At 41.2% G+C, this 57671-nt stretch carries 45 protein-coding genes (1 of these 45 running past the window's edge); 23 read left to right on the top strand and 22 right to left on the bottom strand.

Translation table 11 applies throughout. From position 1 onward, the window contains the following. Positions 1 to 1329: the 5' portion of an HAL/PAL/TAL family ammonia-lyase gene (locus tag ACSQ7D_RS09725; RefSeq protein WP_437136114.1), read on the bottom strand. Its footprint begins 180 nt before the window's first position; only the first 1329 of its 1509 coding nucleotides appear in the window; its start codon is at positions 1327 to 1329; the stop codon falls past the left edge of the window. A 1203-nt stretch (positions 1330 to 2532) separates the two neighbouring features. Here ACSQ7D_RS09725 and ACSQ7D_RS09720 point away from each other — a divergent pair. The 8 genes from ACSQ7D_RS09720 to ACSQ7D_RS09685 all read left to right on the top strand — a co-directional run bounded on the left by ACSQ7D_RS09720 (position 2533) and on the right by ACSQ7D_RS09685 (position 13365). Beyond that, entirely contained in the window at positions 2533 to 5376 is a 2844-nt protein-coding gene (locus tag ACSQ7D_RS09720) for a triple tyrosine motif-containing protein (protein WP_437136113.1), read from the top strand. Between the two features lie 130 nt (positions 5377 to 5506). Further along, positions 5507 to 5983 carry a hypothetical protein gene (locus ACSQ7D_RS09715; protein ID WP_002674818.1) on the top strand — a complete coding sequence of 159 codons (477 nt, stop codon included), beginning with the start codon at positions 5507 to 5509 and terminating at the stop codon, positions 5981 to 5983. Between the two features lie 36 nt (positions 5984 to 6019). Continuing rightward, positions 6020 to 7891, top strand: a complete 1872-nt coding sequence (gene mnmG, locus ACSQ7D_RS09710; protein WP_437136112.1) for a tRNA uridine-5-carboxymethylaminomethyl(34) synthesis enzyme MnmG — start codon at positions 6020 to 6022, stop codon at positions 7889 to 7891. Between the two features lie 246 nt (positions 7892 to 8137). Further along, complete coding sequence (locus tag ACSQ7D_RS09705; protein WP_437136111.1) at positions 8138 to 8605, top strand: IPExxxVDY family protein; 468 nt, start codon at positions 8138 to 8140, stop codon at positions 8603 to 8605. Further along, the gene (gene pyk, locus ACSQ7D_RS09700) at positions 8599 to 10065 is read left to right on the top strand and encodes a pyruvate kinase (RefSeq protein WP_437136110.1); all 1467 of its coding nucleotides are present in this window, start codon (positions 8599 to 8601) and stop codon (positions 10063 to 10065) included. Before ACSQ7D_RS09705 ends, pyk begins: the two co-directional genes overlap by 7 nt. Before the next feature lie 263 nt (positions 10066 to 10328). Then, the gene (locus tag ACSQ7D_RS09695; RefSeq protein WP_278589971.1) at positions 10329 to 11321 is read left to right on the top strand and encodes a gliding motility lipoprotein GldB; all 993 of its coding nucleotides are present in this window, start codon (positions 10329 to 10331) and stop codon (positions 11319 to 11321) included. Positions 11322 to 11413: 92 nt separating this feature from the next. After that, a complete protein-coding gene (locus ACSQ7D_RS09690; protein ID WP_437136109.1) occupies positions 11414 to 12877 on the top strand; it encodes an NAD(P)H-hydrate dehydratase in 1464 nt (487 codons plus the stop codon). 56 nt (positions 12878 to 12933) lie between these two features. After that, positions 12934 to 13365 (top strand): hypothetical protein, encoded by a 432-nt coding sequence (locus ACSQ7D_RS09685; protein ID WP_437136107.1) that lies wholly within the window; start codon positions 12934 to 12936, stop codon positions 13363 to 13365. Between the two features lie 549 nt (positions 13366 to 13914). On the opposite strand, the gene ACSQ7D_RS09680 is transcribed toward ACSQ7D_RS09685, so the two are convergent. From ACSQ7D_RS09680 to ACSQ7D_RS09650, 7 genes are all read right to left on the bottom strand, one after another. Beyond that, complete coding sequence (locus tag ACSQ7D_RS09680) at positions 13915 to 14529, bottom strand: outer membrane beta-barrel protein (RefSeq protein WP_009419070.1); 615 nt, start codon at positions 14527 to 14529, stop codon at positions 13915 to 13917. Positions 14530 to 14610: 81 nt separating this feature from the next. After that, on the bottom strand, positions 14611 to 15936 hold the full coding sequence (locus ACSQ7D_RS09675; RefSeq protein WP_437136105.1) for a DUF4302 domain-containing protein: 1326 nt from the start codon (positions 15934 to 15936) through the stop codon (positions 14611 to 14613). 12 nt (positions 15937 to 15948) lie between these two features. Beyond that, positions 15949 to 16080 (bottom strand): hypothetical protein, encoded by a 132-nt coding sequence (locus ACSQ7D_RS09670; RefSeq protein ID WP_264855384.1) that lies wholly within the window; start codon positions 16078 to 16080, stop codon positions 15949 to 15951. An 81-nt stretch (positions 16081 to 16161) separates the two neighbouring features. Then, positions 16162 to 17490, bottom strand: coding sequence for a DUF4302 domain-containing protein (locus tag ACSQ7D_RS09665; protein WP_437136103.1), 1329 nt, complete (start codon positions 17488 to 17490; stop codon positions 16162 to 16164). An 11-nt stretch (positions 17491 to 17501) separates the two neighbouring features. Then, on the bottom strand, positions 17502 to 18344 hold the full coding sequence (locus ACSQ7D_RS09660; protein WP_437136102.1) for a zinc-binding metallopeptidase: 843 nt from the start codon (positions 18342 to 18344) through the stop codon (positions 17502 to 17504). Positions 18345 to 18368: 24 nt separating this feature from the next. Further along, on the bottom strand, positions 18369 to 19862 hold the full coding sequence (locus tag ACSQ7D_RS09655) for a RagB/SusD family nutrient uptake outer membrane protein (protein WP_437136101.1): 1494 nt from the start codon (positions 19860 to 19862) through the stop codon (positions 18369 to 18371). 12 nt (positions 19863 to 19874) lie between these two features. Beyond that, the gene (locus ACSQ7D_RS09650; RefSeq protein WP_437136100.1) at positions 19875 to 23219 is read right to left on the bottom strand and encodes a SusC/RagA family TonB-linked outer membrane protein; all 3345 of its coding nucleotides are present in this window, start codon (positions 23217 to 23219) and stop codon (positions 19875 to 19877) included. A gap of 913 nt (positions 23220 to 24132) precedes the next feature. Between ACSQ7D_RS09650 and ACSQ7D_RS09645 the strand changes: the two genes are divergently transcribed. Continuing rightward, positions 24133 to 24786: a hypothetical protein gene (locus tag ACSQ7D_RS09645; protein WP_437136099.1), complete on the top strand. Its 654-nt coding sequence runs from the start codon at positions 24133 to 24135 to the stop codon at positions 24784 to 24786. 136 nt (positions 24787 to 24922) lie between these two features. Here ACSQ7D_RS09645 and ACSQ7D_RS09640 read toward each other — a convergent pair whose 3' ends face one another. After that, positions 24923 to 25921 (bottom strand): restriction endonuclease subunit M, encoded by a 999-nt coding sequence (locus tag ACSQ7D_RS09640; RefSeq protein WP_437136097.1) that lies wholly within the window; start codon positions 25919 to 25921, stop codon positions 24923 to 24925. Positions 25922 to 25953: 32 nt separating this feature from the next. Here ACSQ7D_RS09640 and ACSQ7D_RS09635 point away from each other — a divergent pair, with 32 nt between their 5' ends. Next, the gene (locus ACSQ7D_RS09635) at positions 25954 to 29934 is read left to right on the top strand and encodes an Eco57I restriction-modification methylase domain-containing protein (RefSeq protein WP_437136095.1); all 3981 of its coding nucleotides are present in this window, start codon (positions 25954 to 25956) and stop codon (positions 29932 to 29934) included. A 36-nt stretch (positions 29935 to 29970) separates the two neighbouring features. Here ACSQ7D_RS09635 and ACSQ7D_RS09630 read toward each other — a convergent pair whose 3' ends face one another. Continuing rightward, complete coding sequence (locus ACSQ7D_RS09630) at positions 29971 to 30912, bottom strand: Eco57I restriction-modification methylase domain-containing protein (protein ID WP_437136116.1); 942 nt, start codon at positions 30910 to 30912, stop codon at positions 29971 to 29973. A gap of 61 nt (positions 30913 to 30973) precedes the next feature. On the opposite strand from ACSQ7D_RS09630, the gene ACSQ7D_RS09625 reads away from it, so the two are divergent. The 8 genes from ACSQ7D_RS09625 (at position 30974) to ACSQ7D_RS09590 (ending at position 37928) form a co-directional block, all read left to right on the top strand. Further along, on the top strand, positions 30974 to 31777 hold the full coding sequence (locus ACSQ7D_RS09625; RefSeq protein WP_437136094.1) for a tyrosine-type recombinase/integrase: 804 nt from the start codon (positions 30974 to 30976) through the stop codon (positions 31775 to 31777). A gap of 97 nt (positions 31778 to 31874) precedes the next feature. After that, on the top strand, positions 31875 to 32117 hold the full coding sequence (locus tag ACSQ7D_RS09620) for a FeoA family protein (protein ID WP_016478477.1): 243 nt from the start codon (positions 31875 to 31877) through the stop codon (positions 32115 to 32117). 40 nt (positions 32118 to 32157) lie between these two features. After that, the gene (gene feoB, locus ACSQ7D_RS09615) at positions 32158 to 34155 is read left to right on the top strand and encodes a ferrous iron transport protein B (RefSeq protein ID WP_437136092.1); all 1998 of its coding nucleotides are present in this window, start codon (positions 32158 to 32160) and stop codon (positions 34153 to 34155) included. Positions 34156 to 34233: 78 nt separating this feature from the next. Beyond that, complete coding sequence (locus ACSQ7D_RS09610; protein ID WP_437136091.1) at positions 34234 to 34989, top strand: patatin-like phospholipase family protein; 756 nt, start codon at positions 34234 to 34236, stop codon at positions 34987 to 34989. Between the two features lie 47 nt (positions 34990 to 35036). Further along, positions 35037 to 35636, top strand: coding sequence for a MotA/TolQ/ExbB proton channel family protein (locus ACSQ7D_RS09605; RefSeq protein WP_009419083.1), 600 nt, complete (start codon positions 35037 to 35039; stop codon positions 35634 to 35636). Continuing rightward, a complete protein-coding gene (locus tag ACSQ7D_RS09600; protein WP_002674860.1) occupies positions 35633 to 35980 on the top strand; it encodes a DUF2149 domain-containing protein in 348 nt (115 codons plus the stop codon). The genes ACSQ7D_RS09605 and ACSQ7D_RS09600 overlap by 4 nt, the downstream gene beginning before the upstream one ends. 30 nt (positions 35981 to 36010) lie before the next feature. Then, on the top strand, positions 36011 to 37165 hold the full coding sequence (locus ACSQ7D_RS09595) for a serine hydrolase domain-containing protein (RefSeq protein ID WP_437136090.1): 1155 nt from the start codon (positions 36011 to 36013) through the stop codon (positions 37163 to 37165). Between the two features lie 43 nt (positions 37166 to 37208). Beyond that, positions 37209 to 37928 (top strand): 3'-5' exonuclease, encoded by a 720-nt coding sequence (locus ACSQ7D_RS09590; protein WP_009421820.1) that lies wholly within the window; start codon positions 37209 to 37211, stop codon positions 37926 to 37928. 9 nt (positions 37929 to 37937) lie between these two features. Here ACSQ7D_RS09590 and tsaB read toward each other — a convergent pair whose 3' ends face one another. The 4 genes from tsaB to ACSQ7D_RS09570 all read right to left on the bottom strand — a co-directional run bounded on the left by tsaB (position 37938) and on the right by ACSQ7D_RS09570 (position 41183). Further along, entirely contained in the window at positions 37938 to 38573 is a 636-nt protein-coding gene (tsaB, locus tag ACSQ7D_RS09585) for a tRNA (adenosine(37)-N6)-threonylcarbamoyltransferase complex dimerization subunit type 1 TsaB (RefSeq protein ID WP_437136088.1), read from the bottom strand. A gap of 51 nt (positions 38574 to 38624) precedes the next feature. Next, positions 38625 to 39302, bottom strand: coding sequence for a 16S rRNA (cytidine(1402)-2'-O)-methyltransferase (gene rsmI / locus ACSQ7D_RS09580; protein WP_437136087.1), 678 nt, complete (start codon positions 39300 to 39302; stop codon positions 38625 to 38627). Then, positions 39302 to 40174, bottom strand: a complete 873-nt coding sequence (locus ACSQ7D_RS09575) for a hypothetical protein (protein ID WP_437136086.1) — start codon at positions 40172 to 40174, stop codon at positions 39302 to 39304. The genes rsmI and ACSQ7D_RS09575 overlap by 1 nt, the downstream gene beginning before the upstream one ends. A 118-nt stretch (positions 40175 to 40292) precedes the next feature. Beyond that, a complete protein-coding gene (locus tag ACSQ7D_RS09570; RefSeq protein ID WP_437136085.1) occupies positions 40293 to 41183 on the bottom strand; it encodes a fructose bisphosphate aldolase in 891 nt (296 codons plus the stop codon). Between the two features lie 354 nt (positions 41184 to 41537). Here ACSQ7D_RS09570 and ACSQ7D_RS09565 point away from each other — a divergent pair, with 354 nt between their 5' ends. Then, a complete protein-coding gene (locus ACSQ7D_RS09565; RefSeq protein ID WP_437136115.1) occupies positions 41538 to 41624 on the top strand; it encodes a glycosyltransferase in 87 nt (28 codons plus the stop codon). Positions 41625 to 42219: 595 nt separating this feature from the next. On the opposite strand, the gene ACSQ7D_RS09560 is transcribed toward ACSQ7D_RS09565, so the two are convergent. From ACSQ7D_RS09560 to ACSQ7D_RS09550, 3 genes are read right to left on the bottom strand one after another with little or no spacing between them, the layout of a single operon-like run. Continuing rightward, positions 42220 to 42768: an AAA family ATPase gene (locus ACSQ7D_RS09560; RefSeq protein WP_009419091.1), complete on the bottom strand. Its 549-nt coding sequence runs from the start codon at positions 42766 to 42768 to the stop codon at positions 42220 to 42222. After that, positions 42732 to 43403 carry a nicotinamide riboside transporter PnuC gene (gene pnuC, locus ACSQ7D_RS09555; RefSeq protein ID WP_264855334.1) on the bottom strand — a complete coding sequence of 224 codons (672 nt, stop codon included), beginning with the start codon at positions 43401 to 43403 and terminating at the stop codon, positions 42732 to 42734. Before pnuC ends, ACSQ7D_RS09560 begins: the two co-directional genes overlap by 37 nt. Positions 43404 to 43439: 36 nt before the next feature. Further along, complete coding sequence (locus tag ACSQ7D_RS09550) at positions 43440 to 43700, bottom strand: thiamine-binding protein (RefSeq protein WP_002674885.1); 261 nt, start codon at positions 43698 to 43700, stop codon at positions 43440 to 43442. A 253-nt stretch (positions 43701 to 43953) separates the two neighbouring features. On the opposite strand from ACSQ7D_RS09550, the gene polA reads away from it, so the two are divergent. From polA to ACSQ7D_RS09530, 4 genes are all read left to right on the top strand, one after another. After that, positions 43954 to 46752, top strand: coding sequence for a DNA polymerase I (gene polA, locus ACSQ7D_RS09545; protein ID WP_437136082.1), 2799 nt, complete (start codon positions 43954 to 43956; stop codon positions 46750 to 46752). A 93-nt stretch (positions 46753 to 46845) separates the two neighbouring features. Continuing rightward, positions 46846 to 47364 carry a class I SAM-dependent methyltransferase gene (locus ACSQ7D_RS09540; protein ID WP_437136081.1) on the top strand — a complete coding sequence of 173 codons (519 nt, stop codon included), beginning with the start codon at positions 46846 to 46848 and terminating at the stop codon, positions 47362 to 47364. Positions 47365 to 48382: 1018 nt separating this feature from the next. Beyond that, positions 48383 to 51106 carry a penicillin-binding protein 1A gene (locus ACSQ7D_RS09535; RefSeq protein WP_437136080.1) on the top strand — a complete coding sequence of 908 codons (2724 nt, stop codon included), beginning with the start codon at positions 48383 to 48385 and terminating at the stop codon, positions 51104 to 51106. A gap of 131 nt (positions 51107 to 51237) precedes the next feature. Beyond that, positions 51238 to 52284, top strand: coding sequence for an endonuclease/exonuclease/phosphatase family protein (locus tag ACSQ7D_RS09530; protein ID WP_009422254.1), 1047 nt, complete (start codon positions 51238 to 51240; stop codon positions 52282 to 52284). Between the two features lie 80 nt (positions 52285 to 52364). Here the strand turns inward: ACSQ7D_RS09530 and ACSQ7D_RS09525 are convergent, their stop codons facing one another. The 5 genes from ACSQ7D_RS09525 to ACSQ7D_RS09505 all read right to left on the bottom strand — a co-directional run. Further along, positions 52365 to 53129 carry a porin family protein gene (locus ACSQ7D_RS09525; RefSeq protein WP_437136079.1) on the bottom strand — a complete coding sequence of 255 codons (765 nt, stop codon included), beginning with the start codon at positions 53127 to 53129 and terminating at the stop codon, positions 52365 to 52367. Positions 53130 to 53147: 18 nt separating this feature from the next. After that, on the bottom strand, positions 53148 to 53921 hold the full coding sequence (locus ACSQ7D_RS09520) for a porin family protein (RefSeq protein WP_437136078.1): 774 nt from the start codon (positions 53919 to 53921) through the stop codon (positions 53148 to 53150). 24 nt (positions 53922 to 53945) lie between these two features. After that, positions 53946 to 54593, bottom strand: coding sequence for a CBS domain-containing protein (locus tag ACSQ7D_RS09515; protein ID WP_308766170.1), 648 nt, complete (start codon positions 54591 to 54593; stop codon positions 53946 to 53948). Positions 54594 to 54606: 13 nt separating this feature from the next. Next, complete coding sequence (locus tag ACSQ7D_RS09510) at positions 54607 to 56763, bottom strand: PepSY domain-containing protein (RefSeq protein ID WP_437136077.1); 2157 nt, start codon at positions 56761 to 56763, stop codon at positions 54607 to 54609. 158 nt (positions 56764 to 56921) lie between these two features. After that, positions 56922 to 57671, bottom strand: a 750-nt coding sequence (locus ACSQ7D_RS09505) for a transposase (RefSeq protein ID WP_437135808.1), incomplete at its 5' end; no start/stop codon positions are given.

Genomic DNA, 57671 nt, shown 5'->3' with positions numbered 1-57671 from the left:
CTGAAAAGCGTTGTCTATCACTTTATGGGTAAGGGTCGCCGCATTGGTACCCATACTCACTATATCCTGATTGTCGTTATTGTTCGGGATACTATGCACATACATCGAGGTAGAGAGGGTTTGGTTTTCGGCAGTGGTAGAAGTAGCGGTAAACTGTACTCCTTGCATACCGAAGTTAAAGCCCAATTTCCCTGCGTTCACAAATGGTGGCAATAGCTCGTTGATTTTAGGGTTCAAAAGGTAGTTGAGCTGTCGCTCAGCAAGCATTGTCATACGGGTAACTACCAGTTTAAGCTTGTCCATTTCAAGGGATATATAATCGCCGTGGAAGTTACCCCCGTGATATACCTGTTGGGTAGGCACATCTACTATTGGGTTGTCGTTAGCCGAGTTCAGTTCCTCTTCTACGATGCGCTCAGTATGCGCAATGGTGTCGTATACAGCCCCGAGTATCTGTGGCACACAGCGTAAGGAGTAGTATTCTTGTACCTTTTCTTTAAATACAGTTTCGTTGTGTTGCCCTTTGTAAAGATGTTCTGCACGTTTGCGGGTGCGCTTGCTGTCGTGCAAGAAGTCGCGCATCATTCGGGCGATTTCTTTTTGCCCAGTATGTTGTTTGGCGTTGTTTAATTCAGATGAAAAATGGTCGTCATAAGTCTGTACTAGCTCGTTGATAGCCGTTGTGAACTTCACTGTCCAATCCAATAGCTTTTGTGCGTAATATACATTCACCCCTGCCAAGCCCGTCATTACCGACGTGCCGTTCATCAGCGAAAGTCCTTCGCGCAAATGTATTTGTAGCGGTTTGAGTCCCACTTCGGCAAATACTTCAGCCGTAGGTCTGCGCGCGCCTTTGTAGAACACTTCTCCTTCGCCTATGAGCACTAAGGCGAGATGGGCTAACTGCACAAGGTCGCCACTAGCACCCACGCCTCCGTGTTGGAAAATAAGCGGGGTAATGCGGTAGTTCAATAGGTCGCGCATCAGTTCAATAGCCTCTATATGCACCCCCGATTTGCCTAACGACAAGCTCGTAAGCCTACACAATATAGCCGCACGCACGGTTTCTTCATCAAACACCTCCCCTGAGCCCGAACTATGACTGCGGATAAGGTTGTATTGCAACTGCAATTGGTCTTCTTTTTCAATGCGGTATTGCGCCATCGGTCCAAAGCCCGTATTCACGCCATAGATGATTTTGTTCTCTGCAAAGTCTTTTAAGAAAGCGTAACTCTCTTCAATGAGGGCTTTAGCTTCTTTGCTAATAGCCACTTCTTTCTTATCAAAAACGATTTCTTTAAAATCGCTGTAAGTACGCAATGTTTTCATTAGTATTTAGTTCTTAATATAAATCAAGTTTTGTGTTATGTCTTAGGAGCAAAGTCAGCGAGCTGGCGCAGCTGAGTATGTGAGGCAATTCACCCTATTAAGGCAATCACTCTGCTAAGGCAATTCTCTCCATTAGTAATCTGGCGACAAAGATAATAACTAATTTGTAAATTAGCAAAATTTAGTACTTAGTTTTTAGTCATCAGTGATGTCCTGAGCCTCTCCGAGATTTTCTGAGAACTCCGATTAACTACACACCCTCATTTTTTAATTCTCTAATTTTCCACCTGCTCGTGTAGCTCTCACCTCGTCGTGCTACGACCCTTAGTAAAATTGATAGACTGATAATCAGTCGCTTTTTCAGTATATTTTGTAGGGGCGATTTGCAAATCGCCCTCTAAAAACAAGTCTATTGAGTCGTAATCTATTTTTATTTGACTATAATATCTGTTCAATATATACAATACTGATTTACAATTGTATTTGTATTATAATCCGTGAAATCCAGCAACGAAGTTGCCAATCCGTGCGCATCACATTTGTCAATTGTCAATTGAAAAACTATCCGTGCAATCCGTGTAATCTGTGTGTAGTTTGCGAGCTGGCATAGCAGAATATGTGTCTAAAAGCAACTTGTTGCCTATTTGTTTGATTTGTAAAGAATTGTAAGATTTCTGTAGCGTAAGCTACACTTTTCTTATATCGGATTCACCTTAGTTATTTTATGTCCGACAAATCTAACCAATAGCCAATGATATTAGCAGATAGTAGCGCTATAAACTCAACTAATCTTCGATTATAATTTGATTAATCATCATTGTAGACCCACTGTAGACCCACTGTAGACCCACTGTAGACCCACTGTAGACCCACTGTAGACCCACTGTAGAGCCACTCATCGTTCACCCTACCTTTATCTTACCCCCGCTCTACCTCCTGACAAACCTTGTCTTTCAACCTAATAGCCATCACTACTTTTTACTCACACCTAAATTATTTATTTTTTTAATTGATTTTTCTTTTATTCTCTCATTTCCTCTTTTCCTCATTTTCTAATTTTCTAATTTTCTAATTTCCCTCATATCTTTTACCTTTTACCTTTTATCTTTTATCTTTTACCTTTTATCTTTTATCTTTTACCTATCCAATACACATTATTTAATTTTTTTTCGTACCTTTGTCGCTCACTATTGTGCGATAGATATGAAGCACTTCATCATCTTACTTATCATTCTTTTGGGGCATTTCCCCACCACAACAGCCCAAAATCAGGACTTGCCCTTTGTCCCACCTATCTATAACTACTCTCAAACTCAATACAAGGCAGGCTTGCAAAATTGGCAAATAAGCCAATGCAAAACGGGCGTCCTCTACGTGGCTAATAACCAAGGGCTACTTACTTTCGACGGACAGGTATGGCAACTCCACTATCTGCCCCAGAAAAAAATAGCCCGTTCTGTTCTTGCCGATAATAACGATTCCAAACTGCGCGTCTATGTAGGCTCTTTCGAAGAGTTTGGCTACTTCCAGCGCAATGCTCAAAACCAATTGGTCTACACTTCTCTAAAAGACCAACTCAAAGATTACCGCTTTCACAACGATGAAGTCTGGCGCATATTCAAGCATCAAGATAAAATTTACTTCCAAACTTTTTCCTCCTATTTTGTGTTCGACGGCAAGCAAGTACGCGCTTTCAGCCCTAAACCCGCCCCTTTTGCAATGTTCTCCGACGGCAATACCCTCTATATGCAAGGCGTAAATGCCGACTTTTATACCATCGACCCTCAGCATCGCCTCCACCCAAAACTCTCTACTAATAGCTTAGGAGGCTTGGTAATCGCTACTATCCCCTATCAAAAAGAACTCCTTCTGGTAACCGATAAGAACGGATTGTTCTTCTTCAACCCTCAAACCGACCAGTTGCGCAAGTTCACTACCGATATCGACGCTCTATTACCCTCTATTAGTCTCAACCGCGCGCTCATTACCGATAAAGGAAACCTCATCTTGGGAAGCCTTTCCGAAGGTTTGTATGCCATCAATGTCAGTACAGGTAAACTCCTGTGGCATATCCACAAGAAAAACGGACTGAACAATAACACCGTACTCGGGCTTTATGAAGATGTCCAGCACAACCTCTGGGTAGCCTTAGACAACGGTATCGCTATGATTGAAACCCCTAGCAAACTCCGCTTCTTAAATTTGAATGGCGATGTCGAGCTCATCAGCGATATGGCTGAGCAAGGCAACTCTTATTACTTAGCCTCTAATAAAGGGGTCTTTTCCCTTACTAACGGAAAACTCAACAAACTGCCCAACTTCTCAAGCCAAGTGTGGTTCGTAAAGCAGTACGACCACCAGTTATTTGTAGGACATAACAAAGGCGTCTCCGAACTCGTAGGTGACCAATTACGCCCCCTCAGCAATGTAGGCGTCGGAGGTATGGATTTAAAGAAGGGAATGATTCACGGTCAGGAGGTGCTCGTCGGCTCTTCGTATTCTGTACTTACTATTTACAAGAGAGACAAAGCTGGCAAGTGGGAGCCCTCACATATCGTCGATGGCTTCTTCGACCTTACTTATCGCATCGAAATAGACCCTATGGGCAACATCTGGACGAATCACATCTATAAAGGCGTTTGCAAACTCTCACTTACCGAAGACCTAAGAAAGGTGAAACACAAAACAGTGTTCAATAAACCTAAAACCAAAGAAGCCCTCCGCCTCCTCAAAATACGCGGAAAAATAGTCTTTGCCGACGGCTCTCAATTCTACTACTACGACGACGATAAACAAGAAATTGTACCTTATGCGATGCTCAATGAGCAACTCCCTCAGCTCACCAAAACCCGCAATATAGTACCCGTAAACGATAATCGGTTCTGGTTTATCACTGCCACCGATTACTTTTTAGTTTCCTTTGTCGATGGTCAATACAAAATAACCGAAAAGATTGCTTTCGATGACCTCCAACACCCCACCACCGAAGACCGTGCCTCAGTATTCGTTTCCTCCGATGGTGCTTCTTTCTTTTGTTTGGACGGTAGTATCGCCCGTTATACCGATAACACCCCTCAAACCACCTACCCCTATAATCTCAGCCTAAAAAGCCTCCGCTCCTACGACCGCGATACCGACCAATATCTTTTGGAAGAAATTACCGCCAATCCTTCTTTCCCTTACGCCAAAAACAATTTGGTGTTCCAATTTCAGTATCCCAATTTTAGTAAAGAACATTACCAACTGTGGTACGTCTTAGAAGGGTATGACAAGCGGTGGACGCAAGCCGACCCCGATTTTAGCATCAGCTATCAAAATCTCCCCCCTGGTAAATACAGGCTCAAGGTAAAAGTACTCAACGAACTAAACAAAGAGCTCTCCCTCTATTCTCTCCCGTTTCAAATCACCACCCCTTGGTATAAAAGCCTTTGGGCTTATATATTGTATTTCGTCAGCTTCATCGGGGTAAGTATTGTAGCAACAGCTATCTACTTTCGTTATAAAATGAAGAAAAAAGAGCGTTCCTTCTTGCGTGAAAGAATACGTCGCCAACGCCTGCTCGAGTCACGCGAACAAGAAGTAACTAAACTCCAAAACCAAATGCTCGCCAACCAGTTAGAGTACAAGAGTAAAGCTCTTGCCGAAGCCACTATGCTAAACATCAGGCGCGACGAGTTCCTTACCAATCTCGTAGTAGAGCTCGAACAACTAATGGACAACCAGAAAGTAAGTAAAGCCAAAAGTCATCTCATTTTGCAACATATCCGCGAGAATATCTCAGAAGAAGACCAATGGGCAGTATTCCAAGAAAACTTCGATATGATTCACAAGAACTTCTTCAAGAATCTCAAAGAGCGTTTCCCTTCACTCACCACCACCGATTTGCGTATTTGCGTACTGATAAGGCTTAATTACACCACCAAAGAAATCGCCACTATGCAAGGTGTATCCATTCGTGGGGTTGAAACTGCCCGTTACCGTATCCGCAAAAAACTCAACCTTTCCGAAACCGATAACCTGTACGACTTTTTTGTAAAATTCCAGTAAAAAACTAAGGGAAATGTGAAACGGTTGTAAAATGATATTTAGAAAGAGAAAAAATGTTATTTTTTGCGTATCATTTTTTAGTTATGATTTTATTTTGTACCTTTGCACACTTAAAAGAGTTTGAATTGTTATGCCAAGAATCTATTACAGAGAGAGGAAACTACACGGTCACCCATTAAGAAACGAGGTGATTACCGTTGATTTATTCAATAAAATCATACAACTCAGTGCTTTCATTCCCGAAGATGCCTTGCAGATTTTTGAGCTTCCTCAGAAAACATCGTCGTGGGCTTTCTGGAACAACACCAAAGGTTTTAAGTATGCTGTAGTGTGGAATACTGAAAAACCTCACACTACCTATGAATATGGAGATTTTTATCTACCGAAATCTATTGTGTTCTTTGATGAAAAAGACGCTTATTTTCCTTCTGATTATTATTTCATTGTAAATATAGACAACCAATTGGAACTGAGTCATAGTAGGGCAGGAGCTGATACCGCTTGGTATGAACAACCTCAGTTACGCAGTAAAGTAACTAATCCTAAACTCATCAAACGCTTCGAAAAGAGTATCAAAGAACTGTATAAACTTCTAAAGAAAAATTAGCAAATTAGCAGATTAGCACATTTGCAAATTAGACAAATGTTTACAACTGAATATGATGTGATAGTAGTAGGCGGAGGACACGCAGGTGCTGAAGCTGCCGCTGCGGCTGCCAATATGGGAGCCAGCGCACTACTGATTACTATGAACTTACAACATATCGCCCAAATGAGCTGTAACCCTGCTGTAGGAGGTATTGCCAAAGGGCAGATAGTACGTGAAATAGATGCCTTGGGGGGCTATATGGGGATTATCACTGATAAAACCGCCATTCAATTTAAGATGCTCAACCAATCGAAGGGTCCTGCTATGTGGAGTCCGCGTGCACAATCTGACCGTATGCGTTTTTCGGAAGCGTGGCGATTGCAGTTGGAAAGTCTGCCTACACTTGATTTCTTTCAAGGAATGGTAAACGACCTTCTGATAGAGAAAGACAAAGTAGTAGGAGTACGCACTTCGTTGGGGATTACTATCAAAGCGAAGAGTGTAGTGCTCACCAATGGTACTTTCTTGAACGGAGTGATGCACATAGGGCTGAAACAGTTTGGCGGAGGGCGTGCAGGTGAACCTGCAGCATACGGCATCACCGAGTGCCTCGTACAACACGGTTTTGAGGCGGGACGTATGAAAACAGGTACGCCTCCACGTGTAGATGGGCGTTCGCTTGATTTCAGTAAGATGATTCCTCAACCGGGCGATAAGCATCCACAAAAGTTTTCTTTCTCTGCTGAAACACAGCTGCTCGCAGTGCAAAAAGACTGCTATATGACGTACACCAGCGAGCGTGTACATAATATATTGCGCACAGGCTTCGACCGTTCGCCTATGTTTCAGGGCATTATCCACGGGGTAGGACCGCGCTATTGTCCTTCGATAGAAGATAAAATCAATCGTTTTGCCGACAAAGACCATCATCAGCTTTTTGTAGAGCCCGAAGGCTGGCATACCGTAGAGATGTACGTGAATGGCTTTTCGACTTCTTTGCCCGAAGAAGTGCAATATGCTGCCCTGAGTCAGGTAGCAGGTTTTGAGAAGGTGAAGTTTTTCCGTCCAGGGTATGCGATAGAGTACGACTATTTTCCGCCTACCCAGCTGAAACATACGCTTGAAACGAAACTCATAGAAAACTTGTTCTTTGCAGGGCAAATCAACGGAACTACGGGCTATGAAGAAGCCGCTGCACAAGGACTGATGGCAGGGGTGAATGCGGTGCTGAAAATACGCGAGCGAGCTCCTTTTGTACTGAAACGCGACGAGGCTTATATAGGAGTTTTGATTGATGACCTCATCACCAAAGGCACCGAAGAGCCCTATCGTATGTTTACCTCACGTGCTGAATACCGCACCCTCTTGCGACAGGATAATGCTGACAGACGATTGACTCCGTTAGGGTATGAAATAGGTACTGTAAGTGAAGCGCGCTATCGTGCGTGGGAAGCCAAAGAACGCAAGGTGAGTGGATTTATCACTTATATAAAGGAATTGAGTGTTACCCCCGAAGAGGTAAACCCTATACTCGAAAAATACGAGTCCTCACCAATGAGACAAGGCGACAAGCTCCAAAAGGTACTTTCTCGCCCAGATGTAACTCTTGCTGACTTTGAGACTATAGACCGTATTGCCGAATATATAAAGAAGAACGAACTTACCGAAGAAGAGAAAACCTGTGCGGAAGTGGAGGTGAAATACGCCGGCTATATAGAAAAAGAGCGCAATAATGCTGATAAACTCAACCGCTTGGAGAGTATGCGTATTCCCGACAACTTCGATTACGACAAGATAGTATCGCTCTCGTTTGAAGGGCGCGAAAAGCTGAAAAAGATACGCCCTGTTACCCTTTCGCAAGCCTCGCGCATCAGTGGGGTATCTCCAGCGGATATCAGTATATTGCTGATATATATGGGAAGGTAATTGGTGTGAGGTCGTAGAACGACAGGCAGTTGTAGCACGACAGGCGGGAATGAGCCATACAGGCGATTGCAAAATAAAGGAATTGAGAAGGGAAGATTAACTTAGAACCTAAACATTTAGCATAATGCGGTGTTTAGGTTTTTGTTTTATAGATATTATTGTAAGTTCCGTTAGTAAGTTAAAATTATCAATGGTTAATTGCTAATTGTGAATTGTTTTGTATCTTTGCACCCGAAATGACTGGTTATGGCAAAACTGAAGCTATCGACAGAGTTTTTTTGCGATTATAAACTTATCGCTCTTCACACCCATTTGGAAGACTATCAGCTGGCGTATTTCTTAAATAAAACGCTACATTTGCAGTTGGCTAAGACAAAAGGAAAGGCTTGTTTGACGATGCCTTCGGGAGGACAGTTTTCTTATTATACTTGGGAGGACACCTCTGCGGATATTATTTGGCATTGTATAGCTAACAAACTGCAAGATACACAAGCTCCTACCGCTGTGGTTACCCTTTTTGAAGAATTGCCACAGGTGCAATATTTGGTTGAGAACGAAAAGAAGGTAGATTACTTTTTGAAGATAGATACTGAAGGGCGGCTGGATATACCGAAAATTTTAAATCAGCTTCGTGAAGTGCCTGCCACTACCGCACGAGAAATAGCAATTGATACCTTAGATAAAAAATATAAATTGATTTTTCAAGAATGTTAAATACAAAGAAAACAAAGATTGTAGCGACCTTAGGTCCAGCGACCGAGAGTCCTGAGGTGATAAGAGATATGATGGTTGCGGGGGTAAATGTATTCCGCATCAACTTCTCGCACGCCGATTACGACGATGTACGCAACCGCGTGCAAATGATTCGCCAAATCAACGAAGAAAACGGCTTTCATACAGCTATCCTCGCTGACCTACAAGGTCCTAAATTGCGTGTAGGGGTAATGGAAGACGACGCTACGGTATACCCTGGTGACCGAGTTACTTTCGTTACCGGAGAGCCTTTCGTAGGCAACAAAGAGCGTGTGTATATGAACTACAAAGAGTTCCCTACCGATGTGAACCCCGGAGAACGTATCTTGTTAGACGATGGGAAACTCATCTTTGAAGTAGAATCGACCAACCGCGAAGACGAGGTAGTAGCGGTAGTAGTGCAAGGCGGTCCGCTGAAATCTAAAAAGGGCGTGAACTTGCCTAACACCAAAGTTTCGCTTCCGGCGCTTACCGAAAAAGACGTGCGTGATGCCCTTTTTGCTATCACACAAGACGTAGACTGGTTTGCGCTCTCGTTTGTGCGTCACCCCGAAGACATTCAGGATTTAAAAGACCTCATCAAAGAGAATGCAGGTCACGAAATTCCTATCATTGCCAAGATAGAAAAGCCAGAAGCCTTGGTGAATATTGATAAGATTATGGCAGCTTGTAATGGGATTATGGTTGCCCGTGGTGATCTTGGAGTAGAAATCCCTGCTGAAGAAGTACCTCTTATCCAAAAAGAATTGGTGCGCAAAGCTAAATCACACCACATTCCGGTAATCATTGCTACCCAAATGATGGAAAGTATGATTTCCAGCTTGACACCTACTCGTGCTGAGGTAAACGACGTAGGAAACTCAGTAATGGACGGTGCTGATGCGGTAATGCTTTCAGGCGAAACTTCGGTAGGAAAATACCCTGTACAGGTAATCCAACAAATGACTCGCATCATCAAGAGTGTAGAGGATTCGAATTTGATACAAGTACCACTTGTTACACCTTTTATCCGTTCGTTGCGCTATGTAACTAACACTATCTGTTTTCACGCAGCCAAGATGGCGAACGACACCAATGCCAAAGTGATTACTTCGCTTACAAACAGTGGATATGCTGCTTTCCGCATTTCGTCGTACCGACCTAATTCGCACATTCTCATCTTTACTGCCAACAAGCGTATCCTCACCCAGTTGAACCTCTTGTGGGGGGTAACTACTTTCTACTACGACCGCTTTGTCTCTACTGATGAGCTTATTGAAGACATTAACCACATTGCCAACGAAAAAGGCTACGTGGATATGGGTGATATAATGATAAGTCTCGTGTCGATGCCAATGCAAGGCAAGGGAATGGTAAACACTTTGCGCGTATCGGAAATCGACTCGTGTGCGGTGAATTTTGAGAAGAAAAAGAAGAAATAATTTTAGAGGGTTAATATTTGAGAAAGGTCGTTTGGCAAGGTGCTGAACGACTTTTCTTATTATTGGTTGCAGTACGATAGGTGGTTACCTGTGCGAGCCAGACTAGTTATACGAGGCTGAAGGCTGACAACTAATTGTTAAATTGATAAATTTGCTTTATCTTTGCACCCAAAGAGGAACAGATATGCCGTTTTTTGGTGTGGGATAATAGCCGATTTGGATAATAATCTAAGAGCTAAAACTAACGACTAATAACAAATACTATGATAAAGAAAATATTTATTTTTACAAGTCTGCTATTAGCAATGGCTTGTAGTGACAAAAAAGAGAAAGAAATAGCAGCGATTCCGATGGACTTTGATTGGATACGTCTTGATTCGCTCTTTATGAAAACTTCCGATGCAAAAATGGGTGAGTTAAGTGCACAGTATCCTTATTTTTTTACTCAGAGCGTTACTCCCGAAGAGTGGTGTGAGATACGCAAGGGTTCTATCTTCCCTGACATTCCTGCTTTTGCGAATCTGCATTATGCCGATTTGTACGGAGAAATTGAAAAGAGTGTAGGTACACTTTCTGCTGAAAAGAAAGAGATTAAGAACTTGTTTCAGCATATTAAGTACTATTTCCCCAAGTTTGAGCCACCTAAGGTTGTGATGCTCATCAGTAGGGTAGCTTATGAAACCCGAGTGATTTATGCCGATAGTCTCTTACTTATCGGCACAGATAATTACTTAGGAACTCAACACAAATACTACCAAGATATGGATAAGTACATCAGGGCTGATTTAGACAAGAAAAACCTTGTGATAGATGTAGCTGATGCTTTTGCCGATAAACTCGTACCTCGTGGCATACACCTCACTTTCTTGGACAATATGATTTACGAGGGCAAAAAGCTCTATCTAGAAAGTGAGCTATTACCCAAAAAAACACCCGCTGACCTTTTGCGGTATGACGCAAAGAAGTACGCTTGGGCTGAGGCAAACGAAGCTGAGATATGGCGTTATTTTATAGAAAAAGAATTGCTATATCAAACAGATAAGAAACTGCTCACCCGCTTTTTGTATCCAGCTCCCTTCTCCAAGTTTTACTTAGAATTAGACAACGAATCACCAGGACAAATAGGTAGATTTATAGGGTTGCGCATAGTACAAGCCTATGCCAAAAATCACAAAGAGGAATCTATGTTGAAAATTTTGGCAATGAAACCCGATGAGCTCTTTAAGCAATCACTCTATAAACCTGATAAGAATTAAAAGCGAGTTACGCACGCAATTTAATTTAGAAATTAGCAGATTAGTAGATTAGCAAATGTTTTGATTAGCTAACATCTTTTTACTTTGGAAAAATGAAAATTCTAAACACACAACAAATGCGTGAAGCTGATGCGCATACTATCTCTGCTGAAGGTATCACCTCGTGGCAACTGATGGAGCGCGCCGCAACCAAACTCTTTGAGTGGATAAAAGAACACCTCCCCAAAGAGCGAACTGTTACTGTATTGGCAGGTACGGGGAACAACGGAGGAGATGGTCTTGCTTTGGCGCGTATGCTCATAGCAGACGGTTGGCAAGTGAATATTTATCTGCTTTGTTTCAGCGAACACCTATCGCCCGATTGCCAGCAGAATAAAGAACTCTTAGAAGCACAAGTAATTGCAATTGCCGAAATACGAGCCGAACAAATAAATAATATTACGTTTGGTAAGATAGTGATAGATGCTGTTTTTGGCATTGGACTCAACCGTCCAGCTCCTAAATGGATACAACAAATATTTGGGAATTTAAACGACTCTAACAGCTATATATTAAGTGTAGATATGCCCTCGGGTCTGCCTACCGAACGCATTCCGTCTCCCGAGGAGATTTGGGTACACCCTCACCAAGTGCTTACTTTTCAAACCCCAAAATTGCCTTTCTTCCTTCCCTCCACAGGTTGCTATATCCGTAAGTGGGAAGTGCTCAACATAGGTTTGGACGTGCATTTTTTAAAGACTCTTCACCCCGATTTCTACTATCTCGAATCCGATATACAGCAATTACAACGACGACGTGCTAAATTTTCGCACAAGGGTACTTATGGACACGCGTTGCTTGTAGGGGGAAGTTATGGTAAAATAGGGGCAGTAGTGCTTAGCGGGACAGCCGTATTGCGCGCAGGGGCAGGTCTGCTTACCGTTGCTATTCCCCAATGTGGTTATAACATATTGCAAACTGCCCTACCCGAGGCGATGGTACTCACCTGCGAGGAAGAAAAACACTATAAGACAGCAGAGATTCCTTTTACGCCCTCTGCCGTAGGTGTAGGTATCGGTTGGGGTACGCATCCCGAAACCGCCTCAGCACTCTTTGGTCTTTTTGAGCAGTACCCTGATACTCCTTTTGTAATAGACGCCGATGCACTGAATATTCTCGCTCAACATCCTAAACAATTAAAAAACCTTCCAAAAAATGCAATTCTCACACCACACCCCAAGGAATTAGAGCGTCTTATAGGTAAGTGGGACGACGACCTACACAAGCTCACCAAAGCCAAAGCCTTTGCCAAAGAGCACAAAGTAATACTTCTTATTAAAGGAGCCTATACGATGATAACCGATGGAGAAAAGTATTGGATAAATTCCACTGGAAATGCAGGAATGGCAACCGCAGGTAGTGGCGATGTGCTTACCGGAATGCTTACGGGCTTACGGGTTCAGGGTTATAGTGCGGTAGAAGTTGCTTGCTTAGGTGTTTTTTTGCACGGTTTACAAGGTGACCGTGCAGCAAAAAAAATGGGTATGGAACGCCTTATTGCACGTGACCTTTTATAGTCTTGGCACGGTTTTTGCCCATATGTTAGCAGTTTATCATTAAAAACTCACAAATAATGAAAAGACTTATCCTAAGTATGGCAGTAATAGCAACGTTCCTCGCCAGTTGTGGCAACAGCAAAAACGCTGTGAGTTACACTCCCGCTGAGAACTATTTTGTCAATAATACTTTTCAAAATACAAAAGTAGAAACTTTAAAAATCGACTCACAAGCTGATTTTGACCGTATCTTTGGAGGTGCTACTACTATGACGGCGCGCCCCACCGCTATTGATTTCAGCAAACAGAGCGTTTTAGCTATCGTGGCTCCTGCCAGCAATAAGGAAGTAAAAATAGTAGTAAAAGCCTTAGAAACCACACTTACAGGTGGTATTTTGGTGAAATATACCATAGATGAAGGTAAAGATTTAGGCTATACTGCCCAATCTTCTGAAATACTCATCGTAAACAAAACCGATAAAGAAGTAGAGTTTAGAGAAGTATTTTAAACCATAGAAAAATCCCATCGCTATTATTTTATATAACAATAGGGGAGACAGTTTATGTAAACTGTCTCCCCTCTCTTTTTGATTAACATCAGTCGGGTATAACCAAATACTATTTCCTCATTTATATCGCTATACTCCCCTCTTTACGACCCTATAGCTCGCTTTTCCGAGTTTCTAAGAGTCTTTCCGAGACCTTCAACAAGCCGTCTATCCTTTCTCTTACTTTCGCCTCGAAAGCCCGTTTTTAACATTTTTCGCCTTGTTGTATTGTGCTATTATTCAATCACTTATATACCCTTTCTATATCAATCGTCCAAGATTCGTATAAGCTTCCTATAAGCTCTCTATAAGCTAAGCACACCCATCTTACTCCTTATTTTGCACCTTTTACCTCAACACACCCTTCCGAACCTTTCCGTTTACTTCCGAAAGTCCTGACCAGTCCTATTTGTCCGACAAGTCAGACCTGTCAAAAAACCTTTTTTATCACTACCCATTTGCTAATTTTCTCCTGCCCGTGTGGCTCGCACCTGTGAGAACTGACGTTTTTCAGAATATATAAGTGTAACCAACATTAATAGTAGCTTGATGGCGAGTTACATAGTTTCCTTTTTGCCAAAAAGAGCCTCCGTATTCTCCATAAATAGAGAGTATAGTTTTATCGGTAGCGTAGATTTCTATCCCAGCGAGGAGGTGAAGAGAGAGGTTGAGAGTACCTCCTGTGGAGCTTTGGTAGTTTACGTCTTGGGTTTTAAACTGATGCCATATAGGAGCGTTGAACTGTAATCCCCCACCTGTAAGGAGATAAACATTGTTATTTACAGGAGTAAGCACTTCTAATCTCACAGGTACTTCAAGGGTGGCTACCCTTAGCAGGGAGTATTCTTTTTCACTCTCTTTAAAGTTTCCTTGTGAAAAATGAGATACTCCTAATCCTGTTTCCAAACGGAAGTTTCTTTCGGGATAATAGTGTATTTGTAAATGACCGTGTTCAAAAATCCCGAAAGTTTGAAAATCGTTGCTTATCATTTCGGCAAAACCTATACCGGCAGAGGGTATGAATGACCATTTAGAATAGGGAATACTATCTTTAGCGGTTCCTTTTTCTTGGCTAAAAGCGCTAACAGTAGCGCATAATAACAGGGATAATAATAACTTTTTCATTTAATATTTAGTTTTTTAAGCTTTCAAGGATTGAAAGTCAGAATTGTCAGACCAATCAGACTCCGTCCAATAACTGACCCCTTATTTAGGTACTCCCCAAATAGGGAAAGCGTACAAAGGAAATTCATAGCTTTGCAATAAATATACGGGGTTATCTTCTTGAGGTTGGATTTTTATATTTAATTTTTTGATATAGAAGCCCTGTGTACCAAGGTCGTAGATGGCACCTAACGCACGTTTAGCTTGCTCTAAGATAGCCTTGTTTTTCTCATCGCTCCAAGCTTTAGCATCGCTAGTACTCAAATTTTTATCACTGTCTTTTAAGTATAAACGTTTGTTTTTAAGTTCGTATTTACAACTGATTTGTAGTATAGAGAATCCACTATCAGGGAATCGATGTCCTATTTGTATATTACAATCATCAGTGCCATCAAACATTATTCTAAGCATAAAGAGGTCGGTAGAAGCATTGACTTTTAAGACATCTTCATAGAAAGCTTCACTCATATATTCATTATTTTTGAAAGCTTGGCTTATAAGAGCAAACCCTTCAATGGTAGTATTGACATCTTTATAATCGTCGTTGTCAAAGAAATTAGGAGGTACTGAGGAATAGAAAAGTTCGGCAGTAACCCCATTTACCGTTGCCTTATACACTGGAGGCATACTACCTGCAACGCGTTCCAACTCGGTGAAAGGTTGCCCTCCTAAAGTGAAAGTGCGATTGAAAGCAACGCCTTTTTCAGTTGCTAAAACAGCTACTTTACTTTGGGTATCTTTCAGCGCCAACACTCTATTGGTAAACTGAATAGGGTAAGTAGTAGGAGTGCCCGTAGCGGTGCTTACTTTTAGAAAATAATGAGCTACATTTTCAGCAATTGGAGAGATATTTTTGTACAAAGCAGGGGTACGTGTCCAATCGGCAGAGGTAGCAGGCTCAAAGTAAATAAAAGAATTGCCTTTTAGAAGTAGATTCTGAAATTTGAGTTTGTTACCATCTTTACCTGTGTACAAAAACTGATAGACCTTCCCCGTATGGGCATAGCCTATTTCGCCTTGTAAGGCATCGGCTAACAGATGGATTTGATTCTGCCCTATAAAACTAAGCACCAAACCACGTGCCTCTTCTTGGGTGCTATAGCTACTGATAGTAGGTGTAACAGTGCCACTAAGATCGGAGAGCATAGATACTTTTCCTTGAGTGTCGAACTTCATCAAGAACTGATAGCCCCCGAAAGAATCATCGGAGGAGATGTAGGTAAGTTTCCAGCCATCGGGAGATGCAGTAAGCTCTTTCATTAGAGTGGTGTTTTCCACTGGGTCAATAGGGTTATCTACAGCATCGTTGTCGTTCTTAGAGCAGAACGAGAGGCTCATAGCAAACAAGAGTAGGATAAACTTTTTCATAAGATATTTATTTTATGGATGTTTTATTTTCCAAATAGATAGCACAATAAGCAGTAATAGGGCAGTAATACCTATTACTGAGGGCTCATAGAAAATATGGGTAATGAGCAGGAGTACAGCTACTATAAGGATAAATTTGTACATTTAGGTCAGAGTTTTAGAGATTAAATAACTTTGCCAAAGGTGCGAGCCGCACGGGCAAGAAACTTTGGCAAAGTTGTTAAATTATCTTTTATAGACGAGATAAGGAGCGATATAAGTAGGATTATTACGACTTTGTAAGGAGTATATTGGGTATCCTGAATAAGTACGTCCTGTATTTGCTACATAAAATCCTTCTGCAGCTATTTGTATTGTTTTTGTTATGGCATTTGTAGCTTTTGCAAAAATAGTTGCATTTTCAGTTTTCTCCCAAACAGTAGCGTTTGTTTTTTTTAGGGCTCCTGGATTTTTTAAATACAAGCGTTTGTTTCTTAATTCATAATTACAGGTAAGGTAAAGCCATGAATTATTATTTCCATCAAATTTATACGCTATTTGGATTGTGCAAGTTCCATCATTACCAAAGTCCATCCTAAAGATTTCAAAATCTTTAACGCCATCGATTTTTAAGATATTATCATAAAAATCTCGTGACATAAGAGATTTTAAGGTAGAAGGAAGTATTACAAAAGCATTTAATCTTGAAGGAATAACTAGGTAATCATCTGTAACAAATGCATCAGGAGGTGTTAATGAAAAATATACTTCTGCCGTTACACCATCTACGGTTGCTTTGTAAGTAGGAGGAGTAGTGCTGTTATCACGTGTAAGCTCGGTAAACTTCTTGCCTTGTATAGTAAGGGCAGGTTTAAAAGCTACTCCTGTTTTAGTAGCCACTGTCGAAGCTAATGAGGGTGTATTGGAGTTGAGAGGTGCTACCCCTATAAGCCCGTTTTGCATATCAATTTCATAGGGAATAGTAGTACCATTAGTAGTTACTTCCATATAATAATTAGAAATGTTCTCAGCCAAGGTGTTGAGGTTGCTTGAAAGAGTGCTAATGTCTGTCCAATCTTGGGCAGTAGCGGGCTCAAAGTACACAAATTGTTCGGTAGATTTACGTTGGGTTTTGAATTTGAGTTTATCGCCTTCTTTACCGTAATACAGGAACTGATATTCACCTGCATAACCTGCTCCTCGTTTTCCTTGCATCGCATCAGATAGCTCGTGGATATAGGTTTTGGTAGTGAAGGTGAGTTTCACTCCTTGTCCTTGTTGCAATTCGTACTTGCTGGTGGTAGGAGAGATTGTACTACTATTGAAATCAGATACCATAGTTACAAGACCTTCAGGAGTAAACTTCATCAAGAAATGGTAGCCTCCAAAGGTGCCTTCTTTGGTAAAGTAGGTAAGTTTCCAGCCTTGAGAGGCGGAAGTAAGGGCGTTGCGGAGTTCGCTTTGATTTTCTTCGAAGCGCTTAGAGGGGCTTTTGCCAAAAAGGTCATCGGGTTCGTTCTTTTGGCAGGCAAAAATTGTAAGAGCCCCTACAAATAGGTATATTAATTTTTTCATTGTTCTACTTTTTATTGTAATACTGATAGCATTTGTTCTTCTACTTTAGCTTGTAGTTGATAGATGTCGATACCCCATTCGCTTTTGAAGTAGGCTACTACAAAAGCTTCCTTCTTGCGAATAGCTTCTTTTCCAGTCGCACTACTGATAGCGTTTATTTTGGCATCCCAAGCGGTTTTACTCATACTGAGCATCCCAGAAGTCATCTCGGCAAAGTCTTCAATGTCATTCAACATAGAATATGGGGTGATAAAACCAGCGGCGTTAGCATCAGCTTCTCGCACGTTATACCAGTTGGCGGTATAGCCAGAAGGGGTAATCTTGCCATATTCAGAAGAATAAGGTTTCTTCTGGTTGATGATGTGGCAATACTCGTGCTGGATGGTATGAAAATACTGGCGTGTACCACTGTGATTGTGGGTGTCGAGCTGGTCGACATTGAAAAGGGTAATTTTCATACCACTATCGGCAAAACCAAGAGTAATGGTACCGCTGGGGTTCACGTTGTATCCTCCAATAAGGGAGATTTGGCGCGGTGCTACTTCTTTTATGAAGTTAGGTCCTGCTACCTCAGAATAGGCATCAATCCATACTTTTTTTACGATTTCAAGCATCGGTTGCACTTTGGTTTCAGTAGGGGGGTAGAAGTATTTACCCATTTCGAAATCAGCATCGATATAGTTATAGGTTACTATAATATTGTAAGGCTTTTGGAAGTTGTTGTATATATAGGTATCCAAAGGAGTCTTAGCTGTAACTCTGGGTTTTAACACGCTCTCAGAGTTTAGTGATTCTTTGTTGTTGCAGGCAGCTAACGATAAAGCCAACACTGCGATTATACTTATTTTTTTCATATGATTAACTATTAAAATTAGCAATTATCTTGGGTTTACAGTGATACCATTAGAAACAGCATCTTCAGGAATTTGCAACTCACGACGAGGGTCGTTTTTAAGAAGTTCCATTGTTTGCCCCCTTTTCACGTGCACGACTTTCATTCCGAGACGTTTGTTGTCTATCCAGCGCAAACCTTCAAACACAAAGGTAGCTCTTCTCACATCGGCTACTGCTTGTAACCATTCTCGTTGTTGGGTAGAAAGTGTATAGGCGGGGTCGAACTCAGTACCTTTGTTTTGATAAATGGTATTCATATCCTCTTCACTTAACACAAAGGAATCGGGGATGTCTTGCATAGTTTTCTTTTTTAGGAAGACTACCAAATCAGTGAGGAACTTCGCTTTTTCGCCTTTCATTAGGTAGGCTTCCAAACGGTTTAAGAATACCTCGTCGTAAGAGATGAGCACTGCCATATCATAGACGTAACCATTACCTGCTGATACATTGGTGTATTTGAAATACTCTTGATATTTAGGGATATTGCGATAGTCATCACGTCCAAAGATAGCAAAAGCCCAAGTAGCACGGAAGGCATTTAGAGGGTGTTTGTTGTCACCTAATACTTCTTCAGATTTCTGCAAGGTCAAACCGTACTTGTTGAAAGCAAAATTTCTTTCATATTTTGAAGAAGCACCTACAATCAGAGCATTAGCGGGTTCATCGGAGCTAGCGTACAAGAGTTGTTGTTGTGCATAAGTGCGTGTGCGTTGTCCTTTCACATCACGTAGCTTATTAGCAGGGGCACTACCAAGAGCTTCATTGGCGTGTGCTATTACCTTATCCCAATCACCTTTTATCAAATAAAAGCGTGAGGCAAAAGCGTGAGCCGCTTCTTTGGTAAAGTGGAAATTAGGTTTAGTATACTTGCTATTATCAATAAGAGATATGCCTTCAGTCAAGTCTTTTTCAATCGCATCGTAATAATCCTTTAAAGGGATGCGTTTGTATATCTCAAAAACTTTTCTTTCGGCTTTGGTAGCATAGGGTAACCCTAAATCGGAAGTGGCAGTAGCGGGGTTGTAGGGCTTGCACCAGAAGAGCCCCAACATAAAGTGTGCATAAGCACGGGCCACGAGTGCTTCGCCTTTGAGATAGTTGAGCTCACTACCTCCTCCGAGTTTTTCTACTGCTTCCAAGGCATAGTTGGCATTAGCAACTGCTGCATAAGCAGCATAGAAATAATAAGGAGGTGTATCCCGAGAGCTATATTCGTTGTTAGTCTCCCAAGAGTACATTTGAGTGTTGAAAATGGAGGACTCGGTGAGGTTTACTTTGTCGCCAGCATTATCGCTCATTGTTTCACAGAAATCTGCATACAAAGCATTGGGGTAGGCTGTTGCCAAGAGCTCTTGTACTTTTTCGGGCGAGTCGAGTTCAGTACGCGCATCGGGTACTTCATCTAAGAATTTATCGCAAGCGGTAAGTGATAAGCCTAAAATAAGGGCTATTATGGGTGTATATATATTCTTTTTCATTGCTACTTGTTTTTAGATTCCAAGGTTGATAGTAAATGTATATTGAGCATTTACAGGGTAAGCTACTCCTCCTGTACGGAAGAACTCAGGGTCTTGCCCATTGAGGTCTTTATGTGCATATATCAAGAACGGATTGGTAGCTTGTAAGCGCAAGGTAAGGTTGTTTATGTGCAAAGCATCCAATACGTCTTTGGCAAAAGTATAAGAAAGACTCATACTTTTCATACGAATAAAAGAGCCATCTACTACTCGCTGGGTAGAATAGTTGTAGGCGTTGTACACACGGCGTAGGGTACTTCTACCTATCTCGTTAACAGTTCTCTTATCGGCAATACCAGGAATATTGGTAGTATATTCGTTGCCTGGGTGTATCCAACGGTTTTTCATTTCTTTAGGAAATACACTTAGGTCGTTGTAATCGACATCATATTGGTCAGGTTTGCGTATCTTGTTACCTGCTGCTATGGTAATCAAGCAACTGAATTCCCAGTTTTTATATTTGAAAGTATTGGAAAGCCCCGCAGTAATATTAGGTTCTACAGGACCTTCCTTTTTGAGATAAGACAAGATATTATCCATACTTTGGAAATCTATTTTACTATAGTCGGTGCTACCGTCGAGCAAGTTAAACACAGGAAGACCTTTATCGTTTAATCCTTTGAAATCATAAGAATACAAGGTATTACGAGCGCCTCCTACTACATTTCCTCCTACTTCACGTACTAAGTTGTACACATTAGGGCGATAGGTAAGACTTGTAATTTCTTGGTTAAAATAGGCAAAATTGATACCTGTATTCCAACTGAAATCGACGGTTTTGATATTTTTGGTATCCAAAGCAAGCTCTATACCTTTAGTCACCATAGAAGCATTGTTTGCCAATTTCACAAGTTGTCCTCCAACACCTGAGGTACGTACATAGTCAATCAAGTCTTTAGAGTTCTTTTGGTAAAGATCTAATGATAAGTTAACGCGGTTTTTGAACAAACCAAGTTCTATACCTATGTTAGCTTCGTATACTTTTTCCCAAGTAAGCTCGGAGTTTTGAAGCGCTTCTATATAGATAGTGTTTTCTCTATCATTTAGGTTATAACGGTTAGCTACCTCATTTTTAAAGATAGCTAAGGCGTTGCTCGCAGAGCCTAAACCAGCTATAAGTCCGTAGCTAAGGCGGAAAGCGAGGTTTGAGATGGTGCTATTATCTTCGAGGAATTTCTCGTTGGAAGCGTTCCAACGACCACTGACATTCCAAGTAGGTAACCAGCGAGAGCTACGACTTCTACCCAATTGGTTAGAGCCTTCGTAATTGGCAGTACCTGCAAATACGTACCGATTATCATAGGTATAAGTGCCTTGCAAGAAAAAGGCAATACCACGTTCTTTGGTGAAAGATTTACCAAAGTAAGGAGAGTTATCCTGTATTGCTTTTTGAATCACGCGATAATCGGTAAAGGCAGTTCCTCCGCGTGCAAACTGATAACCATATCCGTTGAAGAAAGAGTTATCGCGGTCGGTATGGCGATACTCTTGCCCAAAGAACACTTTTAGGTCGTGTACGTCTTTAAACAAGCGTTTGTACTCTAAGGCATTACGAAAATAATAACTTTGCAAGTTGTTTTCGGTAAGTTTATAAATACCTCCGTTGGGCAATGCTACCTGAGGAATCATATCAGGGTTTTCAGGGTCTTTGAACAAGAAAGGATTGGCTTTGGCAATCACGGTAGTGCGATTGGCGCGATAAGCTCCTACCACGTTAGAGTTTTCTCTCATAGAGTGTTCGTTAGAACTCTTTACGTGGCGTACAGAGCCGAGGAAATTATACTTCAAACCTTTGGCGAGTTTTACTTCTAAGTCACCTTGAATTTTATACTCAAGCACATTCAAATCCATATAGTTATTGGCGAGCTCGTTGAGGATGTTCATAGGAGCATAGTTATAGCTGTAATACTCATATTGTCCATCATCGCCATAAGGGCGCAAGGCGCGTGTGGTGTTGAGCGCATAGCTAAAAGGGTTGATATCGAAATCACGGTCGTACCCACCACTTACGGTATTAGCTGAACGGTTGTAAGTACCGGGAGCTCTTTGGGTACGGATAGAGCCTTGTGTAAGCACCCCTATCTTTACGCTGGGTGAAAGGGTATAGGTGGTTTTGAGGTTACCGGTTACGCGGTGTACACGATCAGCAATTGTCCAACCGGGGTCTACAAAGAAACCTACTGAACCATACACCGTTGCATTTTCACCCCCACCTGAAAGACTCACCGTATGGTTTTGAGTGAGCGATGGGCGAAAGAGCGTTTTAAACCAATCGGTATTGGCGTATTCGTATTTTTTTAGAAATTCAGTACGTGCTGCTTCGGTATTTTCGAGTAAGAAAGTACCTGTAGCGGGATTAAAGGTATCGATAGCACGATACATTATATTATAAGCCCCACCGTAACGCGCTTGAGTATAAGAAGAAAGCGAAAAGTAGCCTTTGCGTTCCAACTCTTGATATACGTCCATTGTTTCTTGAGAGTTCATAATGTCGTACTGATTATAGTTAGGAATCATACGCACGGACTCTTCTAATTGGTAGTTTATCTGTGTTTTTACGTTTTTTTTACCACTTTTGGTAGTGATAATCACGGCACCGTTCAGGGCGCGTGCTCCGTAAAGAGAAAGGGCTGAGGCATCTTTAAGGATTTCGATGCTCTCGATATCGTTGGCATTGATACCAGAGATAGCCGAGCTTACCAGGGTAGAAGCATCACCCGAAGCGAGTTGCTCGAAGCTGAGGTTTACTACTTCTTCTTGTACGGCACCATCGACCACCCATAGCGGTTTGGTATCGCCGAAGATGGACGAGCCCCCGCGAATGGTAATTTTAGGTGAAGTACCAAAAGTACCAGAGATGTTCTGCACGTTTACCCCTGCGGCACGACCTTCGATCATACGACCTACATCGACTACACCGTCCATTTTGATATTGTCGGCTTTGAGGGTTTGAGCATTACCCGTAAATTTAGAACGGTCGAACTCTTGGTAACCAGTAACGACTATTCCTTTAAGTTCAGTTACGTTCTCTTTAAGGACAACGTTAATCACTTTGGCAGTACCTACTACTTTCTCTACTGAGGCACTCCCCAGCTGAGAAAAGACTAATACGGCGCTGTCATTGGGTACTTTAATGGAGTATTTACCATCGAAATCGGTGGCGACCCCGTGAGAAGTACCTTTTACCAGTACTGAGGCACCGGGTAGTGGAGTGCCTGCTTCATCTTTTACTACCCCTGTTACGGTGCGTTCTTGGGCAAAGGCAACACCAAAGAACAGCACAGTGCATAACAGTGCATACATCAATTTTTCTTTCATCGCTATTATATTATTTCGTTCAATTAATTTTGCAAAGGTTCAGAAAAAAAATTATAAAAGCAAATTTTATGGGTAATTTTTTTCTATGTTAAATAACCAAATGTGTATAATTTCCTAATACTATTTTTTGAATAAAACAAGTGCATTTTCTGAAAATACCCCATTTTTTTTCATCATTTTGCTGAATTCTTTGCAATATTTTCAGAGAATCGCCAAAAACATTGCGTTTTTTTCAGTTTTTCACATATTGTTTTGCAAAATACTTATTTTCAAGTATATAGAGGCTTATAATTCGCTTTTAAGCGCTATTTCTTAGATTATAACTTTCTGTGAAATTTAACTTTATTTAACATTTTGAAATATTATTCTTTTATTGAAATTGAAGTGTTTTTAGGCTAATGAGAGTTCGAGTAATTAGTAAATTAGCTGTGAACCGCACGGGCAGTCGTAGCACGACGGGTATAGAAAATTAGAAAATTAGAGAATTAGGAAATTAGCAAAAGGGTAGTGATAAAAAAAGGTTTTTAATAGGTGTGACTTGTCGGACAAATAGAACTGGTTTGAGTTATCGGAGGAAAACGAAAAATATAAAAAGTAGGTTGGGAGGTTTTTGGGAGAGAAAAGGCTATTGGGAGGGTGGGGTTAGCTTATAGAGAGCTTATAGGAAGCTTATACGAATCTTGGACGATTGGTATAGAAAGGGTGTATAAAGAGTTGGTAGTGAATGGTTAAAGGAGAAGGATTAGGGGGTGATAAACGAGAAGAAAAACGAAAATAAAACAAAGTTTAGTGAGATGTGTCTTAAAAATTGTTTTTTGGTATTGTGTGTTATTTTTGTATTTTTGCACCGAAATAAAAGAAGAAGCTACGAACTTATGTACTTTTATCGTTTTAGTGACTTAATAATCATAGAATGAAAAAAATACTTTATATAATATCTTTTTTTGCTGTGGGATTGGCTACGGCACAGGAAAATACGGAAAGCACATCGGTTATAGGAAATGTAAGCACGGAAACTATAACGCAAGTAGAGCCCGAAAAAGAAAGCAGGTGGTTTTACCAAGGGGAATTAAGTTTTACTTTTCCTCGAAATGGTGGTGCAAAATACTCTTATAGCTGGTTAAACTCTCGTACGAATTTGTATGAAGGCAATGAGGCATTACTAAATGAGAAGCCTATTATCTCAAGTGATTTTACAGTAAATTACCGCTTGTTTAGGATGTTGAGTGTAGGAGCGGTAGGTGGTTTTACACATTTTCAAAACCCTGTAGCCTCAGGATTAAAATTGGGTAGTGTACTCCGTTTGAACCCTGTGAAGAGTTATCAGGGAAATATTTTTGTACAAGTAGCTGGCTTTCTGCCTTTGAGTACCTTAGTAAAGCCATCAATAGGGGAAGTGAAGGTAGGGCTATCCATTCCGTTTTTGGTGAGAAATAAGTACAGTATGTTTTTATCGGCTTATACTTCTTACACGAGTTTTGATGTAGCAGAACCTCTTTTTTGGAGTGAGACTCCTGAGATGATGGAGTATAGAGGGATAGGGTTTAGCTTTGGAGTGCGGTTTTAAGGTATATACAAGAGCTTTAAAAATAGTCTCTTGATTCCTCGAAGAGAGTAATTCATAAAAGAGACTTTAGTGGAATTGACAATAGGTAAATTAGCAAATTACTAAATAATCTGTATCTTTGCACCGATAATTTATATTATTTAATCAAATCAATAAATCTTATTTTTCGGTTGCTTTTACCTGTGTCAGGGTCTTTGCTACCCCAATCTTTTATGAGGCAATAAATACCATTGTGTTCTTTGAATATTTCTTTTTGACAACCATTACAAGTAATTCTTCTTTTTTCTTGTTGTCCATATATATCAAATCCTATTTCTGTAATGTTATGCTTACAGCTACAAGGTATAACTCCTTTAAGTCCGTCCATTTGCCATAAATTCCAAGAGATAATGTAAGCAATGTATTTAATAGATTTTTCTAAAGGGCGCTTACCAAACTTAGCTTCGTAATACTCTATGAATGAAACTAATAATGCTTCCCGAGCTAATAGTAAGTTATCACCTTGCCATTCAAATCCGTAAATATTTTTATAAGCCTCTTGTGCCATTTCAAGCCATTCGCCTGAAGAGGTTGTATTTTCTGAAATTATCCTGAGTTTGCGATCGAGCATTCCTATACGTTGTTCAAGAGGAACATATACACCTGTAGTCGTGTCATAACGGCTTACCAAGTAGGGGGCTTCTCCACAACTTAACTCTATTCGGGTAGCACGTACATAATCCTTCCACGTTTTTCCTTCAGGGAAAGTGATAGGAGCTTTTACTGCTTTCCAAGTGTGTTTTTCAGTATCTTCAATATTAAAAACCTCTTTACGACCAAACCACACTTCATCTACTAAATTATTTTGAGCGTTGCACACCCACGATGGGGTAAACACTTCTGCCATTCCTTTAGTGCGTTCTGTTTGTTCTTCTTTTGATTTGATAGCTCTGGGGCGGATCACATTGCCATTTTCACCCGTAATATGTTCTGTAGTAATGGTATCAAAATAGGTATACCCTTCTCCTTTAGCGGCATAACTATCTGTAGCCCAAAAGATATTCTTTTGGGTAGTGTGATCTTTTAGTAAAAGCGTAAAAACATCTTCAGATTGTTTAAAGAGTTCGTTTTCACTTATATCAATTTCGTTTGCCATTAGTAGTTCCTATAATATAAATTATACCTAATATGGCTACATTTGAACTCTCTCTAAAACCTCGCTTGATTTATATCTTTACCATTGCCGATGAAGCTCATAGCGACTGCGTAAAGATAGGAGAAACTACTTTTAACGGTGATGGATTGCCCGAGGCTAATAGCAAAGAACTAAACAATGCCGCTCATAACCGCATTAAGCAATATACCCAGACCGCTGGTATTAGTTACCAATTGTTACACACTGAACTTACTCTATTTTCTCGTGAGGGAAAGATAGGTCTCTTTAATGATAAGGAGGTTCACTCTGTATTAGAACGCTCTGGAGTAAAGAAAAAAGCTTTCAAAGGGGCTACTGAATGGTACTGTTGCGACCTTGCTACGGCTATAAAAGCTATTGCTGCCGTAAAACAAGGTAGAAAAAGTCTGAAAACAGAGGATATTAGTACTACTGAAAACCCTATCATTTTTCGACCCGAGCAAGCCGATGCTATAGAACGTACTGAAAAGCAGTTTAAAAAAGGGTCGCAGATGCTATGGAATGCTAAAATGCGTTTTGGGAAAACACTCTGTGCGCTGCAAGTAGCTAAAAACTTACAAATGAAGCGTACCCTTATTGTAACCCACCGCCCAGTAGTAGATGCTGGTTGGTATGAGGATTTTAGGAAAATCTTCTATGATAGTCCTAATTATTACTATGGTTCTAGAGCTAAAGGAGAAAATGATTTTGCTTCATTGGAAAAACTTGCAAACGAAGGAGGTAATTATGTGTATTTTGCCTCGATGCAGGATATGCGGGGCTCTAAAGAAGTAGGTGGTAAATTTGATAAAAATAATGAGTTATTCTCTACTACTTGGGACTTTTTGATAGTAGATGAGGCACACGAAGGTACTCAAACTGAATTAGGACAATCCGTAATCGCGCACCTAAAAGGTACAGACACTAAAGTATTGCGCCTTTCGGGTACTCCTTTTAATCTGCTTGATGACCACAAGGAAGAGGAAATCTTTACGTGGGATTATGTGATGGAGCAAAAAGCTAAGATAGATTGGGAAATTACACACTTGGGAGATGCCAATCCTTATGCTTCCTTACCCGCTATTCATATCTACACCTACGATTTGGGTAGGCTGATGAGCGAATATAGTGATGATGAAAAAGCGTTTAACTTCCGTGAGTTTTTCCGCACTCGTGATGATGGCTCTTTTGTCCACGATAAGGATATAGACCGTTTTTTAGCTTTGCTTTGTGATGACAGTGATAGTTTTTACCCTTATGCTAATGACACTTTCCGCACGATTTTCCGTCATACACTTTGGATATTACCTGGTGTAAAAGCTGCTAAAACTCTCAGTACTAAGTTGCAAAATCACCCTATATTTGGAGCTTTCAAGATAGTGAATGTAGCGGGCGATGGTGATGAAGAAGAAGAAAGTAGAGATGCTTTGGAATTGGTAAATAAAGCTATTGGCGAAGATTCTGACCAAACTTATACTATTACTCTTTCGTGTGGGCGTCTCACTACAGGGGTGAGTATCAAGCCTTGGGCAGGGGTATTTATGATGGCAGGAGCTTATAGTACCTCAGCTGCAAGCTATATGCAAACAATCTTCCGCGTGCAAACTCCCTACACTCATAACGGGCGTATGAAAACCGATTGTTATGCTTTTGATTTTGCTCCTGACCGGACATTGCGCGTGCTAGCCGAAAGTGCTAAAGTATCGGCTAAAGCAGGTAAACAATCTGAAGAAGACCGTAAAATATTAGGCGATTTTTTGAACTTCTGCCCTATAATAGCTATTGAAGGTAGCCAAATGAAGCCCTATGATGTAAAAACAATGCTGGGGCAACTGAAACGAGCTCAGATAGAAAAAGTAGTGCAATGCGGTTTTGAAGATGGAGCTCTCTACAATGACGAACTGCTTAAACTCACTGAAGTTGAACTCAAAGATTTTAGCGATTTGAAGGCTGCTATAGGGAAAACTAAAGCAATGCCTCGGCCAGGAGATATAGATATTAATAAGCAAGGGCTTACCAATGAGCAATATGCCGAGAAAGAGCGGTTGGAAAAGAAGAAAAAGAATGATCTTAGCCCAGAAGAAAAACAACGCTTGGAAGAGCTTAAAGCCCTAGGTAATCAACGACGAGAGGCTATTGCAATTCTCAGAGGAATCTCTATCCGTATGCCGCTGCTACTCTATGGAGCGGAGATGAGCAACGAAGAAGAGGAGCTGACCCTTGACAACTTTGAAAACCTGATAGATGATACATCGTGGGAGGAGTTTATGCCACGTGGGGTAACTAAAGAAGTTTTTGGGCGTTTTAAGCGTTATTACGACTCTGATATTTTTCGAGAGGCAGGCAAGCGTATACGCGAAATGGCACGTATGGCAGATAAATTTACCATAGAGGAGCGCATTAGTAGAATAGCAGCCATCTTTGCTACCTTTCGCAACCCTGATAAAGAAACAGTACTTACTCCTTGGCGGGTAGTGAATAGGCATCTGTCGGATTGCTTAGGAGGCTATTGTTTTATGGATGAGAATTTTGAACAGCCCTTAGATGTGCCGCACTATGTGACTCAACAAGGGGTAACAGAGGAGGTATTCACCCCTAAGAGTGTGATTTTGGAAATCAACTCGAAAAGTGGGTTATATCCTTTGTATGCTGCCTATAATATCTACCGCTCTCGTATAGAAGAAGCTAAGAAAAAATATGGTGAGGAGGTAGGCAGACAATTAGCCTTGCAATTATGGGATGCGACTCTTGAAGAGAATATCTTGGTAGTATGTAAAACTCCAATGGCACGCAGTATAACCAAACGTACTTTAGCAGGCTTTAGAGAGACCCCAGTGCACGCTGAATATTATTGCGACCTTATTGAAAACCTCACCCAGAAGCCCGAAAGCGTAATAAACACCCTGCTCAGTGGCAAATTTTGGCATTTTAACAACAAAAAAAATATGAAGATAGACGCTATTATAGGAAATCCACCCTATCAGGTAATGGACGGAGGAGCTGGAGCAGAAGATGCAGCAGCTCCTATATATCATAAATTTGTGACATTAGCAAAACAACTCAGTAGTCAATTTATAAGTTTGATTATGCCTTCTAAATGGATGATTGGAGGGCGAAGTGAACTGATTCCTTTCTTAGAAGAAATGAAAAATGACCCTCATCTTGCTTATATAAAAGATTACCGAGATGACCGTTCCATATTCCCCACTGCTCACAATGATGGAGGAATTTGTTATTTTCTTTGGAATAGAAAAAAGACTAACAAAAACGTTGTTTACACCTATATTACAATGGAGGGGGAAGAAATTAAAGGAGGTAACCAATTACATAATAAATTCTTTGATTATGTAGTGCGAGACATAAGAGTTCTCCCTATTCTTGAGAAAATACATCAACATAATCCGTTAAAGTTCTCAACAATTGTGTCAAAAACACGCCCTTTCGGTCTTAGGAAAGACATTTTTAATAATCCTGATAAGTATCCTAAATCTTTATTAGCATTTGAATCTTTTAAAGATTCTGTAAAAGTCTTTGGCGTAAAAGGAAAAAAGGGAGGTGCTAAACGTATTTTCGGTTATATAACTAAAGAAGATATAACAGATAAATACAATGTTTTAAATAAATACAAGTTGTTTTTTACCACAACTTATTCATCGGATGCCGTAACTCCTCCTGAATACATAAAAGGCTATCCTAATGATATTTGCACGGAAACATTTCTCCTTGTAGGAATATTTCAAAAAGAAGATGAAATGAATAATTGTGCAAAGTATATGGAAACTTCTTTTTTTCATTTTCTTTTATTCTTAGGACACGGAACAATGCAAGTTAATCAAAAGGTATTTTCACTTATCCCTCTACAAAACTTCACCTCTTCAAGCGATATTGATTGGTCGCAAACTATTGAAGCTATAGATAAACAACTTTATGCTAAATATAATCTTTCAGAAGATGAAGTAGCTTTTATTAAGCGAATGATTAAACCAATAGTTTAAAAAAAGTGTACAGCTCACCCGCTGTACGCTTTTTTGCTATTCCATAGGTCTTACCATTTTTTCAATATAAGCTATTTCCTCAGGAGTAAGCCTATATTTTTTATATAGTTTTTCATCTGTCCACGCCTCATCAAAGTTTTGTTGCGGAACAAATTGGTAAAACTCTTTGGTTGAGTGTTGGGTATTCTTTTTTAGTGTTAGACAAAAGTGTAGAAACTTCGTTTCTATATATTGCATTACATTCTCACATTGTTTTTTTGTAGCGAAAGGGCCTATTACTAAGTAGGTTTCTGTACAACAAGAGTTAGGCTCCGCATAAATAGGATTAACTTTATCAGTCTTGCTATCGCCACTTCCTACAGCATAAGGAACAATTACTTTATGCTCTTTTATCCAATGTTGATTTTTTAAAACTCCTTCTTTCTCAATATATCCAACTCCTCCATTCACATAGATTTTGACAGCTCCTTCAAAAGGTTCTTTTTTTCCTTTGAAATTAGTAGGTATTCCAAAAGGTTTTCTTGAACTCATTAATTCACTAAAACTTTTTTCTTTAAAGGATTGTATTTTTTTAAAGATAGAAATAGCTTCATTATATCTGATAAATATATCAGTATTTTCTTCTTTAAGCGGTCTTTTCAGAGCTGAAATACATTTGCTGTTTTCATAAGTACGGATAAGACAATCTCCTTTATATTCCCTGTCCCAAAGGAAATAGTTTACCCCTCCTTTGATTTCGATATTAGAGAATATCTCAGCAGCATTAGGGTAATCGTGTATAGCTTTAAAGTGTTTATTTTCAAGCATTGCTTCACGAAAGTCATCCAATCCCTTACCTCCTGCAAACCACCTGCTGGGAGTAATCAAACTAATATATTTTGGGCTGAGTTTTATAGCTTGCTGAATGAACAGTTGATAAACAGGTTTTGCGCTCGCTTGAGCTCCTCCGTCCATTACCTGATAGGGTGGATTTCCTATAATAGCGTCTATAACAAGTTTTTCTTATATTGTAACCACTATAATATAAAATTCAAACAATATGGTTACAACCTTTGAAACTGCTCTCAAAGAGAGCCAAATGGCAGAAAATACCATCACTGCCTATCTATATGCTGTAAACGATTTCTACGGAAAGTACAAATCCCTCAGCAAGAAAAACCTTTTGCTCTACAAAACATACCTTATCGAGCATTTTAAACCTAAAACGGTGAACTTGCGCATTCAAGCACTGAATAAGTTTTTGGAACATATCGGTAAGCCTAAACTTCGACTTAAATCAGTAAAGGTGCAGCAACGCACCTATTTAGAAAATGTGATCAGTCAGGCTGATTACCTCTTTTTAAAAGAACAACTCCGAAAAGAAGAAAACCCAATGTGGTATTTTGTAGTGCGATTTTTGGCAGCTACCGGCGCAAGGGTTAGTGAGCTTATCCAAATAAAAGTAGAACACGTAAAAATTGGCTATTTCGATCTATACACTAAAGGAGGTAAAGTCCGCCGCCTATTTATCCCACTTCAGTTACGTGAGGAAACTATAAAATGGCTCACAAAAGAGCAAAAAACTTCGGGCTACCTATTTCTCAACCGCTTGGGAGAACGTATTACTACACGAGGTATTGCCCAAAAACTCAAACTTTTTGCTGAAAGATATGGTCTCAATTCTAAAGTCGTCTACCCACATTCATTCAGACATAGATACGCTAAAAACTTCTTGGAAGCCTTTAACGACATCTCTCTCCTTGCCGACCTTATGGGGCACGAAAGTATTGAGACTACCCGTATTTACCTCAGGCGAACAGCCTCAGAACAGCAGACTATTGTAGATAAGATTATTACTTGGTAGTGAAATTGGCGGACACTTATTAAAGGTACTTATGGTATTGTAGAATTAAAATTATTTACTACCTTTGCACTCAAAATCATTCTAAATAATAATCGTTATGGAAGAAGTGCGCAACCGTGCTTGTACTGTTGCCGAGCTAAAGAAGGGCGAAAAAGGGATTATACAAGACTTTGATATTACTAAAATACCTCAAAAACTCATTGATTTAGGTTGTTATGCGGGCAGTGAAATAGAGGTACTCCAAAAAGCTACTTTTGGCGACCCTATCTATATCCGTATGAATGAGGCATATCTTTCGATTAGAAAGGATATGGCAGAGAATATTCAATTAGCAAATTAGGTGCGAGCCGCACGAGCAAATTAATTAGCAAATTAATAAATTGGCAAATTTAAAAATCGCCCTTGTGGGCAACCCTAATACCGGTAAAACTTCGCTCTTCAATGCACTGACGGGCTTGAACCAAAAGGTAGGCAACTACCCTGGTATTACTGTCGAAAAAAAAATAGGATACTGCAAGCTTTCCGATACCCAGCAAGCCGAAATCATAGACTTGCCGGGTGCCTATAGTCTCAACCCAAGCTCGGAAGACGAGCATGTGGCTATAAATGTGCTTACACATAGCTCTGAGCCTCATTATCCTGATGTGGTGGTAGTGGTGTGTGAGGTGAGTAACCTCAAGCAAAATCTCTTGCTCTTTACCCAAGTAAAAGATCTTGGGTTGCCTACGATACTTGTTATCAATATGGTAGACCAGATGCGCAAAAAGGGTATCAGTATTGAGGTGGAAAAATTAGCACAAGCTTTGCAAACGAAAGTTGTCCTCACTAGTACTCGCAAAGGCGAAGGACTTACAGAACTGAAAGAAGCGATTGTAAATTATCAACAACTGTCGCTCACTCCTTGCGTAGATATCTCTCGCTTAAAGGCGATGACTTTTGGCACGTCGGAAAGTGAGCAACGGCGCAAACAGCAAAAAGAAACGATACTTCGCTATCAGTTTATCAACAAAATACTGAAAGAGACATATACGGTAGACCAGCGCAAAGCACAGACGCTTCGAGCACATCTCGACCGCTTCCTCATACACCCCTTCTTTGGCTATGTGGTGTTTGCTGTGATACTCTTGCTTATCTTCCAAGCAGTATTTACTTGGTCGAGCTATCCGATGGATTGGATAGAAAACGGTTTCAATGTTTTTGGGGAATGGCTTGCTACTAAACTACCTGCTGGTGCACTTAGCGAATTACTAATAGAGGGTATCCTACCAGGAATCGCAGGTATTACCGTGTTTATCCCCCAAATAGCTGTACTCTTCACCTTGATTGCTCTATTGGAAGAAAGTGGCTATATGAGTAGGGTGGTGTTCTTGATGGACAATGTAATGCGTCGTTTTGGGCTTAGTGGTAAGAGTGTTGTTCCTCTGATTTCGGGAGCAGCTTGTGCTGTACCTGCCGTGATGATTGCCCGCAATATTGAGAATTGGAAAGAACGCCTAATCACCATACTTGTTACTCCGTTTATGACCTGTTCGGCGCGTTTGCCCGTATATCTCATCATCATTAACTTGGTAATTCCAGACGGTGATTTTTGCTGGATTAGCTATAAAGCGTGGACGTTCTTTGCGATGTACTTTTTGGGCTTTGCGGTAGCTTTGCTCTCGGCTTTTATCTTAGACAAAGTACTGAAGATGCACAAGAACAGCAGTTTCTTTATCGCAGAAATTCCCGATTATAAAATTCCGCTTTTGCGCAATGTATGCCTCACTGTATACGAGAAGACCAAAGGCTTTGTAGTAGGAGCGGGGAAGTTCATTTTAGCAATTTCGATACTTTTGTGGTTCTTAGGGTCTCACGGAGTAGGAGAAAAGTACAACAGCATAGAGGCTACTGCCGAGCAGTTGGCACAAACTCACCAGTGGACCGCCGAGCAGAAAGCACATTACATAGAAGCCCAAAGTCTTGAGTACTCGTTTTTGGGTTACATAGGCAAAGGAATAGAGCCCGTATTTCGCCCGCTGGGCTACGATTGGAAAATCAGTATAGGGGTAGTAGCCTCGTTTGCAGCGCGAGAGGTGTTCATTAGTACCCTATCAACGGTTTATAGTTTAGGAAAAGATTTGGATACCGAAGATGAAGAGGGCGAACGTACTATCTTGGCAAAAATGCGCGCTGAAGTACGTCCTGATGGCACGCCTGTATACACACTCGGCACCGGTATTTCGCTCTTGCTCTATTACGCTTTTGCAATGCAGTGCCTTAGCACTGTTGCCGTAGTACGAAAAGAGACCAACAGCTGGAAATGGACAGCTATCCAATGGATATTTATGACGGGAATTGCCTACGTGAGTGCAATGATGGCATTTATTTTAATTAGATAATTAGATAATTAGCAGATTAGCAGATTGCCCCCGTTCCCCCGAAGGGGGACAATCCGTAAAGACGATAATCGACAAATAATGAAGTTAGGTTTAGTATTTTCAGGTGGCGGGGTGCGTGCTTTGGCACACGCTGGATTGTTGAAGGCTTTGGAAGAAAAAGGCTTGCAACCCTCAATTATTTCGGGTACCAGTGGTGGAGCACTCATTGGGGCACTCTACGCTTGTGGGGTAAAGCCCGAGGATATGGTGCATTTTTTTAAGGAAACACCTGTGTTCAAATGGTCGATGCTCACTTTTAAAAAAGTGGGATTAGTAGATAGTGCTAAATATACCAAGTTCTTTAAAAAACAATTCCAATGTCCGACTTTTGAAGACTTGCGATTGCCCTTAGTGGTAACAGCTACCAATCTGCTGAATGGTAAAGTACAGTATTTTAGCAAAGGAGAGCTCATTCAGCCCCTCATTGCGTCGTCGGCATTACCGCCTTACTTCTCACCGGTGAGAATAGGAAACAGTTTATATTGCGACGGGGGACTGCTGAACAACTTCCCTATAGAACCCCTCAAAGACCGATGCGATAGAATTATAGGGAGCTTTGTGAATCCGCTAGAAACGATTACCGAGAAGGAGCTCAGCAACTCGTTCCAGTTTATGCAACGGATTTACAACATCACTATGGATGGCAATTACAACCGCAAGTTCAAAAAATGTGACCACTTGTTACTACATAATCTCAGCAATGTAGGTGTACTCGATACTAAAATGCTCGATCACGCCTTCGAATATGGATACGAACAAACAATTACCAAATTAGCTAAATTGTCAGTTAGCTAATGAGTAGGGGCAACATTGACAAATTGGTAAATTAAGACATTAACTTTATGAGTGAAATTTCTAAAATTCTATTCTTGGTATCGGATAGTTTGCTGATACCCGACATTATCGTACTCTTGGTACTTTTTGTGCGCGCTTTATTATTGGTAGGCAGTTTCTACAACCGCTTCATCACTAAATACAAAAATGACAAACAGCTGAATGAAGCCATCAGGACGCTCACACCCGAAAGCGCAGAACAACTTAAAGCCCTATTGCCCGCACGCGATAACGCCCTTTACACCCAATACTTGCGTGATATTCTTAGTCATATACCCGACGAGGCATATTACGACTATATGATTTCCAACTTCGAGAATGAAGGCGAAAAAGACATAGCCACCTCTAAGCTGTTGGCAAAAGTAGGTCCCGTTTTAGGACTTATCGGTACGCTTATTGCTATGAGTCCAGCACTTACGGGGCTCTCCACCGGAGACATTTCTAAGATGGCAAGTAATATGCAAGTGGTATTTGCCACCACCGTTGTAGGCTTAGTGATTAGTTTAGTAGGGTTGGTAACTTTGCAGTTCAAACAACGCTGGTATAGCAAAGAAATCAACAACCTTGAATATGTAAGTAGAGTATTAACTCAACCCGCAAGACAATGAAGACAAACCGACGCATATCCCGACTTAAAGACGATGATGCCGACCCGCTAAGTGTAGTGGTAAACCTCTTTGACGTGGCGATGGTTTTTGCCGTTGCCTTAATGGTATCGATGGTGATGAACCTAAATATGGCAGATTTCTTTTCGGGTGAAGATTTTACCATTGTAAAGAAGAAAGGTGATGATATGGAAATTCTTCGTCGTGAAGGGCAGAAAATCACTAAATACAAAACAGTAGAAGGTGCAACCCCCGATGCTTCTACCACTCAGAAAAAAGGTAAACGCCTCGGGGTAATGTACGAAACCGAAAATGGCGAAACTATATTATTACCTGATGAAGAATAAACATAAATAAACCCTATTAAAAAATTAAATATGAAAAAGTTTCTCATTAATTTCGTTGTTGTACTGCTACTACTCATAGGAACCCTTTACGTGGCGGGCTATGGTTATATTCTCAAAGCAGTAGTGGTGATCTACGGCACGGGGCATACTACTACTTTCCTTGATGATTATACCTATTTTGACAATCGTACAATTGCTAAAAGTCCTACTCCTCAGCCTTGGCCACTTTCAGCGAATTACAACAAAATACCCGAAACCCCCGAACTACAAAATGCTCATAAAAAATACGGAACGGTAGCTTTCCTTATCATCAAAGGTGATAGTATATGGCACGAACAGTATTTTGAAGGCTATAATACTGAGAGCAAGAGCAATTCATTTTCTATGGCAAAGAGTTATGTCTCGGCGCTCTTGGGTAAGGCTATTGCCGATGGTTATATCAAGAGTCTCAACCAAAAAGTAAGCGATTTCTTTCCTGAGTACAAAAAAGGCTTCGGAGCTCAGCTTACGGTAGGCGACCTCTCGTCTATGGCATCAGGACTTGACTGGGACGAGGCGTATTACAATCCGTTTTCTATTACCACACGTGCTTATTTTGATAAACATTTTAGAGAAAAGATGCTCCAACTGAGGATTGTTTCTCCTCCTGGGAAAGCCTATAAATACCTCAGTGGAAATACTTTCCTTTTGGGAATGGTATTGGAGAAAGCTACAAAGAAGACCCTTACTCAGTATCTCACCGAGAGCTTATGGCAACCGATGGGTTGTGAGAGTGATGCTCTTTGGCAATTGGACAGTGAAGAAAGCGGACTCGAAAAAGCGTATTGTTGTATTGCTTCGAATGCACGTGACTTTGCCCGCCTCGGGAAACTCTATCGAGATAATGGTAAGTGGAACGGCAAACAGCTATTAGACTCTACCTTTGTGGCGACTTCCGTACAACCGCGCTTTGCCGAGAGTCCAGAATACGGCTATGGTTGGTGGTTATTAGACTATAAAGATACCCATTTCTTTATGATGCGCGGACATTTGGGACAATACGTAATTGTAAATCCTACTGATAAAGTCATCATTGTGCGTTTAGGACATCGCACTGCCGATACTTCTCCTGAAGGCAGTAAGTTTACTCAGGACATTTATGATTATATAGATGAGGCATATAAGGTTTTAGGTGTTAGAGGGTAGTAGAGCGATGAGACTTTAAATTAATAGTTGAATTTCAGTAAAAATGCTTAACAAGATTAATCTTGAAGATATTCTCTTCTTAGACATAGAAACGGTACCACTCTATGAACAACACGCTGAGCTTTCGGCTTTAGAACAAGAACTGTGGGAGGAAAAGACACGATATCAGCGGAAAGATGAGTTTACTGCTGAAGAATTTTACGACCGTGCAGGTATTTGGGCGGAGTTTGGGAAGATTGTATGTATATCAGTAGGCTACTTTTCTTTTCGGCATCAGCAACGCACTTTTAGGGTTACCTCGTTTGTGGGAGAGGAAGAAGTATTGTTAAAAGATTTTGTGCGTTTGGTAGAAGAACACTTTTCACGCGCTAATAAATTGTTTTGTGCTCATAACGGCAAAGAGTTTGACTTTCCTTACCTTTCGCGACGTATGATTATCAATGGTATCCCTATTCCTCAAAAACTACAGCTCTTTGGCAAGAAACCTTGGGAAATTCCGCATCTCGATACTCTTGAACTATGGAAATTTGGAGATTATAAACACTTCACTTCGCTGAAGCTCTTGGCGCATATTCTGGGTATTCCTTCGCCTAAAGACGATATTAATGGTAGTGAAGTGCGTGATGTGTTCTACAATGAAGGCGATGTAGATCGCATTGCTACTTATTGTGAAAAAGATACTATTACAGTAGCCCAAATACTGCTACGTTTCCGCAACGAAGAGCTTCTAACCGATGATGAAATTCTAATTGTAGGACATTAACTTTTACTTCTATTTTAAATACTGAGGTTCAAAATAAGCAATATCTTCAAAGTCTTGTTTTGTATATTTTTCTATAGCAAACGGAAGCATATCTTTTGCCTCAGGGAAGGCATTGGGTATAAATACAGCATTAGGATGCTTACAAATAGTAGCAAACTTCGTACTGCCATCACCTAAAAAAGTTACTTTGCCCTTGTTTAACTCTTCGTGGTAACTATATTCATCGAGGATTTTAGCTTCAGTGGGACTCACAAACTGATAAGCACTATTAAACACGGCGCTATACACCTCCATACGGCGAGCATCGAGCATAGGGATAATACAATTGCCCTGCGTTTGGTGAGCGAGGATTTGCAAGGAGGGAATAGCAATTAAAGGCTTCTCCAAAGCAAAGCAAAGACCCTTGGCAGTAGCAATACCAATGCGCAAACCTGTATAAGAGCCTGCACCTGCACTTACGGCTATAGCATCAACCGCAGAAAGGGGCAAGGAGGCTTGTTGCATTACGTCTTCAATGAAGAGATGTAAGTTTTCGGAATGGGTAAACTTGCCTGCATTCTCAGATTTTTCAGCTATAATGTGATTGTCTTTTGATAGGGCTACCGAGCAATTGAGTCCTGAAGTTTCTATGTGAAGGATAATCATTTTTGTTGTATTTTTCAACTTAGGGGGAATGTGTGACGCAAAAGCGACTTTTTATTTTTCACTTTTCCCAGAAATAATAAGAACTATTTCTCCTTTGATATTTTTGTCTTTATAGTGGTCAAACAGTTGTTGGAGGGTGCCACGTTGGGTTTCTTCGTGTAGCTTAGTGAGCTCACGTGAGAGACTCGCAGGACGGTCGGTACCGAAAGTGGTGATAAAGTCAGTGAGGGTTTTGAGCAATTTATGTGGGGAGATGTAGAAAATCATCGTTTTGGTTTCAGTTGTGAGCTGAGAGAGGCGCGTTTGTCGTCCTTTTTTATCGGGAAGGAAGCCTTCGAAGGTAAAACGGTCGTTAGGCAAACCACTGTTTACCAAGGCAGGCACAAAGGCTGTAGCTCCTGGTAAGCATTCTACATCTACTCCTTCAGTAAGGCAAGCACGTGTAAGCAAGAAGCCGGGATCGGAAATGGCAGGTGTTCCTGCATCGGTGATGAGTGCTACGGTAGTGCCCCCTTTGATGCGCTGTACCCAACCGTCTACCACTTTGTGCTCGTTGAACAGGTGGTAACTTTGCATAGGGGTATGGATATCGTAGTGTTTGAGAAGCTTACTACTGGTGCGCGTATCTTCGGCTAAGATGATATCAACCTCTTTGAGCAAACGGAGTGCTCGCAAGGTTATATCTTCGAGATTGCCTATGGGGGTAGGAATGAGATAGAGTTTGCTCATTACACTTCAAAGCGTTTGAGAAGGAGAGAAAGGAAGCGTTCTTCGTATTCCTCTTTGTCTTTCCAATAGTTGTAAGTAGGTTTTATTTCTTGTTCTAAGTATAAAACAGCATCTTGCATTGTATTGAGTTCTCCGATATGTTTTACAACTTTGTTATATTCGCTTTCACTACCAAGGAAGAGTTTTTGTACAAAAGCCAATTTATCATTTAAACCTATTTGAGCATTTTTACCTAACTTATCGTTAAGAGATTGTACGGGTTTTATATTCTCATCAGTTTCTTTTCTATCGAATACTGTGTTCTTAGACTGAGAGATAAACTCTTCTAAGGAAGGGGATTGCTTTAAGATACGTTGTTCATCGGTGTACTGAGGTTGCTCAATAAACTGTTCGGGCTGTGTTACTTGCTGAGGTTGCTCGATTGCAAAATCTATTTGAGATGTTTCTACTCTTTTGGGTTGTTCCACAGGTACTGCCCATTCAGGTTCGGGCTGATGTACTTCTACTTGGGGTTGCGCTATTTTTGTAGTTTGTTTTTGAACGGGTTTTGGTTCCATTGCTACAAACGAAGCTTTTTCTTTTGTTTGTCCTTTAGGAGCAATAGGGTGCACTTCGGTAGCTTCTACGTTGATGTCGAAAATATCTTTTTCTTGATTTTCATCAATGAAATCGGATACTTTTTTCATCATTGAGTTTTTTCGGTTTTCATTAGCACCTAAGTCTTGATAATATTTATCAACGAAACTCAATATAGTGATTTTTTCAGCTAATTTATGAGCCTGTCTATTGAGTTCTATGAGGTTAAGTTTCCCTTGTTTAGCAATAATTTCGGTAGCGAGAGCTACTAAACTTTGTTCTAATTCTTCTTTCATAGATTGCTATTCTTTAGTTAAGATGTGGCAAAGATATAAAATATTTTTGAATAATAAAGAAATAACAAAAAAACAGACTGCCCCAGAAAATCTTTTTGGAGCAGTCTGTTTTTTTAGATTACTTAATTGAAGCTTCGTAAATACCTTCGATAGTGTGAGTTAAAGTATCGTTGAACTGAGCATCGGTTTGTTGAGCTGAGAGTCCTTCGGTAAGTGCTCTTGAGAAACTGGCGATTACGCCTTTGTTTTCGGCGAGGATATCATTGGCTTTCTCTCTTGGGTAACCTCCTGAAAGGGCGACTACACGCACTACACGAGGGTGTTTGGTGAACTCTTTGTAGAGATTGTTAATAGTTGGCAAAGAGAGTTTGAGCATCACGTTGAAAGTATCGGGGAGGGCATCGAGGTGTTTTCTTATCTCGTCGCGCAAGATAGCTTCAGCAGGTGATTTATCGGGGATATTGATATCTACTTCGGGCTCTATAATAGGCACGAGTCCTGCTTTTACGATTTGTTTGGCTATCTCAAACTGTTGTTTTACCACTCGTGCAATACCGTCAGGAGAGGCTTTTTTAATGACTGAACGCATTTTGGTGCCGAAGATATTACGCTCATTGGCACGCTCTAAGAGTTCTGTAAGACCGCTAATAGGTTTCATCAGTTGAACGCCATCGGCGTCTAAGCTTTCTAAGCCTTTATCGACTTTTAAGAAGGGAACTATGTGTTTTTCTTCCCAGAGATAATCGGCGGTGTATTTACCATCGATTTTTCTATCCATTGTCTGTTCGAAAAGGATAGCACCGATAATTTTATGGCTGTTAAAAGCGGGGCTTTTGATAATGCGGGTACGCATTTGGTGAATGAGGTCAAACATTTGGTCTTCATTGCTATATTGGTCTTCATTCACACCGTAAAGTTTAAGGGCTTTTGGGGTACTACCGCCACTTTGGTCGAGGGCTGCGATAAAGCCCTTGCCATCTTTCATTTGTTTGAGTTGTTCTTTTTTCATAGTGTGTTACTGTTTAAAAGATAGTACAAAGGTACGAAATATTTTTTAATTGACAAAAATTAATAATGTCAATAATGCCATCAACTTTGCCAAAGGTGCGAGCCACACAGGCGGGAAAAATTAGAAAATGAGGAAATTTGGAAATGAGAAAATGAGAAAATGGAGTGTTAGGTTGTATTAGAGAAATGAGGCTGTGCCTCAGAAATTAAACAAATTTTAAACAAAATCAAGGCTACACCTTGTAAATCAGCGGAGCTATTGTTAGTTTATTCAACTTTGGCAAAGGTACGAGCCACACAGGCAGTCGTAGCACGACAGACGAGGAAAAATTAGCAAATGGGGAAGTGTTGAGGGATTCGGAAGGAAACGGAGAAGTTCGGAAGAGAGGAGGGAGGGTTTTTGATGAAAAAAGGGTGTAAGAAGGGTGGGGTTAGCTTATAGAGAGCTTATAGGAAGCTTATACGAATCTTGGACGATTGGTATAGAAAGGGTGTATAAGTAGTTGATAAATAGTATAATACAGCGATGCAAAAAATGGTAAAAACAGGGTTTCGAGGCGAAAGAAAGAGGAAGAGGCAATAGGCCTTAGTCCATAGGCACTAGAAGGGAGTGTGACGGAAAATCAAAAGGAACCTCCCCCTAGCCCCCTCAATGAGGGGGAATGTGGCGAATCTTTTATTGGGTAAGCCCCCGAACCCCCGAAGGGGGACAAGCTGGAAAAGGTGACAAACTTCCCTCTTTACACATACACAGCTGTCGCTGGCTATCTTCAAAGGAGAAATGTGGCAACCAAAGGGAAGCTATTGGGGGGGGTGGAGAGGCTCAAAAGGGGAGAACCAAAGACAAAGAGAGCTATATTAACTTTGGCAAAGTTTCAAACTGTGCCAAAGTATAGTGATAACAAACATCTCTATAACTCGCTTTAAATGGGGAATGTAGTAATAGGGGAAAAAGAGGAATGTAGGGACGAAAATAGTTGTTGGGCGGGGAGGACTCGTAGGACGGGGTTCGGATAGGGGGAATTTGTGAGAAGATGTTATGCGGTTAGCATTTTGGTGCATTGGGCGATGCGTTCTTCTAAGGAGCCTTTTAAGATATGGTATTGTATGCCGTGAGCGTTCAGATGTTGCTCAAAAAAAGCAAAAACGCTCTCGCGCTCGTGGGGTTTATCGCGGAGGTCGTCGGGTTGCCAAGGGACATCTACATAAGTGAGAAAAAGGGTGTGGTAATGATGTGTGAGGGCTGCGCGCTCTATTTGTGGGTTGCATTTGCCATAGTAAAGGTAAGAATAGACCATTAGTTCGAGCAGACAGGTGTCGCAGAACAAATATTCATTGGCTTGCTGGATACGTTTGTTTTCGAGCAAAACTTGTCCGTGAGCGATGGGTAGGAGGTCGTCCCACGTGCAGGTGAGATGCTGAGTGTCCCACTTGTGTTGCAGGTAAGTGCGCATATACTCCTCAGCCCATACGGTTTGGAACTGCTGGGCAAGGGTACGACTAAGAGTGGTTTTGCCGGTGCACTCAGGACCTACAAAGGCGATACGCTTTATCGGGCTGTCTCGTTGCGCAAGTGTTGTTTCCATTCTCTATAGCCCATAATGGCAATAATGGTGAATAAAAAGTACTGAAAGGAGGTGAATAGCATTCCTTTTTTGAGGTAGAGGGGTACTGAAATGAGGTCGCCGAGAATCCAAAAGACCCAGTTTTCTACTTTGCGTTTTGCCATTAGCCACATTCCTATCAAGAAAATGGAGGTGGTAAAGACATCGACATATTCGGTAGGGAGGAAGTTGTGGAATCCTAAGGAGATTCCCTGCATAGAAAAGTTGTTTTTGATGTAAGGTTTCAGGTAGTATACCGCAGTGACGAAAGCCAAGCTAAAAACACCTAAAAGAGTACAGATTTGCCAATCGCGACGGGTGGTAGCGGAGATAGTAATCACATTGTCTTGGGCGTTCTTTGCCCATAGCACCCATCCGTAGATACTCATCGCTGTATAATAGGCATTGATAAGCATATCGCCCCACAGCACGTAGTGCCATAGCAGGTATACAAATAATACCGTGCTGATGATACCCGTAGGGTATACCCATATATTTCCTTTTTTAGCCAGCCAAACACTGAGGAACCCAAAGAACACACCTATGATTTCTAAAACCACTAAATGGGTAGGGACTCCTTGATACTGACTAAAAAACCAATTGAAAAACGCTTCCATATCAGATACTCAGCTACGCTTGCTCGCAGGCTTTACTTAGAAGAAAGGTTTATACTCGTGGCGGTCGGACTTTACGATTTTCACGTACATCAGTCCGCGTTCTACTAAGTCGAGGGCTTCTTCTATCTCGGTGGTGAGAACATTCATCACTTGGGTATACTCGCCATAGACTTGGGTACTGAGAGGGTTTTCTTGTACGATGAGCCCAGAGGCGCGCAGTTTCTTGATAAAGTGAATGATAGGACGCTCGTAATCGTCTTGCAACGGGCTAAAAGTAAGTTCAACAGATACTTTCATAATGGTGAATGATTAATTATTAAAGGTTAATTTATATTCGGGACAAAAGTACAAATAAAATGGGAAATTACAATTATTTTACTACCTTTGCGCAAAAATATGTATCTCTTTCAGCCAAAAGAGTAACCCCCTTTTTACCTATATTGAGTGAAGATAAAATGAACTAAAAACACCCTTCGAAAAGGGAATTAGCGAATTTAAGAGGGAGTATGCTTGATGTTTTTGGCTTAATGGAGGATAAATTATTTAATGAATGAAAAAACGGCTTTTCCTACTCGATGCTTATGCCCTTATTTTTAGGGGTTATTACGCTTTTATCAAGAACCCGCGTATCAACTCCAAAGGGTTGAACACGTCGGCTATTTTGGGCTTTATGAACTCTCTTTTAGAAGTAATTAAAAAAGAAAAGCCCGACCACCTTGCTGTGGCTTTCGACAAGGGAGGAAGTGTGGAGCGCACAGAACTCTTTGCCGACTATAAAGCCAATCGGGAGGAAACGCCCGAAGCCATTCGGTTAGCAATTCCGTATATTCACGAAATCTTGAAAGCCTTGCATATTCCTATCATCGAAAAAGAGGGTTATGAGGCTGACGATATCATCGGGACACTCTCTAAACAAGCTGAAAAGCAGAACTACCAAGTGTATATGGTAACGCCCGATAAGGACTATGCACAACTTGTGAGTGATAATATTTTTATATACCGACCTTCGCGCGGAGGTAACGATGTGGAGATTTGGGGCGTAAAAGAAGTACAAGAGAAATTTGAGGTACAAAATCCTTTGCAGGTAATAGACTTCCTCGGAATGATGGGTGATGCGGTAGACAATATACCTGGGCTCCCAGGAGTAGGCGAGAAGACCGCTAAAAAGCTACTTGCCGACTTTGGCTCTATGGAAAACCTTCTCGCCCATACTGACCAGCTGAAAGGCAAACTGCGCGAGAATATAGAGAGCAACAAGGAAAAAGGAATTCTCTCTAAACAGTTGGCTACCATTATGCTGGACGTGCCTGTAAGGTTTGATGAAGAAGACTTTGCGATGTCCGAACCCGATTTTGAAGCGGTAGGGAGGATATTTGAAGAGTTAGAATTTCGTCAGTTATTGCAGAACTTTCTCAGAACGTATCAGCCCGAGATGCCAACAACACCCCCGCCACTTACAGGTAATAAGCCCACAGAGGGGCAGTTAAGTCTCTTTACACAGGGCGACCTATTTGCACAACCGCAGGTAATGAGCGACAAGAAGAACAGCACTAATACACCTCACTTCTACCAATTAGCTGATACCCCAATGGCGCAACAACTGCTCTTGCAGAATTTATTGCAACAAACCGAAGTGTGTTTTGATACCGAAACGACCAGTGTAAACGCCCTGGAAGCCGAATTGGTAGGGATTTCCTTCTGCTGGTCGGCTCACAAAGGTTATTACGTACCTTTCCCTACTGATAAGGCAGAAGCAACAAAACTACTTGAAACCTTCCGTCCGTTCTTTGAAAATGAGCGTATTGGTAAGGTAGGTCAGAATTTGAAATACGACCTTAAAGTATTGCAAAACTACAACATTGAGGTGCGAGGTGCACTCTTCGACACGATGATAGCCCACTATCTGCTGAATCCGGATATGCGCCACAATATGGATATCCTGAGTGAAACCTATCTGAACTATACCCCTATTGCTATTGAGAGTTTGATAGGTAAAGGTAAGGCACAACGCTCTATGCGTACCGTTCCACTCGACCAAGTGAAGGAATACGCCGTGGAAGATGCTGATGTTACGTGGCAACTCAAAAACGTATTTAAGGAGGAAATGCCCAAAGTGAACGCCGAGAAAATCTATACTGATTTGGAAGCGCCTTTGATAAAAGTGTTAGTTGCTATGGAACGCGAAGGAGTGAACCTCGATGTACCTTTCTTAAAAGAATACGCTAAGACCTTAGATGCCGATATTGCACAACTCGAAGCCACTATAGCCGAGCAGGCAGGGGAGAGCTTCAATTTGGCATCGCCGAAACAGCTAGGTGATATTCTTTTTGAAAAACTGAAAATTGACAGCAAACCTAAGAAGACGAAAACAGGTCAGTATGCCACTTCCGAAGAAGTATTAGCCCCCTTTGCTTCTAAGCATAAGATAGTAGCCGATATACTTGAATGGCGACAAGTGCAGAAGCTGAAATCTACTTATGTAGATGCCTTGCCTTTGGAGGTGAACAAACTCACCGGTCGTGTACACACTACCTATATGCAAACGGTAGCTGCGACGGGTAGATTGAGCAGTAATAATCCTAACTTGCAGAATATTCCTATCCGCACTCCTCGCGGTCAGCAGGTGCGCAAGGCGTTCATCGCACGCAATCCTGATTATGTGCTTCTCTCTGCCGACTATTCGCAAATAGAGCTTCGCATCATCGCTGCCCTTAGCGAAGAACACAATATGATTGACTCATTCCTCCGCAATGAGGATATTCACCGTTCCACAGCTGCCAAAGTTTTCCACGTACCTCTGGAAGAGGTAACTCGCGAACAGCGCAGTCACGCCAAGACGGTAAACTTCGGGATTATCTATGGTGTATCGGCTTTTGGGCTCTCGGCTCAAACCAATTTGAGTCGTTCAGAGAGCAAGGAATTGATAGACACTTATTACGCTACGTATCCCAACCTGCGAAACTATATCAGTAAGCAAATACAATTTGCTCAAGAACACGGCTATGTAGAGACCGTATTGGGAAGGCGTCGTTATCTACCCGATATTCATTCTCGTAACCAAGTAGTGCGCGGAGCAGCTGAACGCAATGCCGTGAATGCCCCGATACAGGGCTCGGCTGCGGATATCATCAAAATTGCGATGATACGCATACAGCACGAGTTGATTCGCCAACAACTTCAAACCCGTATGCTCTTGCAGGTGCACGATGAGTTAGTGTTCGATGTACCTAAAACAGAGCTCAATACCGTTAAGCCTCTGATTAAAGAAGCGATGGAGAGCGCTTTTACTCTTGCTGTTCCGCTTGTAGCAGACTTAGGGGTAGGGGATAACTGGCTCGATGCACACTAGAATCAGGTAAAAGGTAAGAGGTGAGGCGACGCAAACTTTGGTAAAGGTTATGGATCAAAGGTGTCATTTCCTTGTTAATTGTCAATGTAAATTATGTACAAGATATTTCCTAAAAAACGCTATCAAAAAACTTTGAGTATTCTCAAACAATATGCCCCTCAGGGAAGCACTATCCTTGATGTGGGGGTGGAGAATCCTTTTTCGGTAGTAATGCAACAAGAAGGCTATACTGTGCTCAACACTACGGGGCAGGATTTGGATTTTGAATCACACACCCTACAAGCCTTTAAGGCTGATTTTACGGTAGCTTTGGAAATTTTAGAACACTTGGTAAACCCTTTGGCAGTTTTGCAGAATCTCCCTACTAAAAGGGTACTCATTACTGTGCCCTTGCGCCTTTGGTTTGCCAAAGCCTACCGCAATACGTCTGACCCCCGCGACTGTCATTATCACGAGTTTGAAGATTGGCAATTGGATATGCTGGTAGAGAAAGCGGGCTTTCGTATTATTTATAGAGAGAAATGGACACACCCTGTGAAGAAGTTAGGTTTACGTCCGTTATTGCGATATTTTACGAATAGATACTATGCCGTGGTTGCAGAGAGAAAATAATGGTTCAATCTGCCTTCGGGAGAGAAATTGAACAAATTGCAACAAATCAAACAAGCTATAGCACGACAGATAGGAGCGAGCTAGATGGATTTAGCACAGATGATTCTTTTGTAAAACATCATTGTTCCACGGATTGGCTCAGCTAAAGCTGAGGAATTTCACGGAACAGTAATGAAAAGGTAATTGTAAATCAATATTGTATATATCGAACTGACGTTAAATTATATTAGGATTGAACCGGCTTTTTAATAGGAATTAGAGAATTTCGGAGAGACTCAGAAATGCGAGGTCGTAGTACGACAGACAGTGTACAATTAACTTTGGCAAAGGTGCGAGCCACACAGGCAGCCGTAGCACGGCAGGCGAGGAAAAATTAGCAAATGAGGAAGCGTTGAGGGGTTCGGAAGGAAACGGAGAAGAACGGAAGAGGGGAGGGAGAGTTTTTGATGAAAAAAGGCTATAAGGAGGGTGGGGTAGCTTATAGAGAGCTTATAGGAAGCTTATACGAATCTTGGACGATTGGTATAGGAAGGGTGTATAAAGAGTTGATTCATAATATGATACAACGAGTATAAAAATGGTAAAAACAGGGTTTCGAGGCGAAAGAAAGAGAATCCTCACCCCGTCCCTCTCCCAAGGAGAGGGGGTGTAGTGACGAGTAGAGAGCGACGAAAAAAGGGGAATGTGGCGAGGGAAAGGAGAAGGGATAATTAGGGAATTAGGAAATTTGGAAATGAGAAAATGGGGTGGTGTGTGGTCTTAGGGCATAGGCAATAGGAGGTGACGGAAAGAGGATAGGCGGGTTGGGAAATTAGAGAATTAGCAAATTTGGAAATTAGCAAATGGAAAAGAGGTTAAGAAATTCGGAGAGGCTCAGGAAAGGTGTAAGCGGTGAGAGAAACTTATTAAGGGAGTAGACCCTAAATTGCTATAAAGTGGAGTAAGAAAAACGGTGGGATTCTTTGTTAATTGAAAATTATATCGTACTTTTGTACTTTAAACATCATTAAAACTAAGTATGAATCTGAAAAATATATCGTTTAAGAAGCTACTTACACAAGGAGGTCTTGCGCTTGCTACCCTGCTATCACGGTTGTTAGAAGGCTGTATCGCTTTGGCTTCGATGGTATATAAATTACTACGTTATGCCTTAAAAGTGCTCTGGGCGGTATTTATCTTCGCTTTGCTTATAATTCCTTATGGTATTTTTAGACTTTACCAAGGATATAAGAATAGAAAAAACGCTCCGAAAAAGGAACAGGAACAGATAGTATATACAGGCAACATATTCCACCGCAGTTGGCAATGGTTGCGGGCTAAACCTTATCAGTTTTACCTCAAATGCATAGGTATACCGATTGGGATAGGCGTAGGAGGTATACTGTTGCTCATCTTGTTAATTTACTTTGGGGCTTTTGGCAAGTTACCCTCAGAGGAGGATTTGAAAGAGTTGCGCCAATCGGAAGCGAGTCTTGTTTACGATTACGAGAACCAATTGATAGGAAAATTTTATATCTTCGACCGTACTAAAATAGAATACAAGGACTTTCCTCCTTATCTTATCAACGCACTTATCGCTACCGAAGACGAGCGTTTTTACTTGCACAAAGGGGTAGACACGAAGAGTTTGTTTAGGGTGTTCTTTAAATCACTGCTTTTGCAAGACGACTCATCAGGAGGGGGAAGTACTGTTACAATGCAGTTGGCTAAAAATATTTATGGGCGTGGACAGCGCTACGGGAAACTTTCGATGCCTATACACAAAATCAAAGAGATGATTATAGCCAGACGCATAGAAAAGGTATACAGCAAGGAGGAAATCTTGACGCTTTACCTCAATACTGTGCCTTTCAGCGATAATACTTACGGGATAGAAAGTGCGGCGCAACGATTCTTTGACAAATCGGCGAGAGACCTTACGCTTAATGAAGCGGCTACGCTTATCGGTACGCTTAAAGCGACGAATAGCTATAATCCGCGTACCTCACCCAAGCGCAGTGAAGAGCGTCGGAATGTGGTATTGGCACAGATGAAGAAAAACAACTTGCTGACCGAAGACGACTTTAAAGTTCATACAAGAGACACTCTTAAAACTACGGCAACTACGGCTGAAAAAGATGGTGTAGCGCCTTATCTTGTAGAGCAAATACGCTTACTATTACCTGAACTGCTGAAAGACGTGAAGAAGCCAGACGGTTCGGCTTACAATATCTACAAAGATGGATTGCGCATCTATACGACCATTGACAAGACAATGCAGGAATATGCTGAGAAAGCAGTGGAAAAGCATTTGACATCGTTACAACAAGATTTTGAACAGACCTATGGCAAACGTGCTCCTTGGAACTTGGACAGTGACTGGTTTAAGGAAGAAGTGAAGAAGTTGCCTGCTTATAAAGAACTTGAAGAGCAAAAACTCTCGGAAGCGAAGATATGGGCGAAACTGAGTGAGAAGAAGCCAATGGATTTATCTTTCTATACCGAAGACAGTATCAAAAAGCATAGTACATTGGACAGTTTGTCGCGTTTTATACGCATATTAAACACGGGATTTGTGAGTGTAGAGCCTCAAACAGGGGCAATTAAAACTTATGTGGGTGGAGCAGACTTCCGCTACTTTAAGTACGACCATATCCTACAAAGCCGTCGCCAAGTGGGCTCAGTTTTTAAACCGATAGTATACGCTACTGCCTTAGAGATGGGAATGCCTGTGTGCACGCACTTTTCGCCCTTGCCTTTGACCTATGCTGATTACGAATATTGGTCGCCACGCAACGCTTCTAAGACTGACGATGACCCTAACATATATTACTCAGTATGCAAGGGATTACGAGAATCGTTGAACACCATAGCAGTACAAACGCTCTTTTATGCGGGGCTAAAGAATGTGATAAAGAAAACACGACAGTTAGGCATCACTTCTCCCCTACCGAATGTGCCTTCGATAGCATTGGGTTCGGCTGAACTATCGGTAATAGAAGTAGCTAAGGCTTATACGGCTTTTGCGAACAAAGGAGTGCCTGTAGAGCCTTATTTTATCACCCGAATAGAGAACAAAAAAGGGGAAGTAATATGGGAACGCAAACCTAAGGTTTTAGCTCCTGCACTGAGTGAACGCACTGCGCAAATAATGATACAGATGATGCGCTCGACCGTGAACGAAGGTACCGCATCACGTATGCGTGGGCAATACGGACTTACCAATGACCTTGCGGGTAAAACAGGTACGACTCAAGACAATAAAGACGGTTGGTTCGCGGGAATGCTCCCCAACCTTGTAATGATTACGTGGGTGGGTAACGACCAGCAGATAGGTTTTAAAAGTACGCGTTTGGGACAAGGAGCTAACTCGGCATTGCCTATTGCTGCCTTGTTTGTATCGCAACTGAACCGCAACAGCAAGTATAAAGACCTAACGCGAGCTACTTTTAAGGTAAGCGAAGAGATACGTACGGAGGTAACTGAATGTGAGCCTACTGTACGCGAAGGTTTCTTTGACCGTCTTTTGAGCAGTACTGCCAAAGATACCATAAGAGCAGGAGATGTGCATTATCGGATTTATGAGCGCAAAGGTAAGCTACACAATGTGGAAGATGAGGAAGATATATCGGTAGACGATGTGGTAAATCCTGCAAATACCCCTGCGCCAACACCAAGCACTCAAACAGCTACACAGGATGGAAAAGAAAAGAAAAAAGGGCTTTTGGATAGGATTTTTAGTCGTAGCACGACAGGCGATTAGTCGTAGCACGACAGGCAATTGAATAAGGAAATTAGGGAATGAGAAAATTAGCAAATCAGGAAGGATAAGATTTTAAGAGAGGCAATAAAATATTGAGATAACTAAAGACTAACAAATTAAAACTAATATAGATGAAAAGAATAGTATTTTTAATGGTGTCGTTCATCTTGATGACACCTTACATAAACGCACAAGAGAAAAAGAAGTTTGCTGTGAGAACCGTTGCTTTTTACAACGTTGAGAACCTTTTCGACACGATTAATGACCCTCATAAGTTTGATGATGACCGCACTCCTGAGGGAGCTGACCGCTGGACGAGTAAGGTGTATAACGACCACGTACACAAGATAGCCAAAGTAATTTCGGAAATAGGAAGTGATGTTACCAAACACGCCCCCGATATAGTAGGTCTTGCCGAAATAGAAAATGAAGCGGTAGTGAGAGACCTTATCAATACCGAATATTTGAGGAAATATAATTATGGGATTGTACATTACGAATCACCCGACGCTCGTGGGGTGGATGTAGCTCTCATCTACAAGAAAAGCGTGTTTAAACCCACTGCTTCATTTCCACACCCTTTATACCTCACCAAAGATGACGGGAAGCCTCTTTACACTCGCGACCAACTGTTAGTAAGTGGTGAATTGGACGGTGAAATGATTCATTTTATAGTAAACCACTGGCCTTCGCGTTTTGGAGGAGAAGCTAAAAGTAGACCCAGTCGTGAAAAAGCGGCAGCTTTGAACAAGAAAATTATAGATTCACTCCTCAGCAAAGACCCTAATGCTAAGGTGATAGCAATGGGTGACTTTAATGACGACCCTATTAACTCAGGCTTTAAGAATGTGTTAAAAACCAAAGACAAAAAAGAAGATGTAAAACAAGGAGAGTTATTTAACCCTATGGAGGCTATGCTGAAAAAAGGAATGGGAACGTTAGCCTATCAGGACGGCTGGAATCTTTTTGACCAGTTTTACTTTACTTATGATTTGCTAAAAGAAGACAAGAGTAGTTACCGCTATTGGAAAACGGGGATATTCAATCGCTCGTATTTGGCTAACCCCAAAGGACGCTATAAGGGATATCCTTTCCGCAGTATGAGCAATGGTAATTACACTTGGGGATATTCTGACCACTTCCCAGTGTATATGTACCTTATCAGAGAACTGAAATAAGGGAATAAGAATATTTATGTTAGCAATTGAGAGGCTACCCGAAGAGTTTAAAATATTTTCGGGTAGCCTCTCGAACTTTTCTATTCTTCTCTCACCTCTGTTGTCTCCTGAGTAGGTGTTTCTACAGGTGCTACACTCTCAGGCTGTGGCGCAATTACAGGAGGCTCTTGCTGTTGTAAAGGTCTGTTTTTAGCGAGTTTAAACCCTACACCTACCGAAATGGCAAAGTAATAACTTTGAGCGTCTTTAAAGTTTAGGTAAGGTGTATGTTCTTGATTGGTGAGAGGCGATAGATTGGTAGAAAAACGACCGTCTACGGTAAGGATGATTTTAGGAAATTCCCACATCACACCTCCTCCTAAATGCAAATTCATCACAACACTATTGAAATGTGAGGTGATATCATATTTTTCACTGTATTGTTTCTCGGAATAAGAGGCTAAAAGTAAGAGTTTAGGAGCTACTCCTATTTGTCCAAAGCCCCTAAATTTCTTTTTACCTTCTATTTGTAGTAAAAGAGGTACTTCCAAGCAATCAAAACGAATAAAATGACGGTCGGATAGTTTTAAATCAGAACCTTCGGGACGAAAAGGAATAGCTTCGCGTTTGTACATCACTTCGGGTAAGAATACCCAATGGGTCTTGAGTGGAAGGCGGAAGAATACGCCTGTGTTAAAAACTCCTGAATGCCCAAAGTACTCTATATTATAGCTTTCATTGGCTGTTTTAGGAGTTATAACGCTTACCGTTGCCAAAGGATTATTAAGTTTTACTCCTATGGCTGTCTGAGAAAAACCGAGTGTAGCAACACTCAAAAAAACGATGGTGATTAAAAAACGTTTCATAATATATGTTGTTAAAAATTAAATTTCTTGTTCTTGTGGTGTATTCACCTCAGCAGGAATACTATCATTGATAATTGTTGGGAGCTCTTCTTGGGGAATAGTTCTCATCTTTTTAGAGAGTTTGTAGCCTGCCCCTAAAGAAAACGCAAAATAATAGCTTTGTGCCTTACTGAAATCAATATCAGGGGTGTTCTTTTTAGAGGTAAGTGGTGTAAGGTTAGTAGCGAGTCTTCCATCAGCAGTAAAAACCCAATCTTTTCTGTTCCATAAAACACCTCCCCCAACATTTAAATTGAGAACAACCCTATTAAAAGAGCTCGTAACATTATGGTCGCCTTTTTCTAAAACAGCAGAATACTTTGCTGAAGTTAAGAATTTAGGAGCCACTCCTAATTGAGCAAACCCTCTTACGGTGCGCTTTCCTTCCCATTGTAACAGGATAGGGACCTCAGCATACCAAAATTCATATACTCCGCGATCAGAGAGAAGTTCTTCTATTGTTTCCTCTTGATGAAAAAACCAAACCCCTTCACGCTTGAACAACACTTCGGTTTGTAGTGCCCAATGTGTTTTTAGAGGCATTCGCATAAAAGCTCCTATATTAAAAGCCCCTATATAAAACTCACCAAAAATACCTCCTCCGTTTCTAATCCCCTTAGGTGTATTTGCAATTTGATGTTTCATTACATTAACTGCTACAAACGGATTAGCAACTTTCACCCCTACGGCTATTTGGCTATAGCTAAATACCGAAATACTTAAAAGCATAGCAGTGATTAAAAAACGTTTCATAATATATTTAGTTAAAGATTATTCTTACCTATTACCTAAGTCTAAGTATTTTTCAAAGTAATCAGCAATGTCTTTGAGTTCTTGGCGGTAGTGATCGTCGTCTTTTTCGGTAAGGATACCATAGCCATAACGACGGAAGTCCTGTAGTATATCCGAAAATCGTTCGCTTGCGAGTTTGAGTGTGATATGCACGTTGTCTTCCGTGCGATTGGAGAGATAAAGTCCTAATACCTTACCTCCATTTTCTTCCACTATCCTACTGATTTCAGTAAAAGAATAATTGTGAGCACTTTTCTCTAAGATGAGTATCCGACCCGCTTCTTGTATAAAAGGCGTTTTGGTGAGTTGTTGTATAAAGTCTCCCAAGTAGTAATAACCTATAAATTGCTGATTCTGATTTATTACGGGGAGCATATCGGTGTGATAGGAAGCGAAAGCCTCTATTACGGTATCCCACGTAGCAGTTAGCGGTACAAAAAAGCGTTCTAACGCATACTGATAATCGGCTACTAAAGCTTCCTTAACTGGACCTTCCACCACCTCTTTGCAGAGTACCCCTATAAAAGTATTGCCTTCACACACGGGCAAAGCCGAAAGTGAATGTGCCTCAAAAAGCAACTGTACCTCTTCTATGGAAGTTGTAAGCGTAATATGTAAAGAATGGGTTATCATATTATTACTTGAATTAATAACAGTCAGATTTTATTTGTCCTCTGTTTTGGTAGTAGCTCAGCGGTTTTTCTAAATGTTCTCTACAAATAGCTTCCAAAACTTCAGTCACCGCTTTCTCCATCGCAACCGACCCGCATATCATTATAATTCCTTTGTTTTTGAGGAGTTCAGCAAAGAAAGTCGCTTCTCTTCGCAAGATGTCTTGCACATAGAATTTATCCCCTTCGCGCGAGAGGGCTTGCCAATAGTTGGCTATCTTTCCTTCGCGAGTAAACTGTTCTATATAAAGGCGGTAGATTTCCAAAGAGGCTTCACGACGGCAACCCCATATCAGGGTGATAGGTTTCTTTTGGGTATTTTCGGCTATCATTCCCATAAAAGGCGCCATCCCCGAACCATTGGCAATACACACCACTTGAGGTGATTTTTTAGGAAAATGGAAGTGTTTGTTGGCTACTAAAGCAGCTTGCAACGTATCGCCTATTTGCAAATTGTTCAGCAGGTTAGACACCACCCCTTGAGAATGTAGCTTTACGCTCAACCACACATCTCCTTGGTATTTGGCAACCGAATAGAGTCGTTCGCGTCCATCTTCGGGGGTAATGCCCAAGAGGTCGCCAGAGGTAAAACTACTTTTTTGGGACGGGCGTAGCGCTATTAGGAAAATATCGTCATCCATTACGGGGGTTTTCTCTGTTACAGTGAAAGAGAGCGGTTTGCGCTGAGGCTGTACGCTGAAATCATTAGGCAAAGCCAAAGAGAGCTTTTGCACCATAGCCCAAGCCATTGCCCACGCTTTAAACTGACCAAAGTCTTGATCGTTTACGGTATGCAAAGGCAGCGCACATTCAGCTTGTGCAGTAGCCGACAATAGTTGGTCTACTTCTTTGGCATATTTGCAAAAATCGGGGTAAGTATCAGAGCCAAAACCAAGTACGCTATATGCCAAAGGTTGTGCGGGGGGATATTTCGCCCATAGTTGCGCAAAGTGAGTCGCATTGATAGGCGCCTCGCCATCGCCATAAGTGCAAGTAAATACAATGAGTTGCTCTGCTTTAGCAAAACGAGTGTAGGCATTCATATCGGTCAGGTAGGAACGTTTGCCCAAACGGAGGAGTTCGTTATGGAAAAGGATAGCAAACTTGCGGGTGGTGCCCCCTTCGGTACCTACTAACACAATATATTCACATTCGCTTTTATCAAACGGATTGTTGATGCCTTTCTTTCGTTTTCTGAGGGTCATTGCAAAGCCAGAGTAGAGGAAAAACAACAGCGCCGCACACGAGAGCAACAAGACGGTCGCCCAGAGGTAATGCCCTTTGCCAATGTGCAGGGTGCGCACCAAATATGCCAAGCCTTTGTAAGGAGAGGTGGAAGTGCTAATCACCTCGCCCGTAAATTGATTGACTACTATATTTTTATCGATAAAATCTACTTTATAAACCTCTTCTACATCTTCAAAGGCAGGGAATTCCACTTGGCGCACTTCGGCGAGAGGCACTTGAAAAATGGGGAAGTCTTTAGCGGGTTTTGCGGGTGTTTCTTGTAGTGTGCTAACATCGTAATTGTGTTCAGCTTTGAACTTAGGAAACACTCCCACTGTTTCGAGCGTCATATACACCCCCGTGAGGGCAATGATAAAGATGGGCACGAGCGCCCAGCGCCCCAGCGCACTGTGGTAATGATTGTAGAATTTTTCTTGCGGAAGTTTGTGGAAGAACCTGCCCCAACGTTGCTGTTTGCGGGCGATGAGCCATATACCCGACAAGGCTACTACACACAAACACAAAGCCGTAACTCCCATTATTACCCGTCCCGTTTTGCCCATATAGAGCGAGCGGTGTAGCGTTTTGACGAACTGTATAAACTTCGAGGGTTTATAATCCCCTTGGATTACCTCCCCCGATTGCGGATGGATAAAGAGTTTTTCGCCCTCAGTCGTCTCCACCTGCACAAAGTGATTGCGGTCGATAGAGAGTTTGAGTGCATCTATATTCTTTTCCTTTAAAACAGCAATGGTTTGGGCAAGGGTAGTGCTTTCAAACGCTGCACTTTTGTAAGGCAACGTTTGGTTATACACCGATTCACCCGCCAAGATGCCCCCTGTAAGAGCTCCCAGCAGTATGAATACCCCTGCTATCAGGGAAAGAATTAAGTGAAGTTTACGCATAATAATTACGAATTACGAGTGACGAGTGACGCAAAGGCGGTTTGCCGATGTGTTAATTTGTTTGGCACGAGCTACAAGCTCGCGCCAGCAGTGTTTTTTTTTTACTGATTTATTTTCAACTTTGCCAAAGTTTCAGACTAAGGTTGTAAGGAACATTTTTAACTATCTGAATAAGAATACATTTTTGAAGGATCTCCTCCGCAATGGATTACAATTTCTTTAATTATTTCATCTTGTAAACCATAACAAAATCGCCTTTTAGGGATTTTATAGCCTTTCAATCCTTCTTCTTTTATGTATGTCAATAGTAATATTGATGCTATTAATATTACATACATCATCACTTGTATGCCATTGAGATTTCTTGAAAAGAAATGTTTAAAGTTAAGCTCTTGCTTTATAAAACGAAAATACTGCTCTATCTTCCAACGATTCCTATAAATTCCGGCTATTTGCTCATCACTAAAATCATCGGTTAAGTTACTTAAAAACAGTATCTTCTCTTCTTTAATTTCTCCTCTCTTCTCATCCTTCTTTAGCAGTCTACCCTCTATCAAACGAAAGGTATTTTTTGTCTTCTTTTGACTTTTAGTGAAAAGATGTACTTTCTGACTGCTAATTAAGCGCAGATGCTCATCTTGCTCAGCTAATTTCTTTACTTGACTCCCTTCTGCTAAAATATACTTTGAGTCTTTGTAAATTCGGGTGACAAAATATTGAGTCTGCTCATCTGAAAGCTCATCCATTACCTTTCTGTCTTTCATTCCTCTGTCGAACACTGCTATATCTTTCTTATCAGCAGTATGTTCCTTGAGAATATCACCAAGTGCTAAATCTTCACTTATCATTTCTTGCTGGTGATGAATTTTACACTTGAATGGTAAGTTTGAAAATCCAATGGTGAATTT

The sequence above is a fragment of the Capnocytophaga sp. G1920 genome (genome assembly GCF_051417515.1).
The sequence above is the reverse complement of the archived record's forward strand: the minus strand, read 5'-3'. Positions and strand labels throughout refer to the sequence as shown.

Coding starts and splice junctions, on each gene's coding strand:
- ACSQ7D_RS09515 (WP_308766170.1), bottom strand. CDS start 54,593: ATGATAACCCATTCTTTACATATTACGCTTACAACTTCCATAGAAGAG.
- ACSQ7D_RS09575 (WP_437136086.1), bottom strand. CDS start 40,174: ATGAAAGAAGAATTAGAACAAAGTTTAGTAGCTCTCGCTACCGAAATT.
- ACSQ7D_RS09620 (WP_016478477.1), top strand. CDS start 31,875: ATGGAAGAAGTGCGCAACCGTGCTTGTACTGTTGCCGAGCTAAAGAAG.
- tsaB (WP_437136088.1), bottom strand. CDS start 38,573: ATGATTATCCTTCACATAGAAACTTCAGGACTCAATTGCTCGGTAGCC.
- ACSQ7D_RS09510 (WP_437136077.1), bottom strand. CDS start 56,763: ATGCGTAAACTTCACTTAATTCTTTCCCTGATAGCAGGGGTATTCATA.
- ACSQ7D_RS09525 (WP_437136079.1), bottom strand. CDS start 53,129: ATGAAACGTTTTTTAATCACCATCGTTTTTTTGAGTGTTGCTACACTC.
- ACSQ7D_RS09670 (WP_264855384.1), bottom strand. CDS start 16,080: ATGTACAAATTTATCCTTATAGTAGCTGTACTCCTGCTCATTACCCAT.
- ACSQ7D_RS09640 (WP_437136097.1), bottom strand. CDS start 25,921: ATGGCAAACGAAATTGATATAAGTGAAAACGAACTCTTTAAACAATCT.
- ACSQ7D_RS09635 (WP_437136095.1), top strand. CDS start 25,954: ATGGCTACATTTGAACTCTCTCTAAAACCTCGCTTGATTTATATCTTT.
- ACSQ7D_RS09705 (WP_437136111.1), top strand. CDS start 8,138: ATGGCAAAACTGAAGCTATCGACAGAGTTTTTTTGCGATTATAAACTT.
- ACSQ7D_RS09650 (WP_437136100.1), bottom strand. CDS start 23,219: ATGAAAGAAAAATTGATGTATGCACTGTTATGCACTGTGCTGTTCTTT.
- ACSQ7D_RS09570 (WP_437136085.1), bottom strand. CDS start 41,183: ATGAAAAAAGAACAACTCAAACAAATGAAAGATGGCAAGGGCTTTATC.
- ACSQ7D_RS09675 (WP_437136105.1), bottom strand. CDS start 15,936: ATGAAAAAGTTTATCCTACTCTTGTTTGCTATGAGCCTCTCGTTCTGC.
- ACSQ7D_RS09520 (WP_437136078.1), bottom strand. CDS start 53,921: ATGAAACGTTTTTTAATCACTGCTATGCTTTTAAGTATTTCGGTATTT.
- ACSQ7D_RS09540 (WP_437136081.1), top strand. CDS start 46,846: ATGTACAAGATATTTCCTAAAAAACGCTATCAAAAAACTTTGAGTATT.
- ACSQ7D_RS09550 (WP_002674885.1), bottom strand. CDS start 43,700: ATGAAAGTATCTGTTGAACTTACTTTTAGCCCGTTGCAAGACGATTAC.
- ACSQ7D_RS09530 (WP_009422254.1), top strand. CDS start 51,238: ATGAAAAGAATAGTATTTTTAATGGTGTCGTTCATCTTGATGACACCT.
- ACSQ7D_RS09660 (WP_437136102.1), bottom strand. CDS start 18,344: ATGAAAAAAATAAGTATAATCGCAGTGTTGGCTTTATCGTTAGCTGCC.
- polA (WP_437136082.1), top strand. CDS start 43,954: ATGAAAAAACGGCTTTTCCTACTCGATGCTTATGCCCTTATTTTTAGG.
- ACSQ7D_RS09590 (WP_009421820.1), top strand. CDS start 37,209: ATGCTTAACAAGATTAATCTTGAAGATATTCTCTTCTTAGACATAGAA.
- ACSQ7D_RS09655 (WP_437136101.1), bottom strand. CDS start 19,862: ATGAAAAAGAATATATATACACCCATAATAGCCCTTATTTTAGGCTTA.
- ACSQ7D_RS09685 (WP_437136107.1), top strand. CDS start 12,934: ATGAAAAGACTTATCCTAAGTATGGCAGTAATAGCAACGTTCCTCGCC.
- ACSQ7D_RS09625 (WP_437136094.1), top strand. CDS start 30,974: ATGGTTACAACCTTTGAAACTGCTCTCAAAGAGAGCCAAATGGCAGAA.
- ACSQ7D_RS09720 (WP_437136113.1), top strand. CDS start 2,533: ATGAAGCACTTCATCATCTTACTTATCATTCTTTTGGGGCATTTCCCC.
- rsmI (WP_437136087.1), bottom strand. CDS start 39,302: ATGAGCAAACTCTATCTCATTCCTACCCCCATAGGCAATCTCGAAGAT.
- ACSQ7D_RS09605 (WP_009419083.1), top strand. CDS start 35,037: ATGAGTGAAATTTCTAAAATTCTATTCTTGGTATCGGATAGTTTGCTG.
- mnmG (WP_437136112.1), top strand. CDS start 6,020: ATGTTTACAACTGAATATGATGTGATAGTAGTAGGCGGAGGACACGCA.
- ACSQ7D_RS09535 (WP_437136080.1), top strand. CDS start 48,383: ATGAATCTGAAAAATATATCGTTTAAGAAGCTACTTACACAAGGAGGT.
- ACSQ7D_RS09715 (WP_002674818.1), top strand. CDS start 5,507: ATGCCAAGAATCTATTACAGAGAGAGGAAACTACACGGTCACCCATTA.
- pyk (WP_437136110.1), top strand. CDS start 8,599: ATGTTAAATACAAAGAAAACAAAGATTGTAGCGACCTTAGGTCCAGCG.
- ACSQ7D_RS09690 (WP_437136109.1), top strand. CDS start 11,414: ATGAAAATTCTAAACACACAACAAATGCGTGAAGCTGATGCGCATACT.
- ACSQ7D_RS09645 (WP_437136099.1), top strand. CDS start 24,133: ATGAAAAAAATACTTTATATAATATCTTTTTTTGCTGTGGGATTGGCT.
- ACSQ7D_RS09610 (WP_437136091.1), top strand. CDS start 34,234: ATGAAGTTAGGTTTAGTATTTTCAGGTGGCGGGGTGCGTGCTTTGGCA.
- ACSQ7D_RS09695 (WP_278589971.1), top strand. CDS start 10,329: ATGATAAAGAAAATATTTATTTTTACAAGTCTGCTATTAGCAATGGCT.
- pnuC (WP_264855334.1), bottom strand. CDS start 43,403: ATGGAAGCGTTTTTCAATTGGTTTTTTAGTCAGTATCAAGGAGTCCCT.
- ACSQ7D_RS09560 (WP_009419091.1), bottom strand. CDS start 42,768: ATGGAAACAACACTTGCGCAACGAGACAGCCCGATAAAGCGTATCGCC.
- ACSQ7D_RS09600 (WP_002674860.1), top strand. CDS start 35,633: ATGAAGACAAACCGACGCATATCCCGACTTAAAGACGATGATGCCGAC.
- ACSQ7D_RS09680 (WP_009419070.1), bottom strand. CDS start 14,529: ATGAAAAAGTTATTATTATCCCTGTTATTATGCGCTACTGTTAGCGCT.
- ACSQ7D_RS09665 (WP_437136103.1), bottom strand. CDS start 17,490: ATGAAAAAATTAATATACCTATTTGTAGGGGCTCTTACAATTTTTGCC.
- ACSQ7D_RS09595 (WP_437136090.1), top strand. CDS start 36,011: ATGAAAAAGTTTCTCATTAATTTCGTTGTTGTACTGCTACTACTCATA.